The organism is Leifsonia sp. C5G2 (genome assembly GCF_013359685.1).
Classification (GTDB): domain Bacteria; phylum Actinomycetota; class Actinomycetes; order Actinomycetales; family Microbacteriaceae; genus Leifsonia.
In genome coordinates this window covers 112,454-168,869 of sequence record NZ_JABFMV010000009.1, presented here as the reverse complement: position 1 = coordinate 168,869, position 56,416 = coordinate 112,454, and the positions used below count along the sequence as shown (strand labels likewise).

49 protein-coding genes are annotated in these 56,416 nt (G+C 71.9%); 22 read left to right on the top strand and 27 right to left on the bottom strand.

What is annotated here, in order from left to right:
- Nucleotides 1-218: 218 nt before the first annotated feature.
- Complete coding sequence (locus HNO83_RS13375) at nt 219-2,312, top strand: acyl-CoA dehydrogenase family protein (protein WP_175338007.1); 2,094 nt, start codon at nt 219-221, stop codon at nt 2,310-2,312.
- A 92-nt stretch (nt 2,313-2,404) separates the two neighbouring features.
- Here HNO83_RS13375 and HNO83_RS13370 read toward each other — a convergent pair whose 3' ends face one another.
- Nucleotides 2,405-3,394 carry a malate dehydrogenase gene (locus tag HNO83_RS13370; protein ID WP_175338006.1) on the bottom strand — a complete coding sequence of 330 codons (990 nt, stop codon included), beginning with the start codon at nt 3,392-3,394 and terminating at the stop codon, nt 2,405-2,407.
- Between the two features lie 64 nt (nt 3,395-3,458).
- Between HNO83_RS13370 and ypfJ the strand changes: the two genes are divergently transcribed.
- Entirely contained in the window at nt 3,459-4,349 is an 891-nt protein-coding gene (gene ypfJ, locus HNO83_RS13365) for a KPN_02809 family neutral zinc metallopeptidase (RefSeq protein WP_175338005.1), read from the top strand.
- Nucleotides 4,350-4,388: 39 nt separating this feature from the next.
- On the opposite strand, the gene HNO83_RS13360 is transcribed toward ypfJ, so the two are convergent.
- The gene (locus tag HNO83_RS13360) at nt 4,389-4,619 is read right to left on the bottom strand and encodes a helix-turn-helix domain-containing protein (RefSeq protein WP_175338004.1); all 231 of its coding nucleotides are present in this window, start codon (nt 4,617-4,619) and stop codon (nt 4,389-4,391) included.
- On the bottom strand, nt 4,619-5,191 hold the full coding sequence (locus tag HNO83_RS13355) for a hypothetical protein (protein WP_175338003.1): 573 nt from the start codon (nt 5,189-5,191) through the stop codon (nt 4,619-4,621). Before HNO83_RS13355 ends, HNO83_RS13360 begins: the two co-directional genes overlap by 1 nt.
- A 136-nt stretch (nt 5,192-5,327) precedes the next feature.
- On the opposite strand from HNO83_RS13355, the gene pip reads away from it, so the two are divergent.
- A complete protein-coding gene (pip, locus tag HNO83_RS13350; RefSeq protein WP_175338002.1) occupies nt 5,328-6,287 on the top strand; it encodes a prolyl aminopeptidase in 960 nt (319 codons plus the stop codon).
- Nucleotides 6,288-6,306: 19 nt separating this feature from the next.
- On the opposite strand, the gene HNO83_RS13345 is transcribed toward pip, so the two are convergent.
- Together HNO83_RS13345 and HNO83_RS13340 are read right to left on the bottom strand one after the other, a co-directional pair.
- Nucleotides 6,307-6,729 carry an FAD synthase family protein gene (locus HNO83_RS13345; protein ID WP_175338001.1) on the bottom strand — a complete coding sequence of 141 codons (423 nt, stop codon included), beginning with the start codon at nt 6,727-6,729 and terminating at the stop codon, nt 6,307-6,309.
- Nucleotides 6,730-6,808: 79 nt separating this feature from the next.
- A complete protein-coding gene (locus HNO83_RS13340; RefSeq protein WP_175338000.1) occupies nt 6,809-7,384 on the bottom strand; it encodes an arsenate reductase/protein-tyrosine-phosphatase family protein in 576 nt (191 codons plus the stop codon).
- A gap of 300 nt (nt 7,385-7,684) precedes the next feature.
- Between HNO83_RS13340 and HNO83_RS13335 the strand changes: the two genes are divergently transcribed.
- Entirely contained in the window at nt 7,685-10,300 is a 2,616-nt protein-coding gene (locus HNO83_RS13335; protein WP_349627194.1) for a right-handed parallel beta-helix repeat-containing protein, read from the top strand.
- Nucleotides 10,301-10,313: 13 nt separating this feature from the next.
- On the opposite strand, the gene HNO83_RS13330 is transcribed toward HNO83_RS13335, so the two are convergent.
- Genes HNO83_RS13330 through HNO83_RS13320 form a run of 3 tightly spaced genes read right to left on the bottom strand, consistent with a single transcriptional unit; the run spans nt 10,314 to nt 14,283 of the window.
- Nucleotides 10,314-11,864 carry a lipopolysaccharide biosynthesis protein gene (locus tag HNO83_RS13330; RefSeq protein WP_175337998.1) on the bottom strand — a complete coding sequence of 517 codons (1,551 nt, stop codon included), beginning with the start codon at nt 11,862-11,864 and terminating at the stop codon, nt 10,314-10,316.
- The gene (locus tag HNO83_RS13325; protein WP_217499025.1) at nt 11,861-13,195 is read right to left on the bottom strand and encodes a Coenzyme F420 hydrogenase/dehydrogenase, beta subunit C-terminal domain; all 1,335 of its coding nucleotides are present in this window, start codon (nt 13,193-13,195) and stop codon (nt 11,861-11,863) included. Before HNO83_RS13325 ends, HNO83_RS13330 begins: the two co-directional genes overlap by 4 nt.
- Nucleotides 13,192-14,283, bottom strand: coding sequence for a polysaccharide pyruvyl transferase family protein (locus HNO83_RS13320; RefSeq protein ID WP_175337997.1), 1,092 nt, complete (start codon nt 14,281-14,283; stop codon nt 13,192-13,194). The genes HNO83_RS13325 and HNO83_RS13320 overlap by 4 nt, the downstream gene beginning before the upstream one ends.
- 144 nt (nt 14,284-14,427) lie before the next feature.
- Between HNO83_RS13320 and HNO83_RS13315 the strand changes: the two genes are divergently transcribed.
- Entirely contained in the window at nt 14,428-15,492 is a 1,065-nt protein-coding gene (locus HNO83_RS13315) for a glycosyltransferase family protein (protein WP_175337996.1), read from the top strand.
- Here the strand turns inward: HNO83_RS13315 and HNO83_RS13310 are convergent.
- Nucleotides 15,455-16,189 carry a polysaccharide deacetylase family protein gene (locus tag HNO83_RS13310; RefSeq protein ID WP_175337995.1) on the bottom strand — a complete coding sequence of 245 codons (735 nt, stop codon included), beginning with the start codon at nt 16,187-16,189 and terminating at the stop codon, nt 15,455-15,457. The genes HNO83_RS13315 and HNO83_RS13310 overlap by 38 nt on opposite strands.
- Nucleotides 16,186-17,139 carry a glycosyltransferase family 2 protein gene (locus tag HNO83_RS13305; RefSeq protein WP_349627192.1) on the bottom strand — a complete coding sequence of 318 codons (954 nt, stop codon included), beginning with the start codon at nt 17,137-17,139 and terminating at the stop codon, nt 16,186-16,188. Before HNO83_RS13305 ends, HNO83_RS13310 begins: the two co-directional genes overlap by 4 nt.
- A 48-nt stretch (nt 17,140-17,187) precedes the next feature.
- Here HNO83_RS13305 and HNO83_RS13300 point away from each other — a divergent pair, with 48 nt between their 5' ends.
- The 7 genes from HNO83_RS13300 to HNO83_RS13270 all read left to right on the top strand — a co-directional run bounded on the left by HNO83_RS13300 (nt 17,188) and on the right by HNO83_RS13270 (nt 24,648).
- Nucleotides 17,188-18,171 carry a glycosyltransferase gene (locus HNO83_RS13300; protein ID WP_175337993.1) on the top strand — a complete coding sequence of 328 codons (984 nt, stop codon included), beginning with the start codon at nt 17,188-17,190 and terminating at the stop codon, nt 18,169-18,171.
- Nucleotides 18,168-18,689 (top strand): acyltransferase, encoded by a 522-nt coding sequence (locus tag HNO83_RS13295; RefSeq protein ID WP_217499024.1) that lies wholly within the window; start codon nt 18,168-18,170, stop codon nt 18,687-18,689. Before HNO83_RS13300 ends, HNO83_RS13295 begins: the two co-directional genes overlap by 4 nt.
- Before the next feature lie 195 nt (nt 18,690-18,884).
- Nucleotides 18,885-20,132, top strand: coding sequence for a DUF1972 domain-containing protein (locus HNO83_RS13290; protein ID WP_175337992.1), 1,248 nt, complete (start codon nt 18,885-18,887; stop codon nt 20,130-20,132).
- Nucleotides 20,129-20,923 carry a CDP-alcohol phosphatidyltransferase family protein gene (locus HNO83_RS13285; protein ID WP_175337991.1) on the top strand — a complete coding sequence of 265 codons (795 nt, stop codon included), beginning with the start codon at nt 20,129-20,131 and terminating at the stop codon, nt 20,921-20,923. The genes HNO83_RS13290 and HNO83_RS13285 overlap by 4 nt, the downstream gene beginning before the upstream one ends.
- Entirely contained in the window at nt 20,920-21,621 is a 702-nt protein-coding gene (locus tag HNO83_RS13280) for a hypothetical protein (protein ID WP_175337990.1), read from the top strand. The genes HNO83_RS13285 and HNO83_RS13280 overlap by 4 nt, the downstream gene beginning before the upstream one ends.
- Nucleotides 21,622-21,628: 7 nt before the next feature.
- The gene (locus HNO83_RS13275) at nt 21,629-22,999 is read left to right on the top strand and encodes a hypothetical protein (protein WP_175337989.1); all 1,371 of its coding nucleotides are present in this window, start codon (nt 21,629-21,631) and stop codon (nt 22,997-22,999) included.
- A complete protein-coding gene (locus tag HNO83_RS13270) occupies nt 22,999-24,648 on the top strand; it encodes a tyrosine-protein kinase domain-containing protein (protein WP_175337988.1) in 1,650 nt (549 codons plus the stop codon). The genes HNO83_RS13275 and HNO83_RS13270 overlap by 1 nt, the downstream gene beginning before the upstream one ends.
- Nucleotides 24,649-24,730: 82 nt before the next feature.
- Here HNO83_RS13270 and HNO83_RS13265 read toward each other — a convergent pair whose 3' ends face one another.
- From HNO83_RS13265 to HNO83_RS13255, 3 genes are all read right to left on the bottom strand, one after another.
- Nucleotides 24,731-25,894 (bottom strand): glycosyltransferase family 4 protein, encoded by a 1,164-nt coding sequence (locus HNO83_RS13265; RefSeq protein WP_175337987.1) that lies wholly within the window; start codon nt 25,892-25,894, stop codon nt 24,731-24,733.
- Nucleotides 25,895-25,906: 12 nt separating this feature from the next.
- Nucleotides 25,907-30,382 (bottom strand): PKD domain-containing protein, encoded by a 4,476-nt coding sequence (locus HNO83_RS13260; protein WP_175337986.1) that lies wholly within the window; start codon nt 30,380-30,382, stop codon nt 25,907-25,909.
- Nucleotides 30,383-30,453: 71 nt separating this feature from the next.
- A complete protein-coding gene (locus HNO83_RS13255; protein ID WP_175337985.1) occupies nt 30,454-31,971 on the bottom strand; it encodes a sugar transferase in 1,518 nt (505 codons plus the stop codon).
- Nucleotides 31,972-32,416: 445 nt separating this feature from the next.
- Here HNO83_RS13255 and HNO83_RS13250 point away from each other — a divergent pair, with 445 nt between their 5' ends.
- Entirely contained in the window at nt 32,417-33,130 is a 714-nt protein-coding gene (locus HNO83_RS13250) for an SOS response-associated peptidase (protein WP_175337984.1), read from the top strand.
- Here HNO83_RS13250 and HNO83_RS13245 read toward each other — a convergent pair.
- The 4 genes from HNO83_RS13245 to HNO83_RS13230 form a co-directional block, all read right to left on the bottom strand.
- Nucleotides 33,111-34,694: a glycosyltransferase family protein gene (locus tag HNO83_RS13245; RefSeq protein ID WP_175337983.1), complete on the bottom strand. Its 1,584-nt coding sequence runs from the start codon at nt 34,692-34,694 to the stop codon at nt 33,111-33,113. The two genes, HNO83_RS13250 and HNO83_RS13245, sit on opposite strands and share 20 nt — an antisense overlap.
- 294 nt (nt 34,695-34,988) lie before the next feature.
- Nucleotides 34,989-36,026, bottom strand: coding sequence for an L-glyceraldehyde 3-phosphate reductase (mgrA, locus tag HNO83_RS13240; protein ID WP_175337982.1), 1,038 nt, complete (start codon nt 36,024-36,026; stop codon nt 34,989-34,991).
- 224 nt (nt 36,027-36,250) lie between these two features.
- Nucleotides 36,251-36,409 carry a hypothetical protein gene (locus HNO83_RS13235; protein ID WP_175337981.1) on the bottom strand — a complete coding sequence of 53 codons (159 nt, stop codon included), beginning with the start codon at nt 36,407-36,409 and terminating at the stop codon, nt 36,251-36,253.
- A gap of 56 nt (nt 36,410-36,465) precedes the next feature.
- Nucleotides 36,466-36,951 carry a hypothetical protein gene (locus HNO83_RS13230; RefSeq protein ID WP_175337980.1) on the bottom strand — a complete coding sequence of 162 codons (486 nt, stop codon included), beginning with the start codon at nt 36,949-36,951 and terminating at the stop codon, nt 36,466-36,468.
- A gap of 124 nt (nt 36,952-37,075) precedes the next feature.
- Between HNO83_RS13230 and HNO83_RS13225 the strand changes: the two genes are divergently transcribed.
- Entirely contained in the window at nt 37,076-37,513 is a 438-nt protein-coding gene (locus tag HNO83_RS13225; RefSeq protein WP_249776715.1) for a hypothetical protein, read from the top strand.
- Between the two features lie 6 nt (nt 37,514-37,519).
- Here the strand turns inward: HNO83_RS13225 and HNO83_RS13220 are convergent, their stop codons facing one another.
- From HNO83_RS13220 to HNO83_RS13200, 5 genes are all read right to left on the bottom strand, one after another.
- Nucleotides 37,520-37,861 (bottom strand): ArsR/SmtB family transcription factor, encoded by a 342-nt coding sequence (locus HNO83_RS13220; protein WP_175337979.1) that lies wholly within the window; start codon nt 37,859-37,861, stop codon nt 37,520-37,522.
- On the bottom strand, nt 37,858-38,316 hold the full coding sequence (locus HNO83_RS13215) for an SRPBCC domain-containing protein (RefSeq protein ID WP_175337978.1): 459 nt from the start codon (nt 38,314-38,316) through the stop codon (nt 37,858-37,860). Before HNO83_RS13215 ends, HNO83_RS13220 begins: the two co-directional genes overlap by 4 nt.
- 71 nt (nt 38,317-38,387) lie before the next feature.
- Nucleotides 38,388-39,131, bottom strand: a complete 744-nt coding sequence (locus HNO83_RS13210) for a GAF and ANTAR domain-containing protein (protein ID WP_175337977.1) — start codon at nt 39,129-39,131, stop codon at nt 38,388-38,390.
- A complete protein-coding gene (locus tag HNO83_RS13205; protein WP_175337976.1) occupies nt 39,128-39,850 on the bottom strand; it encodes a GAF and ANTAR domain-containing protein in 723 nt (240 codons plus the stop codon). Before HNO83_RS13205 ends, HNO83_RS13210 begins: the two co-directional genes overlap by 4 nt.
- An 84-nt stretch (nt 39,851-39,934) precedes the next feature.
- Complete coding sequence (locus HNO83_RS13200) at nt 39,935-40,882, bottom strand: helix-turn-helix transcriptional regulator (RefSeq protein WP_175337975.1); 948 nt, start codon at nt 40,880-40,882, stop codon at nt 39,935-39,937.
- A gap of 174 nt (nt 40,883-41,056) precedes the next feature.
- On the opposite strand from HNO83_RS13200, the gene HNO83_RS13195 reads away from it, so the two are divergent.
- On the top strand, nt 41,057-41,776 hold the full coding sequence (locus HNO83_RS13195) for a GntR family transcriptional regulator (protein ID WP_217499023.1): 720 nt from the start codon (nt 41,057-41,059) through the stop codon (nt 41,774-41,776).
- Nucleotides 41,777-41,788: 12 nt separating this feature from the next.
- Here the strand turns inward: HNO83_RS13195 and HNO83_RS13190 are convergent, their stop codons facing one another.
- Entirely contained in the window at nt 41,789-43,141 is a 1,353-nt protein-coding gene (locus HNO83_RS13190; protein ID WP_175337973.1) for a family 4 glycosyl hydrolase, read from the bottom strand.
- Nucleotides 43,142-43,173: 32 nt separating this feature from the next.
- A complete protein-coding gene (locus HNO83_RS13185; protein ID WP_175337972.1) occupies nt 43,174-44,079 on the bottom strand; it encodes an N-acetylglucosamine kinase in 906 nt (301 codons plus the stop codon).
- A gap of 285 nt (nt 44,080-44,364) precedes the next feature.
- Between HNO83_RS13185 and HNO83_RS13180 the strand changes: the two genes are divergently transcribed.
- The 5 genes from HNO83_RS13180 to HNO83_RS20435 are packed head-to-tail and all read left to right on the top strand — an operon-like array spanning nt 44,365 to nt 50,739.
- Nucleotides 44,365-45,720 carry an ABC transporter substrate-binding protein gene (locus HNO83_RS13180; protein WP_175337971.1) on the top strand — a complete coding sequence of 452 codons (1,356 nt, stop codon included), beginning with the start codon at nt 44,365-44,367 and terminating at the stop codon, nt 45,718-45,720.
- A 5-nt stretch (nt 45,721-45,725) separates the two neighbouring features.
- Nucleotides 45,726-46,697: a carbohydrate ABC transporter permease gene (locus HNO83_RS13175; protein ID WP_175337970.1), complete on the top strand. Its 972-nt coding sequence runs from the start codon at nt 45,726-45,728 to the stop codon at nt 46,695-46,697.
- A complete protein-coding gene (locus HNO83_RS13170; protein ID WP_175337969.1) occupies nt 46,694-47,506 on the top strand; it encodes a carbohydrate ABC transporter permease in 813 nt (270 codons plus the stop codon). The genes HNO83_RS13175 and HNO83_RS13170 overlap by 4 nt, the downstream gene beginning before the upstream one ends.
- Nucleotides 47,507-47,560: 54 nt before the next feature.
- On the top strand, nt 47,561-48,367 hold the full coding sequence (locus HNO83_RS13165) for a 6-phosphogluconolactonase (RefSeq protein ID WP_175337968.1): 807 nt from the start codon (nt 47,561-47,563) through the stop codon (nt 48,365-48,367).
- Nucleotides 48,364-50,739 carry a glycoside hydrolase family 3 C-terminal domain-containing protein gene (locus HNO83_RS20435; RefSeq protein ID WP_175337967.1) on the top strand — a complete coding sequence of 792 codons (2,376 nt, stop codon included), beginning with the start codon at nt 48,364-48,366 and terminating at the stop codon, nt 50,737-50,739. The genes HNO83_RS13165 and HNO83_RS20435 overlap by 4 nt, the downstream gene beginning before the upstream one ends.
- A 220-nt stretch (nt 50,740-50,959) precedes the next feature.
- Here the strand turns inward: HNO83_RS20435 and HNO83_RS13155 are convergent, their stop codons facing one another.
- The 3 genes from HNO83_RS13155 to HNO83_RS13145 form a co-directional block, all read right to left on the bottom strand.
- A complete protein-coding gene (locus tag HNO83_RS13155; protein ID WP_175337966.1) occupies nt 50,960-52,129 on the bottom strand; it encodes a polymer-forming cytoskeletal protein in 1,170 nt (389 codons plus the stop codon).
- A gap of 111 nt (nt 52,130-52,240) precedes the next feature.
- Nucleotides 52,241-55,324, bottom strand: a complete 3,084-nt coding sequence (locus tag HNO83_RS13150) for an HAD-IA family hydrolase (protein WP_175337965.1) — start codon at nt 55,322-55,324, stop codon at nt 52,241-52,243.
- 28 nt (nt 55,325-55,352) lie between these two features.
- Nucleotides 55,353-55,574 carry a DUF1918 domain-containing protein gene (locus HNO83_RS13145; RefSeq protein WP_175337964.1) on the bottom strand — a complete coding sequence of 74 codons (222 nt, stop codon included), beginning with the start codon at nt 55,572-55,574 and terminating at the stop codon, nt 55,353-55,355.
- Nucleotides 55,575-55,738: 164 nt separating this feature from the next.
- On the opposite strand from HNO83_RS13145, the gene HNO83_RS20140 reads away from it, so the two are divergent.
- Both HNO83_RS20140 and HNO83_RS20135 read left to right on the top strand, forming a co-directional pair.
- Nucleotides 55,739-56,014 (top strand): hypothetical protein, encoded by a 276-nt coding sequence (locus HNO83_RS20140; RefSeq protein WP_217499022.1) that lies wholly within the window; start codon nt 55,739-55,741, stop codon nt 56,012-56,014.
- A 64-nt stretch (nt 56,015-56,078) separates the two neighbouring features.
- Nucleotides 56,079-56,357, top strand: a complete 279-nt coding sequence (locus HNO83_RS20135; protein WP_217499021.1) for a dihydrofolate reductase family protein — start codon at nt 56,079-56,081, stop codon at nt 56,355-56,357.
- Nucleotides 56,358-56,416: the final 59 nt, after the last annotated feature.

Below are 56,416 nucleotides of genomic sequence, written 5' to 3'. Positions count from 1 at the left end.
GCCCCCCACCGTCGAGTCCGCAGAGACTGCACACGACGCGCCGAACGCGCGTGCAGTCTGTGCGGACTCGACGGTGGGGGTTTTGCTTTTTTGGATGGTTTCCACAAGTTGGGGGCGATGCGGGGGCGGGGCGATTTGTAGGCGGCGCACCGACGGTTTTCGCCCCGACGCGACGCGTCGTAGCGTGGCGGCATCCGCGATTTCCGTTAGGAGAGGTCATGGTCGACACTGCCGAACGCGTCCCCAGCGCGACCCCCGCCGCACCTGCGGCACCGTCCGTCCCCGAGCCCGACCCCGCCGGTGCGTCCCCGCGCATCGACGTCGAGGCGCTCGGCCGTCAGCTCCTCGGCGAGTGGGCGGAGGCCCGCCTCGCCTCGCGTGAGCTGTCGGCGCGTCCGGAGATGCAGAAGCAGGAGGGGCTCTCGGTCGCCGACCACCGCAAGCGCGTATTCGGGCAGTTGAAGCTGCTCGTCGAGCACGGGCAGGTGCACCGGGCGTTCCCGAAGTCGCTCGGCGGCGGCGAGGACAACGGCGGCAACATCGCCGCCTTCGAGGAGCTGGTCGCGGCCGACCCTTCGGTTCAGATCAAGTCGGGCGTGCAGTGGGGACTGTTCGGCTCCGCCGTGCTGCACCTCGGCACCGAGTACCACCACAAGAAGTACCTTCCGGCGATCATGTCGCTGGAGGTCCCCGGCGCGTTCGCGATGACGGAGACGGGACACGGCTCCGACGTCGCGAGCGTCGGCACGACGGCGACCTACGACCCGGAGACGCAGGAGTTCGTCATCGACACCCCGTTCCGCGGCGCGTGGAAGGACTACCTCGGCAACGCGGCGGTGGACGCCAAGGCGGCGGTCGTCTTCGCCCAGCTGATCACGAAGGACGTCAACCACGGCGTGCACGCGTTCTACGTCCCGATCCGGGATGCGAACGGCGACTTCCTGCCCGGCATCGGCGGAGAGGACGACGGCCAGAAGGGCGGCCTGAACGGCATCGACAACGGCCGTCTGCACTTCACCGGTGTCCGGGTGCCGCGCACCGACCTGCTGAACCGCTACGGGGATGTGGCCGAGGACGGCACCTACACCTCGCCCATCGAGAGCCCCGGCCGCCGGTTCTTCACGATGCTCGGCACCCTCGTCCAGGGCCGCGTCTCGCTCGACGGCTCCGCGGTCATCGCCTCCAAGATCGGCCTGGCCATCGCCATCACCTACGCCGACCAGCGCCGCCAGTTCACGGCGGGGAGCCCGACGGACGAGGAGGTCATCCTCGACTACCAGCGGCACCAGCGCCGCCTGCTCCCGCGGCTCGCGACCACCTACGCGGCCGGCTTCGCGCACGAGGTCTTCCTCCGGAAGTTCGACGACGTGTTCAGCGGCAAGGCCGACACCGACGCCGACCGCCAGGACCTGGAGACGATCGCGGCGGCGCTCAAGCCGCTCAGCACCTGGCACGCCCTCGACACCCTGCAGGAGGCGCGCGAGGCGTGCGGCGGTGCGGGCTTCCTCACCGAGAACCGCATCACGTCGCTGCGTCAGGACCTGGACATCTGGGTCACCTTCGAGGGCGACAACAACGTCCTGCTGCAGCTGGTGGCGAAGCGCCTGCTGACCGACTACAGCCGCAAGTTCGCCAAGGCGGACGCCGGCGCGCTCGCCCGCTACGTCGTCACCCAGGCTGCGGGCAAGGCGTACCACGGGACGGGCCTCCGCAGTGTGGCGCAGACGGTGCGCGACTTCGGGTCGACCGCCCGCTCGGTCAACTGGCTGCAGGAGCCGGCGACCCAGCGCGAACTGCTCACCGACCGGGTCGAGACGATGATCGCGACGGCGGCCGGCAAGCTGCGGCCCGCATCCAAGCTGGGCAAGAAGGCGGCCGCCGACCTGTTCAACTCGCAGCAGAACGACCTCATCGAGGCGGCCCGCGCCCACGGCGAGCTGCTGCAGTGGGAGGCGTTCACGGATGCGCTGGAGCAGGCTCCGGATGCGGGCACCAAGCAGGTGCTCACCTGGCTGCGCGACCTGTTCGGGTTCGGCCTGATCGAGAAGCACCTTGCCTGGTACCTGATGAACGGCCGGCTGTCGCCGCAGCGCGCACAGGCCGTGAGCGCGTACATCGACCGCCTGCTGACGCGCATCCGCCCGCACGCCGTCGACCTGGTGGACGTCTTCGGCTACGGCCCGGACCTCATCCGCGCCAAGATCGCCTCCGGCGCGGAGGCCGAGCGCCAGGCCGAGGCGCGCGACTACTACGCCGAGCGCCGCGCCGCCGGCACGCTGCCGACCCCAGAGAAGTCGCGCAAGTCCCGCTGACCCTCAGCCCCAAGCCATCAGCTCCTGAGTTCTTCGACCGATCCGCGGCGATTCGCTCGAAGAACTCAGGAGCTGATGGCGTCGGGGGAGGATTAGAGGAGGCCGAGGGCGCGGACGGCGTCGAGCTCGGCCACGAGCTCCGCGACGGAGGCGTCGATGCGGGCGCGTGAGAAGTCGTCGACCGACAGGCCGGGCACGATCCGCCAGGCGCCGTCGACCGAGCGCACCGGGAACGACGAGATCAGTCCCTCCGGCACGCCGTAGGAGCCGTCGGAGACGACGCCTGCGCTGGTCCAGCGCTCGCCCGTCCCGTTCACCCAGTCGTGCACGTGGTCGATCGCCGCGCTCGCTGCCGAGGCCGCAGACGACGAGCCGCGCACGTCGATGATCTCCGCGCCGCGCTTGGCGACCCGCGGGATGTACTCCTGCACCAGCCAGCCCTCGTCGACCAGCTCTGTCGCCGGGCGACCGTCGACGGTCGCGTGCGACAGGTCCGGGTACTGCGTCGCCGAGTGGTTGCCCCAGACGATCACGCCGTCGACGGACCGCACCGGAACGTTCAGGTGCCGCGCCAGCTGGGCGACGGCCCGGTTGTGGTCGAGCCGCGTCATCGCGGTGAACCGCTCGGCCGGCACATCGCGCGCGTGCGCGCCGGCGATGAGCGCGTTCGTGTTGGCCGGGTTGCCGACGACCAGCACGCGGACGTCGGAGGCGGCGCCCGCGTTGATCGCCTCGCCCTGCGGCCCGAAGATGGCGGCGTTGGCCTCCAGCAGGTCGGCGCGCTCCATCCCGGGTCCCCGCGGGCGGGCGCCGACCAGCAGCGCGACGTTGACCCCGTCGAAGGCGGTCCGGGCGTCGTCGGTGACGTCCACGCCGTGCAGCAACGGGTAGGCGCCGTCCTCCAGCTCGAGCGCGGTGCCCTCCGCCGCCCGCAGGCCCGCGGGGATCTCGAGCAGCCGGAGCCGCACGGGCACGTCGCGCCCGAGCAGCTGCCCCGACGCGATCCGGAACAGCAGCGCGTAGCCGATCTGCCCTCCTGCGCCGGTCACGGTGACGGTCACGGGTGCGGTGGATGCGCTCACGAGGCGAGCCTAGACCGAGCGCAACCCTCCGGGCAGGCCGCTCGCCGGGCGTACGGTGTGCGGCATGACGTTCGATCCGAATGCCGACATCAGCCGCGGCAAGGTCAGCCGCCGCGGACGCACGACCGGGATCGCCGCGGGGGGCGTCGGGCTCGGGGCCGTCGCGGTCTTCCTCATCGCCCAGCTGTTCGGCGTCGACCTGTCGGGTCTCGTCGGCGGCGGCGACGGCAGCGGAGGCGCCCAGCAGATCGGCACGGGCGACCAGGCCGTCAGCTGCACCACCGGCGCCGAGGCGAACGCGAGCATCGACTGCCGCATGCAGGGCGCCGCCGCCTCCCTCGACACCTACTGGTCCGACGAGCTGCCGCAGTTGGGCGGCTCCTACGCGTCGCCGCAGTTCATCCTCTTCACCGATCAGACCAGCACGGGATGCGGCGGAGCGACGAGCGCGGTCGGCCCGTTCTACTGCCCGCCCGACCGGACGCTGTACATCGACACCGGGTTCTACGACGAGCTGCGGTCGCGCTTCGGTTCGAGCGGCGGCCCGCTGGCGGAGATGTACGTCGTCGCGCACGAGTGGGGCCACCACATCCAGAACCTCGCCGGGATCATGGAGCAGCACCAGAGCCGTGAGACCGGTCCGGCGTCGGACAGCGTCCGGACCGAGCTGCAGGCCGACTGCTTCGCGGGCAGCTGGGCAGGCGCGGCGTCCACGACGACCGACGGCAAGGGGCGGCCGTTCCTCGAGCCGATCACGGACGCCCAGATCGCGGACGCGCTGAGCGCCGCGGCGTCGGTCGGCGACGACCGCATCCAGCAGGCCTCGACCGGCCGGGTGAACCCGGAGGGCTGGACGCACGGCTCGTCCGACCAGCGCCAGCGCTGGTTCACGACCGGCTACCGGCAGGGCGCCGCCGCCTGCGACACGTTCTCGGTGCCCGCCGCGCGGCTGTAGCGCTGTTCGGCGCGAGGCGATGCGGTCGCGCGGCGCGGGTCAGCTCCTGACGGTGAGCAGGTCGCCGACATCGCAGCCCAGTACGTCGCAGATCGCCTTCAGGGTCGAGAAGCGGATCGCCTTCGCCCGGCCGTTCTTCAGAACGGAGAGGTTCACGACCGTCACACCCACCTCTTCGGCGAGGTGGACGAGGGTCATGCCGCGCTCGTGAAGGAGCTCGTCCAGGCGGCAGTGGACGTCGACGGCCAGGCTGCTCTCTGCCGGAGCCATCAGACGAGGCCTTCGACATCCTGCTCCAGCCGGCGGCCGCGCTGGAAGAGGTAGGCGAGGGCGGCGATCGTGAGGCCGAGAAGGAGCTGGCCCAGGTCGAAGGCGGCACCGGGGGCGAACGTGTCGGGAGTGCCGAGCTCCTGGAAGGCGGCGGCCGTCGCCGCGAAGGACAGGCCGAACTTCAGCACGGCGCCGAGGGCGAGCGCGATGCCGGCGACCCGCGCGAAGACCGTGAGCGCGGGGCGGAACCGAGCGCCGCGCGCGGCCGCCCAGAAGAGGTATCCGCCGGCGGCCGCTGCGGCCGCCCAGGCCAAACCCGTGATCGTCGCGCCCGCGAACAGCACGCGTGCGCCGGTGCTGAGGGCGAAGGTGATCTCCGCCGCAGTGAAGGTCGCGGTGCCCGGGAGGCCGGGGGCGAGCGCGTCCGCGGCGAGCGAGAAGCTCGGCGCGGCGGCTCCGAACCAGGCGATCGTGGTGAGGATGACGATGACCGAGGCCGCGGCGGCCGCGGCCCAGAGCAGCACGGCGAAGACCGTGAGGGCGGCTCGATCGGCGGTGGAGACGACGTTCATATCGATAAACGATAGCCCATCGAAAATCGATATGCAAGCCGAGCATGCTGCTCCTGCTGGGCGGGTGGGTGACATCTCTCAGAGACGCGGCGGCGAGGCGGACGATGACGCCACCCGTCCCCGGTACCCTCGGGGGATGCGCAGCCTCTACCCCGAGATCGAGCCCCACGAGAGCGGCATGCTGGACGTCGGAGACGGCCAGCAGCTCTACTGGGAGGTGAGCGGCAACCCCGACGGCAAGCCGGTCGTCTTCCTGCACGGCGGGCCGGGCGGCGGCACATCGCCGGCGCACCGCCGGCTGTTCGATCCGGAGCGGTACCGGATCGTGCTGTTCGATCAGCGGATGTGCGGCCGCAGCCTCCCGCACGCCAGCGAGCCGGAGGCCGACCTCTCGGTCAACACGACCTGGCACCTGGTCGACGACATCGAGCGGCTGCGCGAGCACCTCGGCGTCGAGCGGTGGCAGGTGTTCGGCGGTTCGTGGGGGAGCACGCTGGCCCTTGCGTATGCGCAGACGCATCCCGACCGCGTGACCGAGTTGGTGCTGCGCGGAATCTTCACCCTGCGGGCGGAGGAGCTGGACTGGTTCTACGAGGGCGGCGCTTCGGCCCTGTTCCCCGACCTGTGGGAGGGGTTCCTGGAGCCGGTGCCGGCGGAGGAGCGCGGGCACCTGATCCGGGCCTACTCGCGTCTGCTGGCCGACCCTGACCCGGCCGTGCATCTGCCCGCCGCGGTGGCGTGGTCGCGCTGGGAGTCGTCCACCATCACCCTGCTTCCGCGGCCGGAGCTGGTTGAGGCGTTCACCGAACCGGCCCACGCCGTCGCCTTCGCGCGCATCGAGAACCACTTCTTCGTCAACGGCGGCTGGTTCGAGGACGGACAGCTGATCCGGGACGCCCCGAAGTTGGCGGGCATCCCGACCGTGATCGTGCAGGGCCGCTACGACACCTGCACCCCGCCGATGACGGCGTGGGCGCTGCACCGAGCCCTGCCGGAGGCAGAGTTGCGCATGATCCCGGATGCCGGGCACGCGTTCGACGAGCCGGGGATCCTGGATGCGCTGATCGAGGCGACCGACCGGTTCGCCGAGGTCTGACGGCGGCGTCGGGCCCGCGTCAGCCGGCGAGGGCGGCGAGGGCCTTGCGCAGCTGTGTGGAGGAGGTCGTCATGGTGTACGGGAAGTACACGACCTCGACTCCGACCGCCGCGAACTCGCGTTCCAGCCGGAGGCCCTTCTCGGTGCCGCGCCAGTCGTCGCCCTTGAAGAACACGTCGAACCGCAGCTCGCGCCAGGTGTCGAGCTTGTCGGGCAGCGTCTCGGGGACGGCCTCGTCGACGTACTCGATGCTGCGGACGATCTCGAGCCGCTCCGCCAGGGGGATCACCGGGGTGATGCCCTTGGTGAGCTCCAGCATCTCGTCGGAGACGACGCCGGCGATCAGGTGGTCGCACTGGCTCTTGGCGTGCTTGAGGATGTTCAGGTGTCCGATGTGGAACAGATCGAACGCCCCTGCGGCGTAGCCGACGCGTCGGGTCACGGGCTTCCCCCTCTGGTTGAGATATCCTCACCTATTCTGGTGGATTAGTGAGGATTTGTCACCAGGGGAATCGGCGACGTCAGCTCCGAGTGCGCAGGGCCGCTGCCACCGCCTTCGTCAGAGGCTCGATCTGGGCGATCGACTGCGCGAAGACGGCGTCGGCGCGGCCGTACGGGTCGATGATGTCGCCCGGAGCGCCCCCGCGCCGGGTGGAACGCGCCCTTCCGATCGGCCGGGGCGGACGGTGCTCCGCCGCCCAGGCCACGAGCTCGCGCCGCGACAGCTCCGCCGGGGCGTCCCCGGCGATCTCGGCGAACTCGGCGAGGGTGAAGGTCCGGCGCGCAGCGGCCGGCGTGGTCGCAGAGATCCACTCGCGGTGGGCGAACGACGCCGTCAGGATGAGGTCGTTGCGGCGGGTCAGGTCGGGGTCGACCTGGCGCGCGCGGTGCCGGCCCAGCTCGATCCCGGCGGCGTGCAGGAGGCGGGCCATCGTGGGTTCCGCCGGCCAGCCGGTCATCGCCTCGGTCCCCGCGGACTCCACCTCGTAGGCACGGTCGTCGGCGAGTTCCGCGGCGAGCATGGCCTCCATCGCGGGGGAGCGGCAGATGTTCCCGGTGCAGATCGCGAGGATCCGGAACGGGTCGGTGGAGGCCATCCCACCATTGTGTCCGACGCGCCCGGCTGTCCCCTCCGAATCGGCGCCGCCGACACCCCCGGCGTCACCCCCGACACCCGAATGGGGGTAATTCTCGCTATAGCGTGCTACGGTCGTCCGCTGTTAGCTTGGTTGATTTTGACTGGCCGACGCCCCCCGGCGTTTGCTAGGGTCTCCTTCAACCTGCGGCAGGAACTGGTCTCACCTGCCGGCCCCCGTATGTTCTACCCGACGTTTGGATAGCACTTCTCTATGTCCCGACACCCCTCCCACCGTATCGAGACCAATCGGACGGCAGGCGTGAAGCAAGCACGCCTGCGCGCAGGAATCGCCCTCGCGGCCACCGCCGCAGTGGCCGCAGCAGCCGTCGGCGTCACCGCCGCCGGCGCGTCCGCCGCCCCCAACTATGTCGTCTCGCGGCAGATCGCCGCGGACAGTTTCGACCGCAGCCAGGCGAACGGCTGGGGCGCCGCCACTCTCGGCGGCGCGTACAGCGTCAGCAGCGCGGCAGCGTTCTCCGTCGGTTCCGCCTCCGGAACCCAGGCCGTCCCGCGGCCGGGCGCCTCCCTCAGCGCCACCCTCCCCTCGGCCACGGCGTCGGACGTCGACGCCGCCGCCTCCGTGGTGCTCGACGCGCTGCCCGCCAAGGGCAACGGCGTCTACTCAGGCGTCCAGGTGCGCTCGACCGCCGGCGCCTACTACCAGGCCACCTTCCGGGTCGACGCCCAGAAGCGCGGACTGCTCTCGATCATCCGCGTGAACGGATCGACCGCGCGGCAGACGACGGTCGCTGCCGAGAAGGTCGTCCTCTCGAAGGTCCCCGCCGGCTCGCCGGTCCGCCTCGAGCTGCGCGCGACGGGCACCGGCACGGTCGCCCTGAGCGCCCGCGCCTGGACCGCGTCTGCGGCCACGCCTGATTGGCAGGTCACCGCGTCCGACTCGTCGACCGACCGCCTCAGCCATGCCGGCTCGGTCGGACTGTGGAGCTATGTCTCCAGCGGCTCCACCGTGGCGAAGGTGCGCTTCGACGACCTGAGCGCCAGTGCGCTGAAGCCGCAGGACGCCTCCACCCCGGCGCCGCCGCCTATCCCGGTCACGACGCCCACCCAGACGCCGACGCCGACCCCGACGCCGACGCAGACGACCACCCCCGCGCCGCCGACGACCGCTCCGCAGCCGCCGGTGACCACGCCCGACCCGGCCCCGTCGACGGGCGCCGACACGAGCATCGACCAGTCGTCCGCTCGCACGGCGACCGGCGCTGCGCCGATCGGCAGCACCTCCTACGCGGTCCCGTCCGGGGCCTACTTCGTCGCGACGACCGGTGACGACGGCGTGAGCCGCTCCACCCAGGCCGCTCCGTGGAAGACCGTGCAGCACGCGGTCGACGCGGTCCCGTCCGGCTCGACCGTCGTCGTCCGCGGCGGCACCTACCACGAGACCGTGACGATCCCGCGCGGCAAGAAGGTCACCATCCAGTCGTATCCGAAGGAGGCCGTCTGGTTCGACGGCAGCCGCACGGTCTCGAACTGGTCGCGCTCCGGCTCCGCCTGGGTCGCGGGCAACTGGAACGTCGTCTTCGACGACAGCCCGACCTACACGCGCGGCGCCCCCGACGGCACGGCCGCGGGCTGGCAGTTCGTCAACCCGTCGTACCCGATGGCGGCACACCCCGACCAGCTGTTCCTGGACGGCGTGGCGCTGAAGCAGGTCTCGTCGCGGTCCGCCGTGACGGCAGGCACCTTCTTCGTCGACGAGGGCGCGCACCAGCTGGTGCTCGGCTCCGACCCGTCCGGCCACGACCTGCGTGCGAGCGACACCGTGAAGGCGTTCGTCGTGCTCGGTGACGGCAGCGCGCTCAAGGGCATCGGCATCCGCCGCTACTCGCCGTCCGTGCCCGACATGGGTGCGGTGCAGGTGTACGCGAACGGCGCGACGGTCGAGAACGTCGCGGTGACGGACAACGCCACCACCGGTCTCGCCTGGGGCGGCACCGACGGCACCATCACCAACGTGACGGTCGCCCGCAACGGCATGCTCGGCGCGCAGGCCACGTACTCCGACCGCCTGAAGGTGACCGGGATGCTGGCCGACCACAACAACGCCGAGCACTTCAACCGCGCCCCCGTCGCCGGCGGGTTCAAGGTGGCCCGGGCCCGCGGCATCACCGTCGCCGGCAGCAACTTCCTGAACAACGACGGCAACGCGCTGTGGTTCGACGAGTCGGTCTACAACGTCTCGGTCGCGAACAGCGACATCGTCGGCAACTCGGGCAACGGGCTCGTGGCGGAGATCTCGGCGAAGTTCGCGATCGCCAACAACGTGATCGCGCAGAACGGCATCGCCGGCATCCTGGTGAGCGACACCAACGGCGCCGACATCCGCAACAACACGATCACCGGCAACTCGCGCGACCTCAACATCACGCAGGGCGACCGCCGGGCGAGCAACCTCTCCACGGCGGGCCACGACCCGCGCCAGTCGCTCCCGGACCCGACGGTCACGTGGATCACCGGCAACATCACCGTCGTGAACAACGTGCTCGCCAACTCCACCGGCAACGCGGTGGTGGCGGTCGAGGACTACAGCCACTGGCACTCCGCCGAGCAGATGGGCATCACGCTCTCGGGCAACGTCTACCAGCGGACCTCCGCGGGCGCCCCGAACTGGCTGGTCGTGTGGTCGCGCGGCGCGGGCAACCCCGCGGTCTTCACCTCGCTCTCCGACTTCCAGTCGGCGACGGGTCAGGACCGCACCGGGCGATCCTTCGACGGGCAGAACGTGCTCTCCGGGGCGTTCGAGCAGCTCCCGCTCGTGGGTGGCCTGGTCTCGGCCCTCGCCCAGCCGCTGCCCTCCGCCACCGCCCAGCTGATCGGCAAGCCCGCCGGCTCGCTGCAGATCGGAGCGTGGAACTGACGCACGCGGGCGATCAGCGGGAGCGCACCAGCCGCGCGGCGGCCAGCACTCCCGCCAGATCCCGCCGGATCGCGGGGATGAGCAGCACAGCCGCCCCGTAGACCAGCGCGAGCGCCACGACGGCCGCCGCCACCTGGGCCACAGAGCCCAGGGCGGCGGCCGTCGTGCATGCGCCCCACGCTGCGGCCGCCGCGACGGCGGCGCAGGCGAGCACGCGTCCGGCCCCGGCGTAGAGGCGCGCGGTCGGCACCTCGGTCTTCCACGCCAGCCAGGCGAGGGAGATCGGCCAGGAGATCGCGGGGGCGACCGCGTAGGCGAGGGCGATGCCGATCACGCCCCAGAACGATCCGACGCCGATGCAGAGGATCTTGATGGCGGCGCTCACCAGCGAGTAGTGCAGCAGCGCCCGCGTCAGCCCGCGCGAGACGTACGCCCAGTAGCCGACGAAGGCCAGGATCTGGAAGATGCCGGCGATGGCGAAGAACCGCAGGATGGGCGCGGCCTCGTGCCACTGCGGTCCGAGCAGGAGCGCCGTCAGAGGCTCGGAGGCGCCGGCGACGAGCGCGAGCCCGGCCACGATCGTGTAGCCGAGGGCGAGCTGGCCGCGGCACAGCCACTCGCCGAACCGCTCCTTCTCGTTCTGCAGCCGCGAGAACACCGGCAGCGCGACCGTGGTGAGCGGGATGCGCACCTGGTTCAGCGGCGTCATCAGCAGCTGGAACGCCCGGCTGTAGACACCGAGGGAGGCTGCGCCGAACTTGACCCCCACCAGGACGTTGTCGATGTTGTTGCTGACGTAGCTGACCAGCTGGGAGGCGAGCATGTTCCAGCCGAAGGCGATGAAGGCTCCGATCGGCGCGTCGCGGCGCGGGAGTCCCGGGAGCCAGCCGGCGGCGACCACGAGCACGATCAGCAGGGCGATCGCCTGGGTCAGCTGCTGGGCGACGAGGGCCCAGTAGCCCCAGCCGAGCAGGGCCGTGACGATCGCGACCGCCAGCGCGAGCGCCGGCGCGACGACGTCGGCCGCGGCGACAGCGCTGAAGCGCATCCGGCGCACGAGGTCTGCGCGGTACTGCGTCCCGAGCCCGTTGATCAGGAAGGTGAAGGCGAGAGCGTGGGCGATGGGCACGAGGTCGGGCTGGCCGAAGCCGAGCGCGATGAGCCCGGCTCCGGAGAACACGGCCGCGGTGAGCACCGCGCCGATCGCGGCGTTGACCCAGAACAGGTTGGTGCGCTGCCCGCGGGTGACCGTCGCCGCCTGGATCGATGCCGACGACAGCCCGAAGTCGCGGAACAGCTCCCCGACGCCGATGATGGCGACCACCATCGCGATCAGGCCGTAGTCGTGCGGGCTGAGCAGCCGGGCGAGCACGACGACCGACGCGACCTGGACGAGGACCTTGCCGCCCTGCGCGCCGAGCGTGACGGCCGCTCCCCGGGCGGCGCGGGCGCCGAGCCCGTTCGTGTCGCCGTGCGGGGGGCCGGCGGTCTCTTCGTCGTGCCGGGAACGCTCTCTGGGGCGCTCGCCGCGGTGGGCCGGGGAGCGCGGCGTCCGGATGGTCATGATCGTTTCCCGGCGAGAGCGGCTCGGCGCGCCCGCGCCCGGCGGAAGGTGCCGCGCGCCACCCGCACCACCTCGCGGAACCGCGGGAGGGCGAGCGCGAGGAGGCCGAAGCCGCGGTAGCGCGGCACGCGCATCCCGGCGAGGGTCGCGCCGGCAAGGCGTCCGGCGAGCGTCGCGCGGCGGGTGGTCTGCAACGGCTGCACCGCCGCGAGGTCCTCCATCTCGATCGGGCTGACCGAGATCACGCCGGCCTCGACGGCGCGCACGATGATGTCGTACCCGCGCTCGGTGCGGGCGATGAGTGCACTGCGGCCCGCGCCGTCCGCGAAGACCGGGTAACCGCGCTCGTCGGAGCGCCAGAAGTCGGCCGCGGTGATGTCGGCGCTCTCCCCGACGCCGTCGGCGCAGATCTTGCAGCGCCACTGCGCGGCGGGGCCGAGCGCCGAGCCCCACGACTCGTCGTAGCTCGCGTCGCTCGAGGTGTCGTCCGGGCGCTCGACGGTGAAGCGTCCCGGCCAGCCGCGTCCGCGGTACCAGAGGTCGCTCACGGGCGTCCCGGCCGGAGAGCCGAGCTCGGCGGCGAGCCGGTCGGTGGCGTGCTGGCTCGGCGTCCCGGCGCAGAAGAACGACAGCAGTACGGGGTCGTCGTCGCCCGGCCGCGCCGAGTGCCCGGTGGTGAGCGCACGGACGGCGCTGACCTCGCACGGCTTCCCGACCATCACGGTCCCGGGCAGCAGAGCCTCCGGCAGGGCGGCGCTCGCCGTCGGCGCGTACCGGGAGCCCGCCGCGGCGACGGCCTGCTCGCGCGACAGGATGCTGACGCTCACGGTCCGCCGCGGCTCGATCTCGTCGGCCTTCGCGCCCACCATCCTGCTGGCCTGCCCGGTCTCGAGCATCCAGGCGGCGAGCGCTGTGAGCGCCCCTCCGCTGCTTCCGCGGTACCGCACCTCGGTGTCGGTGGCCCATGCCATCCACACCCGGAGGTACGGGCCCATCGTCGGGTGCCGGCGACCTGTCGCGGGATGCACGGCGCGGACCGTGACGCCGGGGCAGGCGTCCTCGAAGCGCTTGACCGCGTCGGGCGCAACGGGCGCGACGGCGGCGACGGCGGCCACCGGGGCGGCCGCGGCCGGCGCCTCGGTGTCGTCGACCGGCGTCGGGCGCAGGTTGCCCTCGTCGTCCAGCCGCATCCGGAGTCCCGGGTCGAGCAGGGCGCAGGCGCCGCAGCCGCTGCAGTTGCCCGAGGCGACGACCCGCGCGACGGCCGCCCGGAGAGCCGCGGTCCCTTCCGGGATCGCGGTGGTCGGCATCGGCCGGGCGTCGGTGGTCATGCGGCGACGCGCTCCACGCTGGTCGCGAGCGCGGTGGTCGCCCGGGCGAGGCGGCTCTCCGTCACGCCGAGCAGCAGGGCGGCCTCGCCGGCAAGGCCGCCGTCGGAGACCTGCGCGAGCGCGTCCCCCGCGGCGTCGGCAGCGGTGCGGAGGTCGACCGACCGCGTCCAGCCGAGGTCCCCGAGCAGCGGGCCGAACTTGCGGGAGTACGCCAGCGGCACCGCCGGGGTGCCGGTCGAGAGCGCGTTGAGGCAGGCGTGCATCCGCGAGCCGAGCACGACGTTCGCCGACGCGACCGTGCGCCGCACGTCTTCGAGGTCGTGCGGGGTGACGACCTCCAGGGCGTCCCGCCGTTCGGCGGTCAGCTCGGAGATGGCGTGGATGTCGGAGTCGGGGTTGTCCGACTCGAGCACGTGGGCGAGCAGGGTGACCTCGCGGCCGTCGGCGGCGAGCCCGTCGAGCAGGCGGTGCACCGTTCGGCGGTAGTCGGCGTGGTCGACGTGCGGGTTCGGGTACCAGAGCAGTCCGGAGACGTTGAGCACCACATCCCGGGTCTTCTCGACCTCGGGCCGGGGCAGGGCGAACACGACGTCGGTCGTGAGCACGTCGACCGGCCGGCCGAGGGCTTTCGCGGCCTTCGCGCTCTGGTTGTCGCGGGCCATCACGAGGTCGGCACGGCGGAGGCTGCGGCGGGCGACGGCGCGTCCGGTGGCGGTGTCGAACGGGCCGATGGTCTGCGGACCGAGGACGACGGGCACGCCGGCCTGCGCCGCGAACTCGGAGACGGCCGACATGACCATCAGCCGGCGCGTGCCGTAGATGTCGGCGAAGCTGTCGCCGGAGCGGGTGTCGACGATCAGGTCGAAGCCGGCGAGCCAGCGCTGCATGCCCTTGCTGCCGGTGACACGCTCCTTGACGAGCGAGCGGAGGCGGCCGATCGGGAGCTGCGGAGCGCGCATCCCGTAGTTCTGGAAGACGATCTCCGCCCCGGGGTCGACGCGCCGCAGCAGTGCGGCGGTGCCGGCCCCGAGCGCGCGCACGCCGAGGTTGGGCGACGCATCGTCGGCCCATAGGATCAGTGTTCGCATCGACGCTCCCAAGGTCGGGTCGGGTGAAGGGTGCTCGGCGCTCTAGGTGAGACTTACTCATGTATCTTAGCTACCGGCGGTCCCGCGCGTGACCCCAGTTGAGGGCGCGTGATCGGCAGGGCGTGCCGTGCCAGAGTGGAGCGCATGCCGATCGGAGGGGGAGAAGTGGCCCAGCTCGTCGTCCAGCAGTCCTTCCCCGACCCGCGCCCGACCACGAACCCGTACCTCATCATGCTGCGCGACGCGATCGCGGCGCAGCCCGGCGTCGAACTGCGCACCTTCACCTGGCGGCGTGCCCTCCTCGCCCGGTACGACGTCTTCCACGTGCACTGGCCCGAGATCCTCGTCTCCGGACACAGTCCGCTGAAGAAGCTGGTCAGGCAGGCGCTGACGCTCGCCCTCGTCCTCAAGCTGCGGATCACGAGGACCCCCATCGTCCGCACCGCGCACAACCTAGACCTTCCGAGCGGCATCAGCCGTCGGGAGGTGTGGCTGCTGCGGCTGATCGACCGCTGGACGACGCTGCGGATCCGGCTCAACCCGCTCACGCCCGTCCCGGACGGGTCGGCGGTCGAGACCATCGAGCACGGCCACTACCGCGACTGGTTCGCGGCCTACGCGCGGCGGGCCGCCATCCCGGGCCGGCTCGCCTACGTCGGCCTGGTGCGGCGGTACAAAGGGGTGGATGCGCTGATCGCCGCCTTCCGCGAGGCGTTCCGCGCCTCCGACGCACCCGCCGCGACGCTGACCGTCTCCGGCCGGCCGTCCTCCGACGAGCTCGCAGGTCAGCTGCAGGAGGAGGCGCGCGGCGACGACCGCATCTTCCTCCGCTTCGCCTTCCTCACCGACGAGGAGCTGGTCGCCGCGGTGACGGAGTCGGAGCTGATCGTGCTGCCGTACCGCGAGATGCACAACTCGGGCGGTGCGCTGTCCAGCCTCTCCCTCGACCGGCCCGTGCTCGTGCCGGACAACGACGTCAACCGGCTGCTGGCCCGGGAGGTCGGCGAGAGCTGGGTGCAGCGCTACGACCCGCCGCTGCGGCCGGAGCACCTGGAGCAGGCGCTCGCCGCGGTCCGCGGACGGGAGCCCGGCGACCGGCCGGACCTCGACGCGCGCGGCTGGGACGAGACCGGCCGCCGCCACGTCGCCGCATACCGGCGCGCGATCGAGCTCAGGCGCGGGCGCCGCGGACGAACACGCCCCGCTTGACGGGCCGCCCGGCCTCGAGCGCGGCCGACAGCGACCGCGCCCGCAGTCCCGCGGCGCCGTAGAGGTCGAGCACCGCCTCGGCGAGCGCGAGCCGGTCCAGCTGCGGCTCCGGCCCGTCGTCGACGCCGTCGAGCGCCGAGGCGAAGTTGTCGTGCGCCAGCAGGATCGCGCCGCGCCGCACCCCGCTCGCGGCGCTCGCGATCCGCTCGGCGTCGCTGAGGGCGGCAGCACCGTCGCGCACGCCGGTGCTCCAGATCACGGGGGTCAGGCCGGCGTCGCGGACCGACCGCCAGGCCGAGAGCGTGAGGTGCCCGTACGGCGGGCGGTACCAGCGCACCCGGCGGCCGATCGCGTCCTCGAGCTCCCGCCGCCCGTCGTGCATGCGACGGCGGAACTCGTCCGGCGGCAGGCTGGTCGCATCCACGTGGTCGACGCCGTGCAGCGCGACCTCGCTGCCGCTGTCGGCGACGGCCCGGGTGAGCCCGGGGTCGCGCCGCACGCGGGTGAGCAGGACGAAGAACGTCGCCGACGCCTCCCGGGCCGCCAGCAGCTCCAGCAGCCGGTCGGTGGTCCCGGCGACGGGCCCGTCGTCGTAGGTGAGCACGAACTCGTCCGCCGTGGTGCGCACGGAGACGATCGAGCCGGCCACAGCCGTCGCCCGCCGGAGCGTCTCGCGGGCGAGGCTTCTGGCCGTCACGCGTTCGCCTCCGCGACTCCGGCGCCGTCGCCGTCGCGGGCGTACTCCTGGTAGACGACGCCGAGGGCGCCGGTCACCATGCCCCCGCCGCGCCAGATCGCGCGGGCGCCGCGGGCCTGATGGCGCAGCGACCGGGTCAGCGTGCCGAGCAGCCAGCGGAGCGCTCCGCCCACGACCCTCGCCGCTCCGCCGACGACGCCCTCGACCCGGGCGAGGGCTGCGCGTCCGCGCGTGCGGGCCAGCCGGATGCGGATGGTGCTCGCCGAGTTCCCGTGGCTCCAGGCGCGCTGCAGCACCCAGCGCCGCGTCATCCGCTCCGGCGGCACCATGTCGGTGATCGCAGACTCGTCGCACCACGTCATCCGGTAGCCGCGGGCGTGCAGCTGGCGGCTGAACAGGGTGTCCTCGCCGCCGCTCAGTCCGAGGTCGTCGGCGAACCGCACTCCCGCCGCGTGCACCTGGTCGAGGTCGAGCAGCAGGTTGCCCGCCGCGGCGACATCGATGGCCGAACCGGTCGGCATGCGCCGGCGCACGAAGAAGGAGCCCGCCGCAAGCCACGGGTCGAGCCGGCCGCTGAAGGCCGCGACGACGCGACCGGAGACGGCGGCCGGCCGGCCGGTGCTCAGCCAGGTGTCGAGGAGCCGTGTGAGCCAGCCGTCGTGCGGCACCTCGTCGTCGTCGATGAAGGCGAGCAGCCGCGTCCCGGCCTCCGTCAGCGCCCGGTTGCGCACGGCGGAGATGCCGGGATGCGCTTCGACGACCGCGCGGACCCGCGGGTCGCCGAGCGCGTCGACGACCGCCTTGCCGCTGCCGCCCGGGTCGTTGTCCACGATCAGCACGGAGGCGGGGAAGTCGTCGCCCGCCTCGTCCGCGTGCGCGAGCAGCAGCGGCAGCAGCGCGCGGAGCTCGGCTGGACGATGGAACGTCGGCACGGCTATGGTCACTGACACCGGTTCCTCCGGTCGCACGGCCACCCCCTCACGTCAGAGCGGAAGTCTATGCCAGAGCCCACCCCACGCGTCCACGCGAGCCGGGACGACCCCTCGCCGCGGTTCGCGGGCGAGGCCGTCGTCGTGGTCAACTACGCGTCGTCCGAGTTGCTGGCCGAGAACCTCGCCGCGCTGTCGCGTGCGGCGGCGGGGCTGACCGTGGTCGTCGTGGACAGCTTCAGCTCCGCGAAGGAGCGGGACGCGGTCGTCGCGCTGTGCGGGCGGGAGGGCTGGCTCGCGGTGCTCCCGCCGGACAACCCGGGCTTCGGCGGCGGGATGAACCTCGGCGTCGCGCGCGCGGCGGAGGCCGGCGCGGAACGGGTGATGCTGCTGAACCCGGACGCGGTGATCGAGCCGCAGGCGGCCCGCGCCCTGTTCGACGCGGTGGCCGCCGAGCCGGACACGATGGTCGCGCCGCGCATCCTCCGTCCCGACGGCACGGTGTGGTCGGCCGGCTCCGACGTCTCGCTGGTGGACGGCCGCATGACCTCCGCACGCCGCCGGCCGCAGCCTCCCGAGCGCCGCGCCGAGCCGTGGCTGAGCGGCGCCTGCCTGTGCCTGTCGCTGGACCTGTGGCAGCGCGCGGGAGGGTTCGCCGACGGGTACTTCCTGTACTGGGAGGACGTCGACCTCTCGTTCCGGGTGCGCGCCGCGGGCGGGGCGCTCGCGGTGCTCGACGACGTGACGGTCACCCATGCGGAGGGCGGCACCCAGCAGGCCGGCGCGCACAGTGCGGCGACGGCGAAGTCCGAGGGCTACTACTACTTCAACATCCGCAACCGGATGCTGTTCGCCGCGCTCCACCTGGACGACGGCGACCTCGCGCACTGGCTCCGGACCTCGCCCGCCGTCGCGCGGGAGATCCTGCTGCAGGGCGGCCGCCGCCAGTTCCTGCGACCCGTCGTCCCGCTCCGCGCGGCGCTGCGCGGCGTGCGCGACGGCCGGAGGATCGCCAAGGCCGAGCTGGTCGCACGGTCGGAGGGGAAGCGATGAGACTCACCACGCGGCTGCGCCGCTACACCGAACTCGCCAGGGGAGTGCTGCGCGGGCACCCGGGAGCACGCATCGCCTCCGGGGTCCGGATGGGCGGCCCCGGCACCTACGAGCTCGCCCGCGGCAGCCACCTCCAGAAGGGTGCGCGGCTCTGGGTCGGACCGGGGGCGACCCTGCGCCTTGCGCGCGGGAGCGCCATCGGGCCGCGCAGCACGGTCAACGTCGAGTCCGGCCTGACCATCGGCGAGGGCACCCGCATCTCGTGGGAGGTGCAGCTGCTCGACACCGACTTCCACCGCATCACCCGCACCGACGGCGCCGTGCTGCCGCACACCGCGCCGATCGCGATCGGCAGCCGCGTGCTCATCGGCACCGGCGCGATGGTGCTCAAGGGCGTGACGATCAGCGACGGCGCCGTGGTTGCGGCCGGCTCCGTCGTGACCCGGCCGGTCGGTCCCGGCGAGATCGTCGGGGGCAACCCGGCCAAGCGGCTCGGCGAGGCCGCCGCCTGGGACTGATCAGGGCCTCCCGACCTGTACCCCCCTGATGAGGGGGCGACAGGTGAGGAATTCTCGTATTAAGCTGTGGACAGCAACAGCGACCCGACCCCTGATGCGACCCGTTTCACGTTCCGTCCTCCTGCCCGAGGGAGGTGCGCGGAGACATCGTTGGCCGAGCCGTCGAGAATCCGCGAAACGAGAGCGAGCATCCGAATGGGCGATGGGGGAAGACGCATCAGCGTCGCACTCGTGGGCACGCGGGGCGTGCCTGCGCGCTACGGGGGCTTCGAGACCGCCGTCGAAGAGGTGGGGAAGCGCCTCGCCGCCCGCGGCCATGACGTGGTCGTCTACTGCCGCAGCACCGGCGACGCCGAGCGCCCCGAGAACTACGAGGGCATGCGGCTCGTCCACCGCGGCGCGATGCGCCGGCGCAGCCTCGAGACGCTGAGCCACACCGGCCTCTCGGTCGCCCACCTCCTCCGCCACCGCACGGACGCCGCGGTCGTCTTCAACGCGGCGAACTCGCCGTACCTGCCCGTGCTGCGCACCGCCCGCATCCCCGTCGCCACCCACGTCGACGGCCTGGAGTGGCGCCGCGCCAAGTGGGGACGCACCGGCCAGGCCTACTACCGCACCGCCGAGTCGCTCGCCGTGCGCTGGTCCGACGCGCTCATCGCGGACGCCCAGGGCATCGCCGACTACTACCGCGACGAGTTCGCGGCCGACACCGAGCTGATCGCCTACGGCGCGCCGGTCGTCTCGCGCGAGTCCGACCTGCTGGCGGACGCGGGGCTCGAGCCGCACGGCTACCACCTGGTCGTCGCCCGCTTCGAGGCCGAGAACCACGTCGACCTGATCGTGGAGGGATACGTGCGCAGCCGCTCCACCAAGCCCCTGGTCGTCGTCGGTTCCGCGCCGTACGCCGAGGAGTACAGCGCGCGGGTCCGCGACGCCGCCGACGATCGCGTCCGGTTCCTCGGCGGCGTCTGGGACCAGCGCCTGCTCGACCAGCTCTACGCGGGCGCCGCCACCTACCTGCACGGGCACTCGGTCGGCGGCACCAACCCGTCCCTGCTCCGGGCACTCGGCGCGGGAACGGCCGTGATCGCATACGACGTCTCGTTCAACCGCGAGGTCGCGGGGGCCGCGGCGGCGTACTTCTCAGACGCAGCGGGCGTCGCGGCCGCGATCGACGCCGCCGACGCCGACGACGGGCTGCTGGACGCACGCCGCGCCGCGGCGACCGCCCGCGCCGCCGCCTACGACTGGGACGACGTGGCCGACCGCTACGAGCGCCTCTGCCTCCGCCTCGCCGCGCACGAGCTGGTCAAGCCCTCCCGTCCCCTCGGTCGACAGCGCACCGGCGCGGCCGGTCGGCGCACGGCGGAGGGCCGGGCCGGCCGCATTCCCGTCGCGAGCGTCCCCGATCAGTCCGGCGGCGCTCAGGGGGCGGCCCGGTGACCGGGCAGAGCGCCGGCGCGACCCGGCTCGGCGGCGACGGCTTCGGGGGCGCGCTCCGCCGCCTGCGCGCCGCGCAGAAGCCCCCCGCGCGGTCGGCGCCCGCCTACTCGCGCTTCGTGAACCGCCGGATCGGGCGCTACCTCGCCGCCTGGGCGTACACCGCGCGCCTCACCCCGAACGCCGTGACCGCCATCAGCGCGGTGTGGACGTTCGCCGCCATCCTGCTCCTCGTCCTCTTCCCGCCGTCCTGGCTGCTCGGGGTCGTCGTCGCCGTGCTGCTCCTGGTGGGCTACGCGTTCGACTCCGCCGACGGCCAGCTCTCGCGCCTGCTCGGGACCAGCAGCCCGGCCGGCGAATGGCTCGACCACATGGTGGACGCGACCAAGGTGTCCACGATGCCGCTCGCGCTCGCCGTCGGGTTCTACCGATTCCAGGTCGTGCCGGTCCCCTGGCTGCTCGTCCCCATCGGGTTCGCGATCGTGTCCGCGGTGCTGTTCTTCGGCATGATCCTCACCGAGCAGCTGCGCCGCCGCACCCGCGGCGCGGTGCCGCTCGCCGAGGACGCACCGGGGCGCCCCTCCTGGCTGCGCGCCATCGCCGTGCTGCCGATGGACTACGGGGTGCTCTGCCTCTCCTTCGTGACGCTCGGAGCCGTTCCGGTGTTCGTCACCCTCTACACGCTGATCGCCGCCGCCACGACGGCGTTCCTGATCCTCGCCGCCGCTAAGTGGTTCCGCGAGCTGCGCTCCTGGACTCCCGCCCGACCCGAAAAGAAGGGAGACCTCCGATGACGAAGGTCGATCGCCCAGAAGACCCCGAGGAGCGGGAGCCGCGCCCGCCGGCGAACCGGCGCCGCCGCATCCTCCTCATCGCGGGCGCCGTCGTCGCCGCCGCGGTGCTCGCCGTCGCCGTCTCGTTCGCCGCCGTTCGCGGCGCGCAGAACGCGGAGGCGGGGAAGGCGCAGGACAAGCCGGCCGGCTTCCAGCTGCCGGCCCCCGACCCGAACTCGCCGCCGCCCCCGTCGGCCGCTTCGACCCCGTCCCCGTCGTCGTCGTCCTCCTCCTCCGGTTCCGCCGCGCCGAAGACCGACAAGCGCTACGGCGCCCCGGTCGCGGCCGTCGTGGCGAAGGACGACACCGCGACCCTTGCCGGCGGGCTGAAGGCGAAGCTGCAGGTCGACGACACCAAGGCGACCGCGGTCCGCGCGGGCGAGGTCGCCGGTCCGGCCATCAAGGTGCGGCTCGAGCTGACGAACCCGGGCGGCTCCGACGTCGCGCTCTCCCAGCTCGCCGTCAACGCGTACTACGGCACCGACTCCGCCGTGCCCGCGACCGAGCTCACCGACGGTGCCGAGCCCCTCCTCGGCACGCTGAAGGCGGGGGAGACCCGCACCGGCGTGTACCTGTTCTCCGTGCCGGACGGCAAGTCCGGCTCCGCCGTCATCACCGTGACGGACGCCGCCGGAACCCCGATCACCGTCTTCAAGTGAGCCTTCCGTGACCCCCGCCGTCCACGCCATCGCCGCCTCCGCGCTCAGCGGGCCGGCGCTCGACCGCACGCTCGTGAGCGTCGCGGGGCTGGCGGTGGCGGTCACGGCCTTCCTCGTACTGCGGAGGATGCCGCGGACGGCGGTCGGGGTCTGGATCGCCGTGCTGTGCTTCGTCCCGATCTGGATCGGCCTGGGGATCGGCTTCAACGGCAACTACTACCTCCCCGCGGTGACGGCGATGGCCCTCCTCGCGACCGTCGCGCTGCTCCCGGTGCGCGGCTACCGCTTCGGGATGATGGACGGCCTGGTGGCCCTCCTCGTCGTGTTCGCCCTCGCATCGCTGATCACCGAGAACGCAGGGATCGCCCTCGGCTTCGCCTTCTCGCTGTTCACCTACTTCATCGCCGGGTACGTCTTCGGGCGCGTCGCCTCGCTCCGGGTCGACCCGACGTGGATCTACGGCGCCGTCGGCATCGCGTTCACCGTGGTCAGCGTGCTCACCCTGATCGAGTTCTTCGGCCACTGGAATCCATTCGTCGAGATCCGCGCGAGCAACTCGATGTACACGATCTGGGGCACCATACAGGAGCGCGGCGGCGTGGCGCGGGCCGAGGGTGCGTTCGGGCACTCGATCGCGCTCGGGTCGAGCCTCGCCATCGCGATCCCGCTCACTCTGGCCGCCCGGTTCCCGCTGCTCGTCCGTGCGGCGATGGTGCTGCTGATGCTGTCCGCGACCGTGCTCACGTTCAGCCGCATCGGGATGATCGGGGCGCTGCTCGGTCTCCTCCTGTCGATCCTGTTCATGCGCGACGCCATCTCCCGGCGGGCGCGGATCGTGCTCACCACCGCGATCGTCGCGGTCGCGGCGCTGCTGTTCCCGCTGGTGACCACGGTCTTCGACGACGCGGGGGCGGAGGCGACGGGCAGCGCGGACTACCGCGGCGACCTGCTCTCGCTGATCGGCAGCATGAATCCGGTCGGTGTCGCCGACTCCGCCCGGCGCGACTCCACCGGGCAGGTCTACTTCGGCAACTTCCGTTCGATCGACAGCCAGCTCATCCTCACCGGGCTCTCCAGCGGCTTCCTCGCCCTGCTGCTGGTGGTCGTCGCCCTCGCGATCGGGATCGTCCTCGTCGTGACCCGGCGCGCGACCCCGGCGACCATCGCGGTCGTCGCGCAGATCCCGGCGCTCGCGACCGTCGCACTGATCACGCAGTACTCGATCTTCCTCTGGGTCGCGGTGGGGATCGCGGCCACCACCCAGCACCTCACACCGACCGCCGCCGAGGCCACCCTCCTCGCACCGCGGCACCGGCTCCGCCCCGTGGCGGAACCGGTCGCCGAGACCGCACGCCTTCGCGAAAGGAGCGCACGCTGATGACAGCGCCAGCCCGCCACACCCCGCCCACCCGACCCGCCGCAGAGCAGGGGAAGGGCGCCGAGCCCGGCCAGCACCAGTTCGTCGCCGCCTTCCGCCGGTTCTGGTACATCATCGCGATCGGCGCGTTCGCGGGACTCGTCGGCGGCTGGGGGCTCGCGCAGATCGCGACGCCCGTCTACACGGCCACCTCGAGCCTGTACTTCTCGCTCAACTTCGGCGGCTCCGCCAACGACCTCAACCAGGGCTCGACCTACACGCAGAACCAGATGCTCTCGTTCGCGCAGCTGGCGGAGTCGGCGCTCGTGCTGCAGCCGGTGGTCGACCAGCTGAACCTGGAGCGGACGCCGGCGGACCTCGCCGGCTCGATCAGCGTGAGCACGCCGCAGAACACCGTCATCCTGGAGCTGTCGGTCACCGACAGCGACCCGGCGGAGGCCGCGGACATCGCCAATGCGGTCGCCGCGACTCTGGGGAAGAAGGTGGAGGAGATCGCGCCCAAGAGCGTGAACGGCTCCGCCACCGTGTCGGTGCGGACCATCCAGCCCGCCGTGACGCCGCAGGACCCGTCCTCGCCGAACACCCGGCTGAACCTGGTGGCGGGCTTCGTCATCGGCATCCTGCTCGGCGTGCTGGTGGTCGTTCTGCGCGAGCTGCTCGACACGCGCGTCCGGTCGGCCGAGATCGCCTCGCGGGTGGCCGGCGTGCCGATGCTCGCGCAGATCGAGCGCCTGCGCCGGCGGCAGCCCGGGCCCATCCTGCTCACCGACCCGCTGTCCAGCGCCGCGGAGGGCTACCGCAGGCTGCGGTCCAGCCTGGAGTTCGTCAGCGTCGACTCCGACCGTCTCGCCTTCGTGGTGACCTCCTCGATCCCGGACGAGGGCAAATCGCTCATCTCGCTCAACCTCGCGCTGGCTCTCACCGAGGGCGACCGCCGGGTGCTCCTGGTGGACGCGGACCTGCGCCGCCCGACGCTCGCCGGCGTCACCGGCCTTCCGGGCGGTGCCGGGCTCACCTCGGTGCTGGTCGGCCGCGCGTCGCTCTCCGATGTCGTGCAGACCTGGAACGGGCTGGACGTCGTCACCAGCGGACCCGTCCCGCCGAACCCCAGCGAGCTGCTCTCGTCGCGTGCGATGGCCGACTTCATCGCCGAGGTGTCGCACGACTACGACGTCGTCGTGTTCGACTCCCCGCCGATGACCGCCGTGGTGGATGCGGCGATCGTGGCGCGTGCCGTCGACGGCGCGCTCGTGGTCGCCGACCGCACCCGGGTGTCGCGTTCGCAACTGGCGACGACCATGGACGTGCTGGAGAAGTCCGGAGTCCGTGCGCTCGGCCTCGTGCTGAACCGCGTCGCGCCGGCCAAGAGCTCCAGCACCTACTACCGCCAGCCGGCCCCGGGCCGCGAAAGCTGGTGGCGCCGACTGACGATGCGTCGGGCTCGCCCGTCGGCGCCACCCCTCCCTCTGCCGCTGACCGAGGCGGAGGACGACGAGGCGCCCGCGCCCACCGACCCATCCGTGGAGGACGCGACGAATGCCGTCGACGACGCCCCGCTGGACGCGGAGTTCGAGGACGACCTCGCGGAGTCCGACGAGGACGACGACCTCGAGCTCGCCGCCGCCGACGCGAAGCCCCCGCGCCGCTGACCCCGACTGCGGTCGTTCGCAACGTTTGCGGCTGCGCGCGCAGCCGCAAACGTTACGGACGACCGCAGTCGCTGCGCGTGGGTCAGCGGCGGGCGGTGGCGCGGGCGACGGCGGCGATGCGGGAGCGGTACGTGGCGACGCTGTGGCGGCGCTCGGCCGCCGCGGCGTCCGAGGTGACCGCCTCGGCCGTCGCCTCCCAGTCGCCGACCGTGCGTTCGAGCGCGTCCGCCAGCGCCCCGGCGTCGTCCGGCTGGACGGTGACGGCCGCCTGGTAGCCGGCGGTCGCCTCGAGGAGCCCGCTGGTCGCGCTCGCGATCACGGGCCGGGCGGCGAGCAGGGCCTCAACGGCTGTGTTGCCGAACGGCTCGTCGACGCGAGAGGGCACGACGACGACGTCGCCGGAGCCGACGATGTCCCACACCGACGGCTGGAAGCCGTGGAACCGCACCCTGCCACCGAGGTCCTTGGACCCGACGGTGGATGCGAGCTCCTCCTGATACCACTCGTAGCCGGGGAAGACGGAGCCGACCACATCGAGCTCCGCGTGCACGCCGCGATCCCGGAGCCGGGCCACCGCGTCCACGGCGACGTCGACGCCCTTGCGTGGTGACAGCCGGCCGATGTAGGTGACGCGCAGCGGGCCGGAGAGGGTCTCGCGCGGCGGCGTGCGGCGGGAGGGGCCGGGGACGGCGTTGTAGACGACCTGCGCCCGGCGGCCCAGGCTCTCGAAGGAGGTGGAGAGCACTCCGGCGCTGAACCGGCTGTTCACCAGCAGCGTCCGCGAGAGGAAGAGGGGGAGGGCCAGGAGGCGGCGCATCAGACGCGAGGCGCTCGCCTCGCCCTCGTGCACGTGCGTGAGCACCGGCACCCCGACCAGCCGGGCGAGCACGGGCCAGAGCGGCACGGTGATGGTGCTGACGTAGACCAGTGCGGGGCGCTCGCGACGGAGGAGCGACATCCCGTGGACCGTCGAGGAGAGGGAGGTGGCGACGAACCGGGCGAAGCCGCGTGGGGTTAGCACGCTCTTCCGGAGCACGGGGCTCGGGCACAGCTCCACCGACGCGCCGCGGGCCCGCAGCTCGGAGAGCAGCGGGCCGTCGGACGGGACGGTGACGACGACGCGCCAGCCGTCGTCGACCAGTCCGCTCACGCTCTCGAGCATCACCCGGTCGGAGCCGTAGAGCTCCGCGCTGGGGTGGGCGACGAGGACGGTGTGCGAGGGTCGACGACGGCTGGCTTGGGTCATCCTCCGATGATCCTACTGAGCCGGGGTCACCGCGAAGTTGTCGAACTTCGTGGTGAGCGGCACGTCGGTCGCGGTTCCGGAGAGGTAGGCCCGCAGCCCGACCACGCCGGCTGCCTGGAGGGCGGCCGTCGAGTCGGTCACGGATGCCTGCCACGTGGTGGGCTCCGTCGTCCCGACCTTCCACACCCGGGCCCGGATGGTGGTCGGCGAGGTGCCGAACACCTGTAGGCGCACCTGGTACTGGGTACCGGCCGTGTAGGTGAGGCCCGGGATGTTCACCAGCTGGAGGGCGCTGCCGCCCTGCAGCAGCTGCAGCTGGACCACGTTGTTGCTCTGGAACCAGACGCGGGCGGAGTACTCGGCCGAACCGACCACCCGGCCGAGGGCGGAGACGTAGATCCCGCCGCCGGTGGAGGTGCGATCGGTCGTGAACTGGACCGTCGTGTTCGTGTTGGTGCTCGACACGCTGTTCAGCAGCTCCGTCTTGGTGGAGCCGGCCGGCCCGACGATCTGCCCGGCGCCCGCGCCGACCGTGTAGGCCGTCGCGGATCCCGCGCCCGTCCACGCGCCGCCCAGGTCCGCCGTGCCCCAGCCGCTGGCCGAGGTGCGCTCGAACGTGTCGGACGCGATGGCCGCGGGCGGCGGCGCCGTCACGGTCACGGACTTGGTGGCGGTGTTGGTGCCGCCGCGGTTGTCCGTCACCGTCAGGGTGACCGTGTAGGTGCCGCCGGAGGCGTAGGTGTGGCTCGCGGTCGCCGTGGTGGCCGTCGCGCCGTCACCGAAGTCCCAGGCGTAGCCGGCGATCGTGCCGTCGGGGTCGCTGGAGGCGCTCCCGTCGACCGCGACCGTCAGGCCGTTCGGGGTGGCGGTGAAGCCGGCCACCGGCGGCTGGTTCGGCGGCAGGGTCGTGGTGACCTGCTGCTGGACCGGCGTGCCCGCGAGACCCTGGTTGTCCGTGACGGTCAGGGTCACCGTGAAGGCGCCCGCGCTCCCGTAGGTGTGCGTGGGGTTCACCCCGGTGCCCGTGGTCCCGTCGCCGAAGTCCCAGGCGTAGGAGGCGACCGTGCCGTCCGGGTCGGACGACGCCGAGGCGTCGAACGCGACGTCCAGGTTGGACACGTTGTCGGTGAAGGAGCCGACCGGGGCCTGGTTGGCGACCACCGTGACCTGCTTGGAGGCCGTGTTGGTCGAACCCTGGTTGTCGGTCACCGTCAGGACCACGGTGTAGGTGCCGCCGGCGGCGTAGGTGTGGCTCGCGGTCGCGGTGTCGGCGGTCGCGCCGTCACCGAAGTCCCAGGCGTACGAGGCGATGGTGCCGTCCGGGTCGCTCGAGCCGGTGCCGTCCGCGTTCACCGTCAGGCTGTTCTGTGTGGTGGTGAAGGCCGCGGTCGGGGACTGGTTCGGCAGCGTGCCGCTGGTGCCGAGCGAGTAGTGGTTGGCCACCTGCTGGGCGGTGAGGACGCTCGAGTAGATCGCCGCCTCATCGAGCGTCCCGTTGAAGTACGGGCCGGTGGAGCCCCAGGTGTTGTCGCCGCCGATCCGCCAGTACCCGTTGTAGGCCTGCGCCTGGGTCTGCGGGTTGGTGCCGACCAGCTGGCCGTCCACGTACAGGTTCATGCCGTCCGGACCCTGCGTCGCCACCGCCAGGTGCCACTGGTTGTTGTTCAGCGGCGTCGGAGAGGTGATGGTGTTCGCCTGGCCGGTCCAGACGCCGAACACGATGCGCCCGTCGTCCTGCATGTAGACGTGGCGGTCGTAGTTGCTCGACAGCCCCGTCTTGGCGTCGCCGAACCCGATGAGCTTGCCGCCCTTCGTGGTCGAGGTCTTGAACCAGATCTCCTCGGAGTAGGTGGTCGGGTTCGAGAACTGCTGGTTGCTGGTGACGATGCCGCCGTTGGACCCGCTGCTGTTCGTGTTGAACTTGACCGCCTTGTCGGTGGTGCCCGGGAGCACGCCGGACTGGTTCTTCGTGGTCGCGAGACCGGAATACGTGCCGTTGTTGGTGTACGCATCCGCACTGTTCGCGGTCGAGCCGCTGGTCTCATCCAGTCGCCAGAAGATGTCCGGGTTCGCGTTGTACACGGCTGCGCCGTACGCGTCGGCCGGGGCCGGCGCCAGCGGCGACGGTCGGCCGGAGGCGACCCACTGGTTCACCACGGTGGTGCGGTCGAGCACGGTCGGGTAGATCGAGACCTGCCCGATGGTGCCGGCGAAGAAGCTGCTGCTCGGCTGGTTGGGCCAGCCGCCGATGCTGTCGCCGCCGATCCGCCAGTAGCCGGAGTAGGCCTGGCCGCTGGTCACGTCGGTGCGCGAGCCGACCAGTTTTCCGTCCAGGTACAGCCGCATTCCGTTGGAGCCGAGCGATGCGGTGACCTGGTGCCACTGGCCGTCGTTGTAGCCGGTGCCGCTGTTCAGCGTCTGGACGCCGCCGGGGTAGACCCCGAAGTAGATGCGTCCGCTGTTATCCATGTAGACGTGGCGGTCGTAGCTGCTCGAGGTGCCGACGTTGGCGTTGCCGAAGCCGATGATCTTGCCGCCGCTGGTCGTCGTCGTGTTGAACCAGGCCGACACGGTGAACGTGTTCGGTCCGGGGATCGACGACGGCGTCACTGCCCAGCCGGTGGAGCCCCCGCTGAAGCTGGACGCGGTGCTCCCGCTGATCGGGCCGGCCACGCCGTTGCGGGTCACGCCGGCCTGCAGCTGCAGGTCGTTGAAGCCCACGTGGTCGAATCCGGCGCTGCCGCTCGACTCATCCAGTGGCCAGTAGGAGCTCGCCCCCGCGGTGGTCACCGAGTCGGCGTACGGTCCGCCGCTGTCCGTCGCGGCGATCGTCACCGTGTTGCCGAGGCGCGAGATCTGGTTGCCGTCGGGGTCGGTCACGTAGACGCGGTAGGAGTGCGTCGATCCCGGTGCGAGGCCGGTGTCGACGAAGCCCATCGACGGCCGGGTCCAGAAGTTGGAGATCTGGGTCGTCTGGTAGACCGGCGTCGCGTTCTGGCCGTCGCGGACAACCTTGTAGGACAGGTTCACGTTGTCCTGGTCGTATGTGGCGGTCCACGAGACGCGGGCCTGGCCGGACTTGAAGGAGACGGCGCTCGGCACGAGGGCGGTGTTCACGTTCGGGCCGAGCTTGCTCTTGACCACGTTGTTCATCGCGTAGCGCACGAGGCCCTGCTGGGCGACGCCGTTGACGTACGGGAATTCGCCGCCGGCGACCAGGTAGTTGCCGTTGCCGGAGACCGACCAGGCCGCCTGGCCCTGACCCGTGAAGGAGCCGGTCACGTACTGCGGGAACCAGTTGAGCAGGGTCGGCGAGGGCTGACCGGTGAAGTTGGCGTAGGCGCCGTCACCGTTGTTGGTCAGGGTGCCGGTCTGCGCCTTCGAGAACGCGATCGTGTGGTGGTACGTCCACGGGTCTGTCTGCGGGAAGCCGCCGACGTTGCCGCAGTAGTGGGGGTGGCCCGCCACGTAGAGCGCGTCGTTCATCGGCCAGATGGAGTAGGTGTCGCCGTGGCAGTCCTCCATCCAGATCAGGTTGCCGGTGCTGGGGTCGGCCGAGAAGCTGCCCTCGAGGTTGCCGCCGGAGCCGAACACGTAGCCGGAGCCGTAGACCCGGTCGTTGGTCGCCACCAGGGCCGTGATGCCGGCCTGGGTGCCGGCGTCCCGGACGACGGAGTTCGCGCCGAACGCCTGGAAGGCGCCGGTGCTGCCGTCGAACATGGCGAGGCCGTAGGCGTTGTTGCCGCCGTTGACGTGCTGGAACCGGCCGCCGGCGTACACCCTGGTGCCGTCGGGGCTCACGGCGAGCGCGTCGACGACGTAGTCGGCGCTGGCCGCCCAGGCGGTGTTGGTGGAGCCGTCGGAGGCGTTGATCTTCGCGATGTACGGCGTCGACACCCCGTTGGTGGTGCTGAACGTGCCGCCCGCGTAGACAGCGGTGTTGGTCGCCGCGAGGGCGCGCACCTGGCTCTCCATGATCGGCCGGAAGGAGCTGATCACCTGGCCGGTCGCGGTGCTGATGGCGACGATGCGGTAGTAGTTGCCGCTTCCCGCCGTCGTGAAGTCGCCGCCGACGTAGATGCGCGAGCCGTCGGGCGATGCCGCGATCGCCAGGCCTTGCGCGTTGAGCGGGACATTGAAGCTGCTGATCAGGTTGCCGGTCGTGACGTCGTACGCGAGCAGGTTGCTGCGGGCGGTCGTGTTCGTCCCGGCCGCCGCGCCTGCGGGGCGTGCCGTGGTGAACTTGCCTGCGACGTAGACCGTGTTGCCGACGACGACCTGCGCCCACGCGACACCGTCGATCTGCGTGGTCGGGAGGACGTCGGCGCTCACCGTCGGCGGCGATGCGGGATTCGTCGGATCCGGTGGCTGTGTGTCCGCGGCTGCTGGCTGCGCGATGGCCAGCCCGCCGAAGACGAGGCCGACGGCCGTGATGACCGCGGTCAGGATGCCCAGTGAGCGAGAGCGCGGGCGGGGTGTTGTGCGCATGGCAACCTCGTTGTCTGTGTGGTCGGGTGAGGGGTTGTGGGGTGCGATTGCGGGACGGGGGCGGGGGCGCATCAGTACGCCCCCACGGGATGTGCCAGCACCTTGAGGGTGCGCCACATGATGACGAGGTCGCCGGTGAGCGACCAGTTCTCCACGTAGTAGAGGTCGAGCCGGACGCTCTCCTCCCAGGACAGGTCGGACCGTCCGTTCACCTGCCACATGCCGGTGAGCCCCGGCTTGATGTAGAGCCGGCGATGGACGTGGTTCTCGTAGCCCTCGACCTCCGACGGCAGCGGCGGGCGCGGGCCCACCAGGCTCATGTCGCCGAGGAAGACGTTGACCAGCTGAGGGAACTCGTCGAGCGAGAACTTGCGCAGGTAGTGGCCGACTCGGGTCACCCGCGGGTCGTGCTTCAGCTTGAAGAGCAGCCCCTGGCCTTCGTTGGCGGCCTGCAGCTCCGCGAGGCGCGCCTCGGCGTCGACGACCATGGAGCGGAACTTGAACATCTTGAAGCGCTCGCCGTTGCGGCCGACGCGCTCCTGCGCGAAGATCACCGGCCCGTTGTCGTCGAGCTTGATCGCCACGGCGATGGCCAGGAACAGCGGGGAGAGGAGCACGAGGGCGATGCCGGAGGCGAAGAAGTCGAAAGCGCGCTTGAGCACGTGCTTGCCGCCCTCGAACTGCGGGATCTCGACGTGGATGAGCGGGAGGCCCTCGACGGGACGGAAGTGGATGCGCGGCCCCGCGACGTCGGTCAGCGGCGACGCGAGCACCAGCTCGGTCGCCGTCCCCTCCAGCTTCCAGGCCAGGCGGCGGACGAAGTCGCCGCTGCTGAGGGCGCGGCCGGCCACGATCACCGTGTCCGCACCCAGCCGCGCCGCAGCGTCCGCGACCCCCGACAGGTCGGAGACGATCGGTACCTCGCGCTCGGGGCTGGCGATCCGGCGCCGCAGCTCGGCGTCCTTCTTCGCGCCCTTGCGCTTGCCTGTGTCGAGAGCGGCACCCACGACGTTGTAGGCCGCCCCCGACTTCTGGTGGATCTGCCGGACGACGTAGTCGACGTCGTCGAAACGCCCCACGACGAGGGCGCGGGAGAGGTAGTGGTCGAAGGTGCGCTGCCGGATCAGCCAGTGGCGCCACAGCCAGCGCGAGAACAGCACGCCGGCCATCCCGGCGGGCAGCGCGACGATGAAGTAGCCGCGCGCGATGTCGACCTTCGCGACGAGGAAGAGGATGGCGAGCAGGCCGAACGTGGTGGCGGTCGCGGACACCACGCGGCGGTACTCGGACACGCCGAGTCCGACGACCCGCGGGTCGCGGGTGTGGTAGATGGACAGCGTGAAGAGCCAGGTCGCCGCGATGAGCAGCGAGAGGTAGAGGTAGTCGACGTGGAAGCCGGCGCTCGGGGCGGCGGCGTCGTCGAAGCCGAATCGCACGAAGACGGCGCCGGTCGTGGCGGCGAGGATGATGACCGTGTCGGTGGCCAGCAGGCGGTAGCGGTAGAGACGCGCCCAGCTCTGCTCGGAACTGACGCGCCGCAGGGCGGTGGGGGCGACCGGCGCGTGGAGCCGTGGGCGGACGACGGTCATGCGCGTGCCCGTCCCGTGAGGGATGCGGTCGCCGCGATGTGGGCGGCGGGGACCGCGACCGGGGAGCCGACGGCGGCTTGGGGGAAACCGTGGTCTCGAACGGCTTCACCGCCGCCGACTCCGCTCGAGAGGAGCCCCCCGTGGCTCCGCGCGCGCCGAACGCCCCCTGGTCGGTTGGGGTTGAGTGCGGGAAGCGCTCGGCGTGGCGGAGTCGGGTACACGGGGGTCACCTACGGGTCGGGTTGGTGCTGCTTCGGGTGGTGCGGATCGGTGAGTTCGATTCCCGTAAAGTGATTGTTCCTCACCAATTCACAAAGGTGAGAATACATCGTTTTCTCAGCTTCGCGTCACCCGCATTTGGGGGTGAAAAATCCTCACCTTTGCGTTTTCCGCACCATTCGCCGCGCATTGCCTCCACGTCGGTGGTCGCGCCTATGGTGGGAGCATGTGCGGCAGGTTCGCGATGGACGACAAGGTCAACGCAGAGATCACGGAGTTCGTGGAGGCGACGGGACGCCGGCCCGAGGAGTGGACGGCCGACTGGGAGGCCGACTACAACATCGCGCCCACCGACGACATCCCGGTGCTCATCGACTCCACCAAGACGCGCGAACTGCGGTTCGAGCGCGCGCACTGGTCGCTGGTGCCGTCGTGGTCCGACACTCTCAAGCCGAAGTTCCCGACCTTCAACGCCCGCGCCGAGGACATCGCCGAGAAGTCCACCTGGCGCAAGCCCGTGCAGTCGCACCGGGCGATCGTGCTCGCGCGCGGGTACTACGAGTGGCAGGGGCCGAAGGGCAGCAAGACGCCCTACTTCATCCGCTACCCGGAAGGGCGGTTGATGGGGTTCGCCGGGCTGTACTCGTGGTGGCGCGACAAGTCGAAGGCCGAGGACGACCCCGACCGGTGGGTGCTCACGGCCACCATCCTCACCTCGGATGCGGTGCAGACGCTCGCCGACATCCACGACCGCAACCCGGTCATCCTGCCCGAGGAGCTGTGGCAGCACTGGATCGACCCGTCGATCGTCGGCGACCAGGCGCTCGTCGACGAGGCCGTGCGCGCGGGCGTCGCCGAGGCGGAGACGCTGCGGTTCGACCAGGTGCGGCCGTTCAAGACCGGTGACGACGGGCCGGAGCTCATCCAGCCGGTCGCGTGAGCTCGACGATGACGCTGCGGTGCGTCTCGATGCTGCGGCCGGTCTCCGTGAATCCGAGCGCTCGCAGGGCGGCCATCCCGTACTCGTCCGGCGCCGCATCCGGGACGCCCTTCGCGTCCAGCTCGATCAGCCACACGCGCGTCACGTCCTCGAAGCGGCCGAGCTCGGCCGCCCGCTTCACCGAGTAGGCCTGATCCGGCCACCAGGTGTTCCGGTAGTACGGGACGCGGAGGGTGACGTCGCGCACGCCGGCGAACCCGGCCGGGTAGGTGCGCATCGCGAGCCGGGGTCGCTGCGACGGCTTGGCGGACTCGTCGAAGACGACCGCGTCGCCACGGCGGGCGTTCGCGCCCATCGCCGCGCTGACCTCCGCCCAGTCGCTGTCGTTCTTGGCGTAGGGGCCGCGTTGCAGCACGTAGGCTGGCGCGCAGAGCGCGGCGAAGACGATCGTCGCGCCCGCGGTGGCGGCGACCGTGCGGCGCGGGTCGCCGCCGATCGTCCGGCCGAGCACGAGGATGCCCTCGGCGACCAGGAGCGCAGCGGCGGGCGCGGCGAAGGTCGAGTACCGTCCCGTGTACATCGGGTAGACGAGGTTCACCAGGAGCAGCAGGCCGGTCGGGAGGAACAGCCAGGCGGCCGCCACGAGCCGCGTCGACGGGGCGCGCGGGCCGGGCATCGACGGAACGGTCCGGCGGCGGCGCCACGCGGTCCAGGCAGGCCACAGCCCGAGGGCCACCAACCCCCAGGCGGCGACGGCGACCCACGGCATCCCGAACCAGAGGAAGTAGTACCAGATGGCGGGATCGTCCGGCGACGAGCCGAGGTAGGCGATCTGACTGCGCTCCAGGTAGGCGAGGACCGCCAGCGGGATGAGCGAGACGACGACCGCGCCGGCGGAGACCGCCCAGGCGCGCAGGGTGCGGCGGGATGCCCTGCTCGCCAGCAGGATCACGCCGTGCGCGACCAGCAGGGTCACCGTGTAGAGGAAGAGGTACGAGGTCACCGCCATCCCCGCGGCGTACAGCAGCCAGGCGATCCGCCGGGGCCCCGGTGCGAGCGAACGGCCGCGGCCGTCGATCAGCCAGAGGAGCAGGAGGGTGAGCCAGGCAGCGGCCGCGGCGCTGAAGGCGTACGACCGCGCCTCCTCGCCGGCGTAGGTCAGCCGGGGGAGCACGCACGCGACGACCCCGGCGACGATGGCGGCGCGGGCACCGCCGCGCCGGCCGGCGATGAGGGTGACCGCCGCGACGGCGGCCCCCACTGCGACGGCACTCGGCAGCCGCAGGGCGAAGGGACTTTCGCCGGCGAGGCGGATCCAGCCGTGCATCAGGAGGTAGTAGACGCCGTGGACGGCGTCTACGTGCATCAGCATCCCGAACAGGCTGCCGACCGACCGCTTGGCCGACAGCAGGGTCGCGGCCTCGTCGCCCCACAGGGACGGAACCCAGCTGAACGCGGCGCACAGGATGGTGGCCGCGAGGCCCGCGATGAGCGCGATCGTCCAGGGCCGCACCGCACGTAGCGGACGGCCCGCCCGGATGTCCGGTTCGACGAGGACGGTCATAACACTCAACTTCTACGCGTCGGGCGCGAACACCGACGAGCTAAGCAGAGAACCCTGGGCGACCCGTGGGTGAGCACTGCTGGAACTCACACCTATTGCGACTCATCCGCTTCCCCCTTTCACCGGACCCCGGGTCACCCGGCATGCCGCCGAGGACCCGGGATCCGCCCCACACACGCCAGGAACACGGCCCCGAGGGACCGTCACATCCAGCGTGCTTGGTTCAACGGTAGCGACGCGGAGCCGCGCGCGGCAGAGGCTGACGCTTGCGGCGCCCGGTGGTATGAGCCGGCCTCACACCTCGCCGCGCCGTGCGCCCGCCCAGAGGTCGACGCCGGCGTCCACGGCGTGCTCGTCGATGGCTGCCAGCTCCTCCGCCGAGAACTCGCGGTTGCCCAGCGCGGCGACGTTCTGCTCCAGCTGCTCGACGCTGCTCGCCCCGATCACGAGCGAGGTCACGCGCTCGTCGCGCAGCGCCCAGGCGAGGGCGAGCTGCGCGAGGGTCTGGCCGCGCTTCTCGGCGATGCCGTTCAGGGCCCGCAGCCGGCCGATCGCCTCGTCGGTGAGCCACTCGGCGTCGAACGACGTTCCCGCGCTCGCGCGCGAGCCCTCCGGGATGCCGTTCAGGTACTTGCCGGTGAGCATGCCCTGGGCGAGGGCGGTGAAGCCGATCACGCCGACGCCGAGCTCGCCGACGGTGTCGAGCAGGCCCTCGGTCTCGATCCAGCGGTTGAGCATCGAGTAGGACGGCTGGTGGATGAGCAGCGGCGTGCCGAGGTCGCGCAGGATCTCGGCCGCCCGCCGGGTCTCCTCCGCCCCGTACGAGGAGATGCCGACGTAGAGCGCCTTGCCCGAGCGCACCGCGGTGTCGAGCGCCTGCATCGTCTCCTCCAGCGGAGTCGAGGGATCGGGCCGGTGCGAGTAGAAGATGTCGACGTAGTCGAGCCCGAGACGCGTCAGCGACTGGTCGAGGCTCGCCAGCATGTACTTGCGGCCGCCGCCGCCCTGGCCGTAGGGGCCGGGCCACATGTCCCACCCGGCCTTGCTGGACACCACGATCTCGTCGCGATAGGGCCGCAGGTCTTCGGACAGGATGCGGCCGAAGTTGGTCTCGGCCGAGCCGTACGGCGGGCCGTAGTTGTTGGCCAGGTCGAAGTGCGTGATACCGAGGTCGAACGCCCGCCGCACGATCGCGCGCTGCGTCTCGAAGGGGCGGTCGTCGCCGAAGTTGTGCCACAGCCCGAGCGACAGAGCGGGCAGGTCGAGACCGCTGCGGCCGGTACGGCGATAGGTCATGTCGTCATAGCGCGAGGGATCGGCGGTGTATGGCATGTCTCCACCCTCCCCGGTCCTCCGCTCGAAGTCCAACAACCCGCGCCGATCTGTGCAATCGCTCCCGCTGCTCGATCCCCCTCGTGCTCGAGTCGTGAGCAATCGCGGGAATCCCGCCCGAGTCGTGACGTGATCTCACCACTGGAGCGGCGCTCGGCCTCCGGACGCGGCGACGGCGGCCGCGCCGAGAGCGCGACCGCCGTCCGGTCCGGGTGAGGGCGGCGTCAGGTGCGGCTCGCCCCGCGGCGGAGCCAGCCGACGATGGCGGTGATGACGAAGAAGACCAGGCCGAGGATGGCCAGCCAGAGCAGGCCCTTGATGGCGAAGCCCAGGATCGCGAGCACCGCCCAGATGATGAGCAGGACAATGATGAGAGCTAACATGCGTCCATCAGACCCCCGTTCGCCGCGGTGGTCAACGGTCGGGTGCCGTCGTGCGGTCAGCAGCCGACGTGACCGCGCACCGATAGTCCGTCGCCGAGCAGGCCCGCGTCCGTCAGCGCCTTCGAGATGTGGTCCATCAGGATGCCGGCGAGCATCACCTGCTCGCTCTCGCCCCGATCCCTCTCGATCTTCTGCTCGTCGGCGCTCAGTTCATCGAGCGAGACGGGCTCCGACTGCCAGTCGTGGCGGGTGAGCAAGGCCCTCGCCCGGACGACCCGCGGGTCCGCTGTGCCGTCGGTCGTGGCGGCCACGTCGACGGCGACCTGGACGCATCCGGTCGCACTGCTGCCGTCGCTGAGCGTGAAGGGACGCTCGACCGTCAGGTCGTACCGTTCCCCGCTCGGCGTGGCCTTCGGCGTCCCCGCCGCGACCACCGAGCTCGGCGGAGGCGCCTGCGTCGCCTGTCCCGCGCACCCGCTCAGCAGCGCCACCGCTGCCGCGACGCCCAGCACCGCCGTCGTCCCCCGGATCCGTCCACGCATCCTCGTTCCCCCGTCATCCGGGTTCAGCATAGCCACGGCCGGCCCGCGCAGCGGCGGTGCCCCGCTCCGGGGGCACTCGAATTGGGGCGCGCAGTCCCGGCTCCGCCGGTCCTACCGTTGGCGCATGTTCCGGTCCCCCCGAGAGCCGCGGCCCGTCCGTGGCGCAGGGGGCCGGCGGCGGCCCGACCCCGCCGTCGGCCCCCTGCTCGCGGGCGCCATGGCGGGCGGCATCCGCGACATCTACGGGCACACCGTGACCTTCGTGCCGGAGGATCTGGAGTACGTGGAGCGGCTCTTCACCGACCTGGATGCCGGCGACGGCTTCGTGGGCGACGAGTTCACGCTGCAGAGCATCGGCTGCCTCATCGGCGAGATCCTCGTGCGCACCGACGGGGGAGTGTGGAGCCCCGCCTCCCGCCGCAGCGCGGCCCGTGACCACGCGGTGCTGGAGGTGGTCCTCCCGAACGGACGGGCGGTGAACCCGATCCGCGCCGCCTACGACCGCGCCGGCCGGCCGACCGAGTCGGTCATCCGCTTCCGGGAGCTCGCCCTGGCGTCGTGAGCGCCGTCATCCCTGCGCCTCGCCTTCGCCCTCGACATGGGCGCGCAAGCGTCGCAGCGCCTCGTCCCAGCGCTCCGACGCCTGCCGCAGCAGCGCTCCCGTCGCCGCCAGCGTGACGGGTTCTATCCGCCACAGCCGCTCCCGGCCGTGCCGCTCGCTGCGCACCAGCCCGGCGGCGTCCAGGACGGCGAGGTGCTTCTCCACCGCCTGCCGGGTGACCGGCCGTTCCGCGGCGAGACGGCTCGCGGTCGACGGCCCCCGCTCGCCGAGGGCGAGTACGAGGTCCAGGCGCGTGCGGTCGCCGAGCGCTGCGAACACCGGCGCCGCGTCGGAGAGGGCGGTCGTCATGCGCGTGTCAGGTACGCGGCGAGCAGTCGCGTCTGCGCGTCCCAGCCGCCGTCGTTGCCGTCGCGCGCCTGCCGGCGGACGTCGTCCGGGAGTGCGCCGAAACCGTCTTCGCTGATCGTGACCCGCACGCCGTCGCCCTCCGCCTTCAACGTGAACTCGACCGTGGTGCGCACGTCCGACCCGGCGACCGGCCGCCACCGGAAGGCGAAGCGGGCGGTCGGCTCCATGGCGACCACCTCGGCCTCGATCGGCGCTCCGCGGTGCGGTTCCTGCGCCGCCGCGACCTCGGAGTCGACGCCGGTGGGGACGATGCGGCCGGTCGTCGTGCGGCCGGGCTCGAACGGGCCGTCGAACTCCGCGCCGAACCAGGCGCCGAAGGCGGTCGAGTCGGCGATGGCCTGCCAGACCTGTTCGATCGGGGCGTGGATGACGATGCTGCGCTGGATGTCGGGCATGATGAGCAACCTCCTGGTTGCCTTTTCTATCACACGACGGTTGCCGCCGCACCCCTCGCGCCGACGCGGCGTCAGCTGCGCTGGGGAATGCCCGGCGGCAGGGGCGGCACGAGCCTCCGAGCCACGATCGCCTCGGCCACCGCCGTGAGGCCCTCCTGGCTACGGCGGGCGTGGTCGCGCATGACGGTGAACGCGTCGTCGATGGTGATGCGATGCAGCTGGGCGACGACGCCCTTCGCCTGCTCGATCACGATCCGGCTGTTCAGCGCGGTCTGCAGCTGCGCGCGGATCGTCTCGCTCTCGTGCAGCGTGCGATGGTGCAGGATGCCGATGGTGGCGACGTCGGCGAACGCCTGCGCGGCGACCAGATCGCTCTCCGGGAGCTCGCCGGGGGTGTCGCGCAGCAGGTTGAGTGTCCCGATCGTGGTCTCCCGCAGTCGAAGCGGGATGGCGAGGATGGCGGCGAAGCCCTCCTCCATCGCCTTGTCGCGGAACATGCTCCAGCGCTCCGGGGTCCGGGCGAGGTCAGGCAGGGAGACCACCCTGCCTGTGGCGAAACTCTCGATGCACGGGCCGGAGTACGCGCTGATCTGGAAGATCTCGACGAGGCGGCTCGCCTCGCTCGTCGAGGCGAGGAGGTCGAGCTCGCCCGCTTCGTCCGCGAGGAGCACGCCCGAGGCCGTCACGGGCAGCAGATCGCGGCACGTGTCCACGAGCCGCTGCATCAGATCGACCACGTCGTACCCCGCCACGAGCGTGTCGGCGAGCCCGGCGAACGCGCGGAGCAGTTCGACCTCGCGGGTGGTGTCCGTCATCGGGCCGGCCCTCCTCCCGCTTCCTCCGCGGAGAGGTCGAGCACCCCGTCGACGATGTCCCGCGAGACCTCCATCATCGACCGGCCGGTGGCGAACGCGTGCCCCTGGATCACCAGCCGGGCATCCTCGGCGCTGATGTCGAGCTGGGCCAGCACCATCCCGCTGGCCTGGTGCACGAGCCTCCGCGAGAACGGGCTCTCGGGTTCCTCGGGGTCGGCGGAGGCGGCGCGGACCAGGGCGCGCCGAAGCACGAGCCGGCCGACGTGGTCGGCGAGAGACGCGGCCTGCCGCGTCTGGGCGGGGTCGAGCGTCACGGGTCGGCGGGAGTACATGTCGACCGCCCCGACGCGGAGCGAGCCGACGAGCATGGGGAAGGCGAACAGCGAGCCGACGCCGTCCGCGGCGATGGTCTCGCTGAACACCGGCCAGATGGAGCGCGGATGTGCGGCGAGGTCGGGCTCGATGACCGGACGGGCTGTCCTCAGGGCGTCCCAGCACGGGCCGATGCCGAGGTCGAACTGCAGCTCGTCGAGCCGAGCGGCCAGCGGGTCGCTGGCGTAGAGGGTCTCCGACCCGAGCAGGTCGCCCAGAGTGGAGATCGCCGTGCCGCTCACGGGGAACAGGTCGACGAACGGCCGGCCAAGGTCGCGGTCGGACGGCGCGTCGCCGTGGAGCTCGCGGACCGCGTCCGGGTATCGCTCGTCGTCATCGTGGGACATCACCTCAAGTATGGCCGCCCTGCCTTGTCGATCGGCACCCACTGTGACCCCGCCCCGACCTTTTTTCAACCCGGGTCGCCGGCGTCAGCGCTGCAGCGTCTCCCGCGGGTTCTCGCCGTAGCGCTCGCGGTAGGCCGCCGAGAAGCGCGCGACATGCAGGAAGCCCCACCGCTGGGCGATCCCGCCGACCGTGTCCCCGTCCGACGGATCCGCGGCGACCAGGTCCGCGCGCGCCGCCTCCAGGCGCAGCATCCGCAGCTCCTGAGTGGGCGTGCGACCGAGCACCCGGTGGAAGGCGTCCTGCAGCCCGCGGGGCGAGAGCCGGGCCGCATTCGCGACGTCCGCCAGGGAGAACGGCTCGGTCAGGTGCTCCTCCATGTACGCGATCGCGCGGCGGATCGTCGCCGGGAGCGCACGGGCGCCATCGGTCGGCTGCTCGAGGCCGAGCGTCGAGTTCGGGAACGCGGTCAGGAGGGTGCCGATCAGGTGGCGTGTGGCGGCGTCCCAGACGAGGTCGTTGTGGAGCAGCGCTCCATGGGCGGCGATGTCCTCCCGCACGTGCCGTTCGACTGAGCGCCAGAGCTGCTCGTGCGCCGGACTGATCGGCCGGAGCGAGGGGAAGGAGACGGCGGCCCCGGCCGTGCCGAGGTGGTCGCGGGCGAAGGCGTCGACGGCGGCGCGCTCGATCCGCACCTCCCGGGCGCGATGCGACGTGTCCCACTGCGCCCGGATGTCGACCGGCGGGAGCAGGACGACGCCGGCGGAGTCGAGTTCCTGGCCGGCGACGGTGAGCGAGACGCGGCCCTCGTACACGTCCCCGATGGCGAAGAAGGTGTTCCCGTCGGTCCGGGCGGATGCACTCCCGGTCCAGTCGTTTCCGGCGAGCGCGACGACCTTGTCCCCGCTCTCGGCGACCGATACGCGGAACCCGGCGGGGTCCTCCGTACGGAGTTCGAGGTTCTGGTAGATGCGGCCCAGGCGCTCCTCCGCGTCCTCGGGATGGGCCGCGGCCCACGCGAGGCTGTACTGCATGTCCTTCCCCCTTGATGGCGTGCGTGTTCTGCGTCGCCGGGGTCTGGGGTGACGAGGTCGATGGTAGTCCGGCGGCGGCCCGCGTAAAGCCTCGAGGGATCCGTTGGGCGAGGCCCAGTTGTACCAGCCGTGGGCTGAGCCGACTTCTCTCGCGGGATTGGTATGTTGTCTCCTGTGAAGACCCCCACGATCACCACGCGCGTCTCGCGCGAGCTGGGCATGGCCATCAACCACGGGATCTACCAGCCGGGCACCAAGCTGCCGGGTGAGCGGTTGCTGGCCGAGAGCCTGCACGTGAGCCGCAGCACCGTGAGGATGGCGCTGGAGGACCTCGAGCGTCAGGGCCGCGTGGCCCGCTCGCCGCAGCGGGGCTGGTTCGTACCGAGCCCGACCGTGGGCGAGCCGCCGAGCACGCTCGAGAGCTTCACCGAGATGGCCCGGCACCGCGGCCACACGCCCACGGCGCAGGTGCTCGAGAAGACGGTGCGTTCCGCCACGCTCGACGAGGCCAGCCAGCTCGGGATCGCCCCGGGCGCCGAGGTGCTCGAACTGGTCCGGTTGCGCGGCATGAACGCCACGCCGATCTGCGTCGACCGCAACGTCATCCCGCTCGCCGTCGCGCAGCCGCTGGTGGAGGTGGACCTCACCGACGCCTCGCTGTACGAGAGCCTGCAGAACCACTGCGGGGTCCGCATCTTCCGCAGCGCCTACAGCGTGCAGGCCGAAGCGGCGAGCGCCGAGATCGCCGGGCTGCTGCGCATCCAGCCGGGGAGCCCGGTGCTGGTCGGGCGTGAGATCGCCTACGACCGCACCGGGTCCCCTGTGCTGCTCGGGCTGAACACCTACCGCGGGGACGCCTACCGCTTCCACGCGGACCTGTACCGCGCGGAGTAGCGTCGCCGCCGGTCAGTGCAGCGGGGGCAGGATGTCCTTCTGCAGCTCCAGCAGCTCGTCCACCATCGCGACGGCCCGGTTGTGGTTGTCGACCACCGGGTCGAGCAGGACGGCCTGCAGCAGCTTCGCCTTCGACTCCTCCGCGTACGCCTCGACGAGGAGCTTGTGGATGCTGCCCTGCAGCCGCACCATCGCGAACACGGCCTCCGGCAGCGGCTCGACGGGGACCGGCACCAGCCGGCCGTCCTCGACGGTCGCGGCGACCTCCACGACCATGTCGTCCGGCAGCCCGGGGATGGCGCCGCGGTTGGGCACGTTGACGGCGGGGAGGTCGCGCTCGACGCCGCAGGCGACCCATTCGATGATCGGGATGGCGAGCTCCTCCGAGGAGACGAGCGGCCGGTCCGCCAGCGCGTCCTGCAGCGACTTCTGCGCGTGCTTCGCGGGCTGGTACGGGCGGTCCGTGTCGGCGAAGCGGATCTCGTAGTACCACTCCGGCGTCTCCGCGCCCTCGCGCCAGGGCGAGCCGTCGGCGGGGTCGTGGAAGTACTGCAGCTGCGCAGGCACGTAGTCGTCGGCCCAGGACAGGTACTCGCCGATGTGGTTGGCGCTGGGGGACGGCCACAGCCCGAACCGGCGGAACAGGATGCGCGACAGGCCAACCTCGTGCCAGTCCGACACCCAGTTGGCGGCGTGCTCGCGCTCGCGGAGCTCCGGGTAGAGGTCCTCGCCGGTCGCCCGGTCGCGGATGCGCTGGAACCAGGTGAAGTGGTTGATGCCCGCCGCCGCGAGGTCCAGCTCGTCGAGCGGACGCTCGAGGAGTGCCGACACCTGGCGCGCGCCCTGGAAGTAGCCGTGGCAGAGGCCGACGACCTTCACGTTCGTCAGGCGGGTGATCGCTTCGCAGACCTTGTGCTCGGGGTTCGAGAAGTTGATGAAGAGGGCGTCCGGCGCGAGCCGCTCGATCGCGCGGGCGATCTCCAGCAGCGGGCCGAACTGCCGCAGCGCGTGGAACAGGCCGCCGGGGCCGCCGTTCTCGCCGTACACCTGGCGGAAGCCGTACTTCCGCGGCACCGTGAAGTCCTGCGACCAGTAGTGGTAGCGGTTCACCTCGATGGCGGTCACCACGAAGTCGGCCCCGGTCACGGCCGTGTCGAGGTCGGTGGTGGAGGAGACCGTCGCGGCGTGGCCGAGCTGCCCGATGACCGACCGCGCGTACTCCTCCATCTCGGCGAGGGGGCCGGCCGCGATGTCCATGAGCACGATGTCGAGGCCCTTCTCGGCGATCGGCCCGCTGAGGAGGAGGTCGCGGATGATGGTGCCGGCGAACTCGCGGCTTCCTGCGCCGATGAGGGTGACTTTCATGGGGTGGATGTCTCCGATCGTGATGGTGATGGTCAGTGCGCGGCGGCGGCGAGGCCGCGTGCCAGCGCGATGGCGCCGTCGACGGGCGGCCGGTCGAGGATGCTGAGGGGGAGGCCGGGCCGGACGCTGGCCAGAGCCGAGGCGAAGGCCTCCTGGAGGCGGGGCTGGCGTTCGATCACCGAGCCGCCGGCGACGACGGACTCGGCACGGATGCCGCGCCGGATCAGCCGGTCGACGAGTCGCGCCAGGTGGACGCCTGCGTCGTGGATGACGGCTGACGCGAGGGCGGAGCCGTCGTCCGCCGCGGAGAAGACCTCCGGTGCGCGACCGCCCAGCGCCTCGGCCGAGCCCGCCTCGGTGACCGCGAGGGCGAGTTCGTCGGCGTCCCCCGCTGCGAACGCCGCGAGGAGGCGCGTGCCGAGCGCATCGAGGGGCTCGCCGCGGTCGCGGCTGTCCAGCACGGCGCGGGTCGCCTCCCGCACAAGGCCCGCGGCGCTTCCCTCGTCGCCGAGCATCCACCCCCAGCCGCCCGCGGTCGCCAGCTCACCGGCGGCGTCCCGCGCGGTCGCGATGGACCCGGTGCCGACGACGACGCCGATGGCATGTGCGGCGCCCATGGCGGGCGCGATGAGCTCGGAGTCGTTGACGACGAGCACCGGGCCGTCGTGGTAGGGCCGGAGGGCCCGCTCCAGGTCGCGGCACTGCTCGGTGTTCTCGCAGCCGTGGGCGCCGATCGCGACGGCGGCTGTGCGGATCTGCGGTCCGAAGCGCTCGCCGAGCAGCCGGCTCAGTCCGCGGGCGTCGGCCTCGGGGTCGCCGAGCCCGGTGCGCCAGTCGGCGGACGGGACGACGAGCTCGGTGCGGGCGGCGGAGGCGTCGTCGGTGACCACGATGTGTGTCTTGGTCCCGCCGATGTCGATGCCTGCCGACCGCGTCATTCGCTCCGCCTCGTGTGTTCCGGCCGTCGGCTGCCCCGGCGACGCGTTCACGCTAGTCAATCGAAGCCCAGTTATGCCAGTTGTGGGGCGATTAACAACCAGATTGGGCACTGGTCCGCTTGCGGCGACGTTCCAGCGGGGCCATAGACGGCGGATTTTCGCGTACCAGTTGCCGAAATGGTTGTTATTTCGTCCTCAAGTGGACTCACTGGGCTGCTTAAGCATAGCGTTGGCCCCGCGTCGCACCGCGGCGTGAACACACGGCACGGGTTAAGGGAGACTCGAATGAAGAAGCGTCACATCGTCGGAGCGGTCGCTCTGGCGGCCGGGCTGGCTCTGGGCCTGTCGGCGTGCGCACCGGGTGGATCGACGGGATCGGGCGCATCGTCCCGGCCCGTCTCCAAAGACGTCTCCGGCAAGGACGTGACCCTCAAGATCCTCGACTTCTGGCAGAACGACGAGGGCAAGTGGATGGACTCCGTCGTCAAGGAGTTCGAGAAGAAGCACCCCAACATCACCATCAAGCGCACGACCCAGGACTGGGGTCAGGTCAACAACACGGTCGGCCTCCGCCTGGCCGACCCGAACGGGCCGGACATCGCGCTGGTCAACAACGGCTGGTCCGCCATGGGCACGCTCGCCAAGGGCGGCCGCATCCTCAACCTCGACGCCTACTCGAAGCTGTACGGCTGGGACAAGGAGGTCCCCGACACCATCGCCCGGCAGACCGAGTTCAGCCCGGACGGCAAGGAGATGGGCACCGGCTCGCTGTTCGCCACGCCGGCCGCGCGGTCGTCGCTGATCGGCCTGTATTACAACAAGACCATCCTCGACAAGCTGGGCCTGCCCGTTCCGAAGACGCTCGCCGACTTCGAGAAGGACGCGGCGGCGGTCAAGGCGGCCGGCCAGGTGCCGATCGCCTACGGCTCGCAGGACAAGGGCTCGTCCACCTCCATCCTGTTCGCGCTGCAGAACCTCTACGCCCCGGCCGACAAGATCGGCGACTTCGTCTACTCCAACGGCACTGTTCCGATCACCGACACCGGCATCGTGCAGGCCGCGACGGATGTGAAGAAGTGGGCGGACGAGGGATGGTTCACCCCCAACTACGCCGGCATCCAGTACGCCGACGCGCAGAACGAGTTCCTCTCCGGCAAGGCCGCCTTCCGCTTCGAGTACACCGGGTCGCTGGCGTTCTCGGAGGCGCAGAACCAGGAGTTCGGTTACGTGCAGCTGCCGCAGGTCGACGGCGGGAAGGTCGTCGGCACCGGCGCCTCCGCCGCCAACCTGGCCATCTCGTCCAAGTCGAAGAACCCGGACGCCGCCGCCGCCTTCCTCGACTTCATGGCGGGCAAGGCGTCCGCGCAGTCGGCGGTCGACCACGGCTTCCTCCCGCTGCTGCACTCCGACCTGACCATCCCGTCGGGCAACGCGGAGCTCGCGACCGAGATCGCGGCGCAGCAGTCGCTCGACAAGAGCAACGGCTACACGCCCTACTTCGACTGGTCGACGCCGACGATGCTCGACACCATCGGCGGTCAGCTGCAGCAGCTGTACGCCGGTCAGGTGACGCCGAAGCAGCTCGCCGACGCCGGCCAGCAGGACTACGACGCCTTCCAGGCGAAGCGGACGAAGGGCTGAGGCCGATGTCCTCCTCCTCGCAACTGGTGCAGCGGCCGGACGCCCCGGCCGCTGCACCGGCGGCGCGGGGCCGGTCGGCCCGGTCCCGCGCGCGGGCGCTGTCGCCGCGGGCGCGCCGGCGCCGCTGGCTCGGCCTCGCCTTCGCCGCCCCCGCCCTGCTGTTCTACGGGTTCGTGGTGCTGGTGCCGATCCTGCAGAGCCTCAACTACTCCTTCTACAGCTGGGACGGCGTGAGCGCCGCCCAGTGGGTCGGCCTCAGCAACTACGTGTCGTTCTTCACCGATCCCGCTCTGCTCGAGTCGCTCGGTCACGTGCTGGTGCTCGTCGTCTTCTTCGCCCTCATCCCGATCGCGCTGGGCCTCCTGTCGGCTGCGCTGCTCGGCCGCGGGAAGATGACCGGGAGCGGCGTCTACCGCTGGCTGCTGTTCCTGCCGCAGGTGCTGACGAGCGTCGTCGTCGCCGTGATCTGGAAGCGCATCTACGGACCGGACGGCCCGCTCAACTCGGCCCTGCGAGCGGTCGGCCTCGGCGACCTGGCCAAGAACTGGCTCGGCGACTTCACCTGGGCCCTCCCCGCGCTCGGCGTCATCGGCACCTGGACCGCGATGGGCCTGTGCATGGTCCTGTTCGTCGCCGGGGTCGCCGCCGTGCCGAACGAGCTGTTCGAGCAGGCCCGCATCGACGGGGCCGGACCGATCCGCGAGTTCTTCTCCATCACCCTGCCGAGCCTCAAGGGCCAGGTGGCCGTCGCGCTCACGCTGACCGTGACCGGGGCGCTGCGGGCGTTCGACCTGGTCTGGGTGACCACGCAGGGCGGCCCGGGCAGCTCCACCACGACCCCGGCGCTGCTGCTCTACCGCAAGGCGTTCCTGAACCCGGACGTCGGGATGGCCGCGGCGATCGGCATCATCCTGGCGGTCGTCTGCCTGGTGGTCGCCGTCGTCATCACCCGACTCTCCGAGGAGAAGAACGCATGATCTCCCGCGCCGAGCGCGTGCTGAACCACTCCGTGCTGATCCTGGTCTCGATCTTCGTCCTCTTCCCCGTGGTGTGGTTCCTCTTCACCGCGCTGAGCCCCGCCCGCAGCGGTCAGCTCGACCTGCTGCACCCGCAGTGGAGCAACTTCGCCACGGCCTGGAACGCCGGTGCCTTCGGGCCGGCGATGCTCGCGTCCGCGGTCATCACCGTCGGCGCGGTCGCCGGCCAGGTCGTGCTCGCCGTGCTCTCCGGCTACGCCTTCGGGGTGCTCGGGGTCGCCGGCCAGCGCGTGCTCTTCCCGCTCATCCTGTTCGGCCTGATGATCTCGGCCGAGGTGTTCATCATCCCGCTGTACTACACGTTCCAGGCGATGGGCCTGACGAACTCGTGGCTGGGCCTGATCATCATCCAGATCGGGATGGGCGTGCCCTTCGGGGCGTTCTGGATGCGGGCCACCTTCCGCGCGGTGCCGCCGTCCCTGATCGAGGCGGCCGAGATGGACGGCGCCCGGTCGTGGCGCATCCTCTGGCAGGTGCTGCTGCCGATCTCCCGCCCGGCTGTGCTGACGCTTGCGCTGCTGTCGTTCATGTGGACGTGGAACGACTTCTTCCTCTCGCTGGTCTTCATCGCCGACCCGGCGATCCAGCCCGCGACGCTCGCGCTCGGCGTCTTCCAGGGCAAGAACACGCTCGACGTGAACCTGCTCGCGGCCGGTTCGCTCATCGTCGCCGTGCCGGTGCTCGTCCTGTACGCGTTCTTCCAGCGCCACTTCATCAGCGGCGTGCTCAACGGCGCGATCAAGGAGTGAACGGGCGCGACCCGTTTCCTCCTGCCGGCCCCTCATCCCAGACAAGGAGTCCCGATGCGCATCGCGCCTGAAATCCTCGACACCCCGGACGACGTCGGCCGGGCGGCCGCCACGCAGATCGCCGACGCGATCCAGGCGGCGTCCGCTGCGGGCCGGACGTTCGTGCTCGGCTGCCCAAGCGGCCGCAGCCCGCAGACGACGTACGAGCAGCTCGCCGCGATCGTGGCGGAGCGCGGGCTCGACCTCAGCCGGGTGATCGTGGCGCTGATGGACGAGTACGTGGAGCGGACGGCCGATGGCTTCCGTCCGGTCGACCCGGCGCTTCCGCACAGCTGCGTCGGCTTCGGGCGGCGCGACATCCTGGACCGGCTGAACGCCGTGGCTCGGCCCGGTCACCGCATCCCGCAGGAGAACCTGTGGGCGCCGGACCCGCGTGCGGCCGACGGCGACTACGACCGTTCGCTCGAGGAGGCCGGAGGGATCGACCTGTTCCTGCTCGCCTCCGGCGCCTCCGACGGCCATGTCGCGCTGAACCCGGTCGGCGCCGCGGCCGACACGGTGACGCGCGTCGTTGCGCTGGGCGACGACACGCGGCGGGACAACCTCGGCACCTTCCCGACCCTGCGCAGCCTCGACGAGGCGCCGCGCTACGGCGTGACGGTCGGCATCCGCACCATCCGTGAGCTCTCCCGCGCGGTCATCATGGTCGTCACCGGAGAGCACAAGCAGTCGACCGTCCGCCGGCTGGCGGCCGCCGAGGCGTACGAGCCGGACTGGCCCGCGACCATCTTCACGCAGTGCGCGTCGCCCCGCTTCCTGGTGGACCGCTCCGCCGCCGGCCTGCTGCAGACCGCGCTGTGAGCGAGCAGCCGGCCGTCCGGCCGTTCGACGTCGAAGAGACCCTCGCCGCGCTCACGCTGGAGGAGAAGGCGTCGCTGCTCTCGGGCGTCGACGACTGGTTCACCCAGACGATCGACCGGCCTGGGCTTCCCGCGCCCGTCCCCGCGATCGAGGTGGGCGACGGTCCGCACGGCCTCCGCAAGGAGACCGGGGTGGACATGGTCTGGGTGCCCGCCACCGGATTCCCGACGGCCTCCGCGATGGGCGCCTCCTGGGACCGGGACCTGATGCGCCGGGTCGGCGCGGCCATCGGCGAGGAGGCCCGCGCCGAGGGCGTGCAGGTCGTGCTCGGGCCCGGCGTCAACATGAAGCGCTCGCCGCTGTGCGGGCGCAACTTCGAGTACTTCTCCGAGGACCCGCTGCACTCGGGCGAGCTCGGCGCCGCGTACGTGCAGGGCGTCCAGTCGACCGGCGTCGGCACCTCGCTCAAGCACTTCGCCGCGAACAACCAGGAGATCGAACGGACGCGGATCTCGGTCGTCGCGGACGAGCGCACCCTGCGCGAAACCTACCTCCCCGCGTTCGAGCGCGTGGTCGCCAAGGCCGATCCGTGGACGGTCATGTGCTCCTACAACCGGCTTCTCGGGGTCCACGCGTCTCAGAACCGCTGGCTGCTCACCGAGGTGCTGCGGGAGGACTGGGGCTTCCGCGGCGCGGTGGTCTCCGACTGGAACGCCGTGCACGACCGGGTGGCGGCGCTCCGTGCCGGCCTCGACCTGGAGATGCCCGGCGAGGAGGGCCGAACGGACGCGGAGGTCGTCGCCGCCGTGCGCGCCGGGCTGCTCGACGAGTCGGTCGTCGACGACGCGGCCCGCCGGGTACTGGCCCTGGTCGCCCGCGCCCACCCGGGCCCCGATCTGGTCGACGGACCCGTGATGGCGCTCGGCCACCGCGCGGGCGACCGGCTGACCGCCGAGCAGCTGCGCCTGCTCCGCGCCGACGAGCACCACACGCTCGCGCGCGAGGCTGCCGCGGCCTGCATCACGCTGCTGCGAAACGAGCCGGTGGCAGGGCGAGGTGCGCCGGCCCTGCCCCTCGCCGAGACGGACGGCGGCGCGATCGCCGTGATCGGCGCGTTCGCCGAGCACGCCCGCATCCAGGGCGGCGGCTCCTCCGGCGTGGACCCGACGCGGGTCGACGTGCCGCTCGAGGCCCTCCGCCGCATCGCCGGCGAACGCATCGCGTACGCGCCCGGCTACGTCTACGCCACGCGGAACGCCTATCAGGACGACAACCTCGCCATCCTCGCCGCGCACGGGATCGCGCACGACGAGACCCGGCCGAACGTCGCCCGCCGCTCCGCCACCCTGGCGAAGGAGCTGCAGCTCGCCGAGGCGGTGCAGCGCGCCGGCCGCGGCCCGCTCTCTCCCGCCGCCGAGCGGCTGATCGACGAGGCCGCCGAGGTCGCGGCGAAAGCGGAGACCATCGTCGTCTTCGCCGGCCTCCCCCTCTCGTACGAGCAGGAGGCGAACGACCGCGACTCCCTCGACCTCCCCGCCGATCAGGTCGCGCTGCTCTCGCGGCTCGCCGACGTGCGGGATCGCACCGGCGCCTCCCTCGTCGTGGTGCTCTCGAACGGCTCCCCGGTCGCGATGGACCCGTGGCACGACCGCGTTGACGCGATCGTGGAGGCGTGGCTCGGTGGCCAGGGCACCGGACACGCCGTCGCCGACGTGCTGTTCGGCCGCACGAACCCGTCGGGCCGGACGGCGGAGACCTTCCCGCTCGCCGTCGAGGACACCCCGGGGTTCCCGAACTGGATCGGCGAGCGCGGAACCGTGCTCTACGGCGAGGGCGTCTTCATCGGCTATCGCTGGTACGACGCGCTGCGGCGCGGTGTCCGTTACCCGTTCGGCCACGGCCTCTCGTACACCTCCTTCTCCTACGAGGATCTGGCGGTGGACGTGGTGGATGAGGCCGCCGGCACGGTCACGGTCGCCGCCACCGTGCGCAACGACGGCGACCGCGCCGGCGCCGAGGTCGTGCAGCTGTACGTCGGCGACCCGGAGGCGGAGGTCCACCGTCCCGTCCGCGAGCTGCGCGGCTTCGAGAAGGTGCGCCTTGCGCCGGGCGAGGCGGTGCGCGTCTCCTTCACGCTGGAAAGCCGCGACTTCGCCTACTGGGACGCGGATGCGCTGCGGCCCGACGGGCGCACGGGGCTGTGGCGGCGGGAGGGCGGCGAGTTCCGGATCGAGGTCGGGGCGTCGTCGCGCGACCTGCGTCTGTCGGCCTCCGTCGACCTGCCCGACGACCCGGCGATCCCGCCTCTGATTCCGGATGCGGAGCTGATCGACATCGCGGCCTCCCGTTTCGTCCAGGGCCACGCCGGCTGAGCCTCCCGATCCGCGGGTCTTAAGCCCTTCCCGGGTGCTCGCCGCCTGCCGCATCCTGGAGTCGCAGCGAGACGCTGGTCCGTCTCGGCCCGGGGGGGTGGACGGACCGGTGGTCGCCGGCGCGACCTGGACCCGCGGTCGAAGCGGGGTGGACGATCGCGCTCGAGGGCGACCGGCTCGTGCCGCAACAGGGGGCTGATGCGGCACGAGCCATCCGCCGCTACCGCGCGAGCGGGTCGTCGCCCGGCGCGGGCGCGACCGGCGCGGTCGGCGCGGCGGGAGTCACCGGTGCAACCGGCTCTGCCGCCACCGGCTCCGGCGCGGGCGGCAGGCTCCACGGCCGCAGCCGCCGCAGGTGCAGGAGCTCGGCGCCCAGCCCGAAGAACACCATGGCCAGCCAGACCAGGATGTTCAGCCACGGCACCTGCAGCGCCGCGATCAGGATGACGCCGCCGAGGAACGACGTGAGCACGGGATGCGGCCGCCCACGGAGCACCAGCCGGCCCAGGTAGTAGGAGCTCACGAGGAACGTGGCGAGCGTCAGCACGATCCAGATCAGCAGCCCGGCCAGCGCGAGCGGCGCACCGATGATCGTCACCAGCAGGAAGAGCAGTGCGAACGGCACCACGATGGAGGCGACGAAGCCGACCAGCAGCGCCCGCCAGGGCGACGGGATGAGCTCGTCCGTCACGCGGTGCAGCCAGCGCGGCACGAGCAGGCCCGCGGCGACCGTGACGATGCTCAGGGCGATGAGCGCGTACAGCAGCCCGAGCGCCCAGCCGAGCACCACCGCCCACGGCGAGATCTCCACCCGCTGCGCCGGTTGCGGTTCGACGTGCTCCACCGTGCCCGACACGGCGCCGTCGGCGATGCGCGCGGTGTTGCTGCTGGAGTAGGTGACGTCCCCGCCGACCGTTCCGTCGATGCGGAGGTCGCCGACGCTCAGCAGGAGGTCCCGGCCGACATCCCCGGAGATCCGCGCCGTGGCCACGGTCGCCACGATGTCGTTGCCCACCTGGGCGTCGCGGGCGACCACGAGGTCCGCCCCGAAGACGGTGGCACTGCGGGTCACCTCGCCGTTGATGGTCACGGTCTGGGCGGCGAGCCGGAGGTTGCCGTCCACCCGGCCGGTGATCGTGATCGTCTGCGCGGCCGCGATCACGTCGCCCGTGACGTCGCCGCTGATGGTGACGCTCTGCGCGGCGGCGTAGACGTCGCCGTCGACGGTGTCGGAGACGTCGACGGAGGTCCCGCTGTAGAGGTGCGGACCGGGGCCGTCGTTCACGGCCAGCCGGGCCGTGGCGGCGGTGGCGCCGCCGATGCCGACGGCGACGGCGCCCGCCAGGGCGGTCAGCGCGACCAGACGGATGACACGTGCTCGAACGCTCATTTCATTCCTCGACCTTCGGTTGGGAGGCGGTGGGTTCGGTTCGTGCCGAGTGAACCCGCCGGGCCACTGCCGCGGGGAGGGCAGAAAGTCCCTCGGGATGCGGGTGCCGACTCACAGCTCCAGTTCGCGCGTCTCGCCGGTGTGGAGCAGCACCGGCTGCCCCTCGACGACGATCCGGACCGGGTCGGCGAAGCCGGGCGCCGAGGCGATCCGCAGCAGGTCCTGGGTGATGGTCACCCCCAGCCGATGGTCGCGGTAGACGACGGTGAACGCGAGGGAGTCGAGTTCCGCGGGCAGGAGCGGATGGAACCAGAGCATGTCCGCCCGCGCCTCGAGACCCGCGTAGCACCGGGTCAGCAGGTCGACGGAACCGGCCATCGCCGCCAGGTGGATGCCGTGCTTCGTCGTCCCGCCCTGGATGTCGGAGAGATCGCTCTGCAGCGTCCGCTCCAGGAACTCCCACGACCGGCTGCGGTCGCGCCGGGCCTCCAGCCATGAATGCACCACGTTCGAGAGCGTCGACCCGTACGTCGACGTGCGCGAGTACCGTTCGACCGTGCGCACGATCGCGTCGGCGTCGAGCGGGTACCCCAGGTGTTTCAGCAGCTCGCGGAGCTCCTCCGCCGAGAACAGGTACAGCAGCATCAGCGAGTCCGGCTGCTTGGAGACCTGGTACCGGTCGGTGCTGTCGCCCTCCGCATTCAGGATCAGGTCGAGGCGCTGGATGCTCGGGTACCGGCGGCGGTAGGCATCCAGATCGAGGGGCGCCAGGCGGTCGTAGCCGGCGAACTGGGACAGCGTGCCGTCGGCGTTGAACACGATCCTGAGCCGCTTGGCGATGTGCGACCAGCGCTCGACCTCCCCGGACGAGAACGAGAGCGACGCGTATGCGGACGCGTCCGGGCGCACGGACAGGATGCGCGCCGTGTCCACCGCCCGCAGCAGCACCCACGCCGTCATCACGTTCGTGTACACATTGTCGGTCAGGCCTGCGCCCGGCTGCTCCGGCGGTCCGTCGTGGAACTCGTCGGGTCCCATGACCCCGGCGATCGAGTAGCGCCCGGAGGCCTCGTCCCACTCGGCGAGGGAGGCGAAGTAGCGGGCGATGTCGACGATGAGCTCCGCCCCCTCCTCCGCGAGGTAGTCGGCGTCGCCGGTCAGCTGGTAGTACTGCCACACGCTGTAGGCGATGCCGAGGCCGACGTGCCGCTGCAGGTGCGAGTGGTCGGGCATCCAGGATCCGGTGAGCGGGTTCAGGAGCCGGTCGGGCGTGACGTCCTCCCCGGTCGTCGCGCTCTGCCAGGGGAAGCAGGCGCCGGCATGCCCCGCCTCGGCCGCCGCGACACGAGCGGCGGGGAGCCTGCGCGTCCGGTAGCCGAGCAGCGCGCGAGTGAGCGCGGGGCGGCGGAGCGTGAGCACGGGGTAGACGAAGAGCTCGTCCCAGAAGACGTGGCCGCCGTAGCCCTCCGCATTGAGGCCGCGCGCGGGGACGCCTGCGTCGAGGTCGGAGTCGACGCCGGCGAGCGTCTGCAGCAGGTGGAAGGTGTTCAGGTGCAGGGCGAGATCGATCTCGCCCTGCGGGCGGATCTCACAGGCGAAATCGGTCCAGAGCCGCTCCCATGCCTCGGCATGGTCGTCGAGCAGCCGCGCGAACCGCGGTGCCCGCGCGAGCGTCCCTTGGGCGGCCTCCGCGGCCGAGCGGATGGCGCGGTCGCGCGATGTGCTCACCGACACGACCTTCTCGACGGTTACGCTCCGGCCGTCCCCGAGGTCGACGGCGAACTCGTGGAAGAGGGTCGGACCGTCCTGGACGATGTGCGGCGGTTCCGTGACCGGGTCGCCGTCTCGGAACACCTGCGTCCGCACGGCCAGGCCGATGTGCACTCCGGAGCCGGGGGTCTCCACGGTGCAGAGGAGGGTGTCGGGCGAGACCTCCGACAGCCGGCGCGCCGCGGTGCGGGTGGGCGAGGCGTCGATTCCGGACCGCACGGTGAGTCGGCCGCTCCAGCCGCGTGCCGTGACGGTGGCCTCCATGGCGGCGAGCCGGGGCACCGCCTGCGAGACGATGCGGCGGAACCGGATGGCGGTCTCGCGGCCGCGCTCGTCGCGCACGACGACCGTGCGGCGGAGCACCCCCTGGCGGAGGTCGAGGTCCTGCCGGAAGGCGACCAGGTCGGCGTCGTCGATGCGGAACCAGTCCGCGTCGTCGATGCGGATGAGGAGCGGCAGCCAGTTCGGCGCGTCGACCAGCCGGTCGTCGGCGTCCGGAGTGTCCCCCGAGGTGTCGTACACCCCGGCGAGGGAGACGGCGGGATGGTGGACGCCGCCCGCCGTGGCCTCCTCGGCCGCGCCGCGGACGGCCTGGTAGCCGCTCGACAGCGTGCACAGGCTCTCCCTCGTGCCCTCTGCGGCAGGGTCGTAGCCGGCGAACTCCAGCACCCAGCTGTCCGGTGGCCCGGTGCGGACGATGCGGGCCGACGCCGTCGCCCCGAGCGTGCCGAGGTCGGGGACGGTCGTGTCCGCCCCGGCCCGGCGGAGGGCGGCCGCGCGGCGCGGCGTCGGTGCGATGCCGACGACGAGACCGAACCCGCCGGCGCGGGCGGCGCAGGCACCGGCCTCCGAGTCCTCCACGAGCAGGGCGTCACCCGCCCGCACGCCGAGCCGCCGGCAGGCCTCGAGGAACAGTGCCGGGTCGGGCTTGGACGCCAGCCTCAGCTCGCGGGCGACCTCGCCGTCGACCACCGCGTCGAGGAACGGCCGGAACGGCGTCCGGTCGAGGATCGCCTGGGCGTTGCGGCTCGCCGTCGCCACCGCGATCCGGATCCCGGCCGCCCGGAGCGCCGTGAGGAAGGGCACGGCCCCCGGGACCAGCGGGATGCTGTCGGATCCGCTCAGCAGATCCTGGAACAGCCGCTGCTTCCTCTCGGCCAGCCGGACCACGAGTGCTGCCGGAGCGCGCTCGCCGTCGATCCCGCGGGAGGCGAGGAAGGTCCGGATGCCGTCCTCCCGGCCCCGCCCGTCCACCCAGCGCTCGTAGTCGGCCGGCGCGAACGGTGCGGCGTCCGGCGCGAGCCGGGGCAGCTCCTCCTGGAAGAGCGCGGTCCATGCGCGCGCGTGCAGGTCGCGGGTGAGCGTGAGCACCCCGTCCAGGTCGAGCACGGCGGCGGCCACCGGCAGGTCGAGGAGGACGTCCATCGCCGCGCGCTCCTCCGCCGTCCCGACGTCAGTGGCCGTGGGCGCCCGATGCCGCGGTGGTGTCCCCGCGGTGCTCGATGTGCGCATCGGGCCCGGGGAAGACGAGCGTTGTCCGCTCGTCGTCCTCCCACCGCACCTGGTACGGGGGAGCGCCGCCCTCGCCGTGCACCTCCTGGATCAGCCCGACCCGCGCCGGACCTTCGAGGTGGTTGGAGGCGATGATCAAGAAGTCTCCGACGTGCGCCTGCATGCTGCACCGCCCTTCGCTGTGCGTCCCGTCGCCACGGGTGCAGGGGAAGCGTAGGCGCGCGGGGTCGGTGGGCGGCGGGGCCAAAGTCCCGTCGATCCAGGCGCCGCGACCGACGCGGCCTCACTCGTGGTCTGATCGCGGGGTCTTCCCCTAGCATTCGGTCCATGCGGGAGACACGCGAGCGTACGGGACGGCTGGAGTTCCAGCATCGGCCGTCCGGCTCCGCTCTGATCGAGCGGGTCTGGCGCAGCCGGAGCCGGGACATCGCGACGATGACCTCGGTCGCCCGTGCGCACTGGGACTTCGTGTTCTGGGAGGGGCCCGACGGCCGCTGGTTCCATCTCGGCGGGGAGCGCATCCTCATCCCGGGGTATGCGGACGCGGAGGCCTTCGTGGCGCTCCTGGTCAGGAAGGGCCTGCTCTGGCTGCGGTGGGCTTGACGGAACGCACCGTCCGGCAGATCGAGCGCGCACAGGAGGCCACCTCGGGGCCTCGCGAGCCGGAGTGGTCGGAGTCCCGGGCGGTCGCAGCTCCCGCGGTCCCTTTCGTCGCCGACCTGAAGCAGACGCCGGGGGGGGCGACATCGGCATCCACGGCAGCCTGACGCTCGCGCGCGACCTGCTGGCGGCCGGCCTCGTCGACGACCTCAGGATGGTGCTCGCCCCGAGCCTCGCCGGTAGCGGCGTGCGCCTGTTCGGGAACGGCGGGGAGCTGCAGCGGTTCCTGCTGGAGGGCGAGGAGCGCTCCGGCGGCTGCCTTCTGCTGCACTACCGGCGGGACTGAGGAATCGGAGAGCACGATGCCGCGCGCGTCCTCGCCAGAGCGGCGCTCCACAAGTCGCG

Excerpts from the sequence above, each read along its gene's own strand:
- HNO83_RS13375 (WP_175338007.1), top strand. The coding sequence starts at position 219 with ATGGTCGACACTGCCGAACGCGTCCCCAGCGCGACCCCCGCCGCACCT.
- ypfJ (WP_175338005.1), top strand. The coding sequence starts at position 3,459 with ATGACGTTCGATCCGAATGCCGACATCAGCCGCGGCAAGGTCAGCCGC.
- HNO83_RS13360 (WP_175338004.1), bottom strand. The coding sequence starts at position 4,619 with ATGGCTCCGGCAGAGAGCAGCCTGGCCGTCGACGTCCACTGCCGCCTG.
- HNO83_RS13355 (WP_175338003.1), bottom strand. The coding sequence starts at position 5,191 with ATGAACGTCGTCTCCACCGCCGATCGAGCCGCCCTCACGGTCTTCGCC.
- pip (WP_175338002.1), top strand. The coding sequence starts at position 5,328 with ATGCGCAGCCTCTACCCCGAGATCGAGCCCCACGAGAGCGGCATGCTG.
- HNO83_RS13340 (WP_175338000.1), bottom strand. The coding sequence starts at position 7,384 with ATGGCCTCCACCGACCCGTTCCGGATCCTCGCGATCTGCACCGGGAAC.
- HNO83_RS13330 (WP_175337998.1), bottom strand. The coding sequence starts at position 11,864 with ATGACCATCCGGACGCCGCGCTCCCCGGCCCACCGCGGCGAGCGCCCC.
- HNO83_RS13325 (WP_217499025.1), bottom strand. The coding sequence starts at position 13,195 with ATGACCACCGACGCCCGGCCGATGCCGACCACCGCGATCCCGGAAGGG.
- HNO83_RS13320 (WP_175337997.1), bottom strand. The coding sequence starts at position 14,283 with ATGCGAACACTGATCCTATGGGCCGACGATGCGTCGCCCAACCTCGGC.
- HNO83_RS13315 (WP_175337996.1), top strand. The coding sequence starts at position 14,428 with ATGCCGATCGGAGGGGGAGAAGTGGCCCAGCTCGTCGTCCAGCAGTCC.
- HNO83_RS13300 (WP_175337993.1), top strand. The coding sequence starts at position 17,188 with ATGCCAGAGCCCACCCCACGCGTCCACGCGAGCCGGGACGACCCCTCG.
- HNO83_RS13295 (WP_217499024.1), top strand. The coding sequence starts at position 18,168 with ATGAGACTCACCACGCGGCTGCGCCGCTACACCGAACTCGCCAGGGGA.
- HNO83_RS13290 (WP_175337992.1), top strand. The coding sequence starts at position 18,885 with ATGGGCGATGGGGGAAGACGCATCAGCGTCGCACTCGTGGGCACGCGG.
- HNO83_RS13280 (WP_175337990.1), top strand. The coding sequence starts at position 20,920 with ATGACGAAGGTCGATCGCCCAGAAGACCCCGAGGAGCGGGAGCCGCGC.
- HNO83_RS13270 (WP_175337988.1), top strand. The coding sequence starts at position 22,999 with ATGACAGCGCCAGCCCGCCACACCCCGCCCACCCGACCCGCCGCAGAG.
- HNO83_RS13265 (WP_175337987.1), bottom strand. The coding sequence starts at position 25,894 with ATGACCCAAGCCAGCCGTCGTCGACCCTCGCACACCGTCCTCGTCGCC.
- HNO83_RS13260 (WP_175337986.1), bottom strand. The coding sequence starts at position 30,382 with ATGCGCACAACACCCCGCCCGCGCTCTCGCTCACTGGGCATCCTGACC.
- HNO83_RS13255 (WP_175337985.1), bottom strand. The coding sequence starts at position 31,971 with ATGACCGTCGTCCGCCCACGGCTCCACGCGCCGGTCGCCCCCACCGCC.
- HNO83_RS13250 (WP_175337984.1), top strand. The coding sequence starts at position 32,417 with ATGTGCGGCAGGTTCGCGATGGACGACAAGGTCAACGCAGAGATCACG.
- HNO83_RS13245 (WP_175337983.1), bottom strand. The coding sequence starts at position 34,694 with ATGACCGTCCTCGTCGAACCGGACATCCGGGCGGGCCGTCCGCTACGT.
- mgrA (WP_175337982.1), bottom strand. The coding sequence starts at position 36,026 with ATGCCATACACCGCCGATCCCTCGCGCTATGACGACATGACCTATCGC.
- HNO83_RS13235 (WP_175337981.1), bottom strand. The coding sequence starts at position 36,409 with ATGTTAGCTCTCATCATTGTCCTGCTCATCATCTGGGCGGTGCTCGCG.
- HNO83_RS13230 (WP_175337980.1), bottom strand. The coding sequence starts at position 36,951 with ATGCGTGGACGGATCCGGGGGACGACGGCGGTGCTGGGCGTCGCGGCA.
- HNO83_RS13225 (WP_249776715.1), top strand. The coding sequence starts at position 37,076 with ATGTTCCGGTCCCCCCGAGAGCCGCGGCCCGTCCGTGGCGCAGGGGGC.
- HNO83_RS13220 (WP_175337979.1), bottom strand. The coding sequence starts at position 37,861 with ATGACGACCGCCCTCTCCGACGCGGCGCCGGTGTTCGCAGCGCTCGGC.
- HNO83_RS13215 (WP_175337978.1), bottom strand. The coding sequence starts at position 38,316 with ATGCCCGACATCCAGCGCAGCATCGTCATCCACGCCCCGATCGAACAG.
- HNO83_RS13210 (WP_175337977.1), bottom strand. The coding sequence starts at position 39,131 with ATGACGGACACCACCCGCGAGGTCGAACTGCTCCGCGCGTTCGCCGGG.
- HNO83_RS13205 (WP_175337976.1), bottom strand. The coding sequence starts at position 39,850 with ATGTCCCACGATGACGACGAGCGATACCCGGACGCGGTCCGCGAGCTC.
- HNO83_RS13200 (WP_175337975.1), bottom strand. The coding sequence starts at position 40,882 with ATGCAGTACAGCCTCGCGTGGGCCGCGGCCCATCCCGAGGACGCGGAG.
- HNO83_RS13190 (WP_175337973.1), bottom strand. The coding sequence starts at position 43,141 with ATGAAAGTCACCCTCATCGGCGCAGGAAGCCGCGAGTTCGCCGGCACC.
- HNO83_RS13185 (WP_175337972.1), bottom strand. The coding sequence starts at position 44,079 with ATGACGCGGTCGGCAGGCATCGACATCGGCGGGACCAAGACACACATC.
- HNO83_RS13180 (WP_175337971.1), top strand. The coding sequence starts at position 44,365 with ATGAAGAAGCGTCACATCGTCGGAGCGGTCGCTCTGGCGGCCGGGCTG.
- HNO83_RS13175 (WP_175337970.1), top strand. The coding sequence starts at position 45,726 with ATGTCCTCCTCCTCGCAACTGGTGCAGCGGCCGGACGCCCCGGCCGCT.
- HNO83_RS13170 (WP_175337969.1), top strand. The coding sequence starts at position 46,694 with ATGATCTCCCGCGCCGAGCGCGTGCTGAACCACTCCGTGCTGATCCTG.
- HNO83_RS13165 (WP_175337968.1), top strand. The coding sequence starts at position 47,561 with ATGCGCATCGCGCCTGAAATCCTCGACACCCCGGACGACGTCGGCCGG.
- HNO83_RS13155 (WP_175337966.1), bottom strand. The coding sequence starts at position 52,129 with ATGAGCGTTCGAGCACGTGTCATCCGTCTGGTCGCGCTGACCGCCCTG.
- HNO83_RS13150 (WP_175337965.1), bottom strand. The coding sequence starts at position 55,324 with ATGGACGTCCTCCTCGACCTGCCGGTGGCCGCCGCCGTGCTCGACCTG.
- HNO83_RS13145 (WP_175337964.1), bottom strand. The coding sequence starts at position 55,574 with ATGCAGGCGCACGTCGGAGACTTCTTGATCATCGCCTCCAACCACCTC.
- HNO83_RS20140 (WP_217499022.1), top strand. The coding sequence starts at position 55,739 with ATGCGGGAGACACGCGAGCGTACGGGACGGCTGGAGTTCCAGCATCGG.